Here is a 57,671-nt window from a genome sequence, read left to right on the forward strand (position 1 = left end):
ATTCGGCACGGCAGGTTGATCACGGCTAGTACTGCTCTTCGGGGCGTGGAACGTGGTGGTGGATCGGTTGTGTCGGGCACGTTGTTGGGTGTCTGAGGGTACGGGCTCGTTTGAGTCTGTCCTTCGGTTGCCGGCCCCAGTGAACTCGCCTGTATGGGTGGGGTGATGGGTGGCTGGTCGTTGTTTGAGAACTGCACAGTGGACGCGAGCATCTGTGGCCAAGTTTTTAAGGGCGCACGGTGGATGCCTTGGCACCAGGAACCGATGAAGGACGTGGGAGGCCACGATAGTCCCCGGGGAGCTGTCAACCAAGCTTTGATCCGGGGGTTTCCGAATGGGGAAACCCGGCAGTCGTCATGGGCTGTCACCCGCTGCTGAACACATAGGCAGTGTGGAGGGAACGAGGGGAAGTGAAACATCTCAGTACCCTCAGGAAGAGAAAACAACCGTGATTCCGGGAGTAGTGGCGAGCGAAACTGGATGAGGCCAAACCGTATGTGTGTGATACCCGGCAGGGGTTGCGCATGCGGGGTTGTGGGATCTCTCTTTCATAGTCTGCCGGCTGTGAGACGAGTCAGAAACCGTTGATGTAGGCGAAGGACATGCGAAAGGTCCGGCGTAGAGGGTAAGACCCCCGTAGCTGAAACATCAACGGCTCGTTTGAGAGACACCCAAGTAGCACGGGGCCCGAGAAATCCCGTGTGAATCTGGCGGGACCACCCGCTAAGCCTAAATATTCCCTGGTGACCGATAGCGGATAGTACCGTGAGGGAATGGTGAAAAGTACCGCGGGAGCGGAGTGAAATAGTACCTGAAACCGTGTGCCTACAAGCCGTGGGAGCGTCGCTGTATGTGCTTGCACATGCAGTCGTGACTGCGTGCCTTTTGAAGAATGAGCCTGCGAGTTAGCGGTGTGTAGCGAGGTTAACCCGTGTGGGGAAGCCGTAGCGAAAGCGAGTCCGAATAGGGCGATTGAGTTGCACGCTCTAGACCCGAAGCGGAGTGATCTAGCCATGGGCAGGTTGAAGCGGAGGTAAGACTTCGTGGAGGACCGAACCCACCAGGGTTGAAAACCTGGGGGATGACCTGTGGTTAGGGGTGAAAGGCCAATCAAACTCCGTGATAGCTGGTTCTCCCCGAAATGCATTTAGGTGCAGCGTCGTGTGTTTCTTGCCGGAGGTAGAGCACTGGATAGGCGATGGGCCCTACCGGGTTACTGACCTTAGCCAAACTCCGAATGCCGGTAAGTGAGAGCGCGGCAGTGAGACTGTGGGGGATAAGCTCCATGGTCGAGAGGGAAACAGCCCAGAGCATCGACTAAGGCCCCTAAGCGTACGCTAAGTGGGAAAGGATGTGGAGTCGCAGAGACAACCAGGAGGTTGGCTTAGAAGCAGCCACCCTTGAAAGAGTGCGTAATAGCTCACTGGTCAAGTGATTCCGCGCCGACAATGTAGCGGGGCTCAAGCGTACCGCCGAAGTCGTGTCATTCATACACATAGGGCCAACGCCCGTATGGATGGGTAGGGGAGCGTCGTGTGCCGGGTGAAGCAGCCGCGGAAGCGAGTTGTGGACGGTTCACGAGTGAGAATGCAGGCATGAGTAGCGATACACACGTGAGAAACGTGTGCGCCGATTGACTAAGGGTTCCTGGGTCAAGCTGATCTGCCCAGGGTAAGTCGGGACCTAAGGCGAGGCCGACAGGCGTAGTCGATGGACAACCGGTTGATATTCCGGTACCCGCTTTGAAACGCCCAGTACTGAATCAGGCGATGCTAAGTCCGTGAAGCCGGCCCGATCTCTTCGGAGTTGAGGGTAGTGGTGGAGCCGATGAACCAGACTTGTAGTAGGTAAGCGATGGGGTGACGCAGGAAGGTAGTCCAGCCCGGGCGGTGGTTGTCCCGGGGTAAGGGTGTAGCCCGTGTGGTAGGTAAATCCGTCACACATATAAGGGTGAGACCTGATGCCGAGCCGATTGTGGTGAAGTGGATGATCCTATGCTGTCGAGAAAAGCCTCTAGCGAGTTTCATGGCGGCCCGTACCCTAAACCGACTCAGGTGGTCAGGTAGAGAATACCGAGGCGTTCGGGTGAACTATGGTTAAGGAACTCGGCAAAATGCCCCCGTAACTTCGGGAGAAGGGGGGCCATCACTGGTGATAGCACTTGCTGCTTGAGCTGGGGGTGGCCGCAGAGACCAGCGAGAAGCGACTGTTTACTAAAAACACAGGTCCGTGCGAAGCCGTAAGGCGATGTATACGGACTGACGCCTGCCCGGTGCTGGAACGTTAAGGGGACCGGTTAGCTGCCTTTCGGGGTGGCGAAGCTGAGAACTTAAGCGCCAGTAAACGGCGGTGGTAACTATAACCATCCTAAGGTAGCGAAATTCCTTGTCGGGTAAGTTCCGACCTGCACGAATGGCGTAACGACTTCTCGACTGTCTCAACCATAGGCCCGGTGAAATTGCACTACGAGTAAAGATGCTCGTTTCGCGCAGCAGGACGGAAAGACCCCGGGACCTTTACTATAGTTTGATATTGGTGTTCGGTTCGGCTTGTGTAGGATAGGTGGGAGACTTTGAAGCGGCCACGCCAGTGGTTGTGGAGTCGTCGTTGAAATACCACTCTGGTCGTGCTGGATGTCTAACCTGGGTCCGTGATCCGGATCAGGGACAGTGTCTGATGGGTAGTTTAACTGGGGCGGTTGCCTCCTAAAGAGTAACGGAGGCGCCCAAAGGTTCCCTCAGCCTGGTTGGCAATCAGGTGTTGAGTGTAAGTGCACAAGGGAGCTTGACTGTGAGACCGACGGGTCGAGCAGGGACGAAAGTCGGGACTAGTGATCCGGCAGTGGCTTGTGGAAGCGCTGTCGCTCAACGGATAAAAGGTACCCCGGGGATAACAGGCTGATCTTCCCCAAGAGTCCATATCGACGGGATGGTTTGGCACCTCGATGTCGGCTCGTCGCATCCTGGGGCTGGAGTCGGTCCCAAGGGTTGGGCTGTTCGCCCATTAAAGCGGTACGCGAGCTGGGTTTAGAACGTCGTGAGACAGTTCGGTCCCTATCCGCTGCGCGCGCAGGAATATTGAGAAGGGCTGTCCCTAGTACGAGAGGACCGGGACGGACGAACCTCTGGTGTGCCAGTTGTCCTGCCAAGGGCATGGCTGGTTGGCTACGTTCGGAAAGGATAACCGCTGAAAGCATCTAAGCGGGAAGCCTGCTTCGAGATGAGTATTCCCACCCTCTTGAAGGGTTAAGGCTCCCAGTAGACGACTGGGTTGATAGGCCAGATGTGGAAGCCCGGCAACGGGTGGAGCTGACTGGTACTAATAGGCCGAGGGCTTGTCCTCAGTTGCTCGCGTCCACTGTGTTAGTTCTGAAATAACGAACAGCTGTGATTACACCGGTCTGTTCAATTTCATAGTGTTTCGGTGGTCATTGCGTTAGGGAAACGCCCGGTTACATTCCGAACCCGGAAGCTAAGCCTTTCAGCGCCGATGGTACTGCAGGGGGGACCCTGTGGGAGAGTAGGACGCCGCCGAACAATTTTTCCGGGAAAGCCCCGCACCTTTTGGTGCGGGGCTTTTCTGCGTTCACGACTCGGTCTGCACCGGCGCCGAGGAGAATCAGGAGAACGCGAGCTGGAGCAGGCAGTTCCCCGGGTACTCCTCGACCGCAGAGCCGGCAGGGCAGGGCGCTGGGCTCTCCGTCAGAGACGTCCTGCGGCCTTCAGGGCCAAGTACGTATCGGCAAGCGTGGGGGCGAGATGCTCCGGAGTGGCGTCCACGACGACAACGCCGTGGCGGCGGAGCCGGTCGGCCGTGCGGCCACGGTCGGCCTGGGCCTGCGCGGCGGCCGCCGCGTCGTACACGGAGTCCACGGTTCCCCGTGCGTGTGCCATTTCTTCAATCCGAGGGTCGGAGACCGCGGCCAGCAGAACGGTGTGGCGCTGGGTGAGTTGAGGCAGCACCGGGAGAAGCCCCTCCTCGATGGGGGCGGCCTCCAACGTCGTGAGAAGAACGATCAGCGAACCGCGAGGGGCGTCGGTGAGGGCGGCGTTGCTCAGACCTCGGGCGTCCGTCTCGATGAGCTCGGGTTCCAGCGTGGCCAGGGTGTTGATGACGGTGGCCAGAACATTGCCTGTTGCCGTCCGGCCTTGGACTCGGGCTCGGACCTGGCGGTCGTAGGCGAGGAGGCTTACGCGGTCGCCTGCCCGGGTGGCGAGCGCGGTGAGCAGGAGTGTGGCGTCCATCGAGGCGTCCAGGCGGGGAACGTCCCCTACCCGGCCCGCTGACGTGCGGCCGGTGTCCAGGACGATCAGGATGTGCCGGTCACGCTCGGGACGCCACGTCCGGACCGCTACGGCGGACTGGCGTGCGGTGGCCCGCCAGTCGATGGAGCGGGTGTCGTCCCCCGGCACGTAGGCCCGCAGACTGTCGAACTCCGTGCCTTCACCGCGTGTCAGAACGCTGGTGCGGCCGTCGAGTTCGCGGAGTCGGGCGAGCCGGGAAGGCAGATGCTTGCGGCTGGTGAACGGTGGCAGGACTCGTACGGTCCACGGCGCCCGGTGCTGGCCTTGGCGTGCGGCAAGGCCCAGCGGGCCGTACGAGCGGATGGTGATGCGTTCGGCCTGGCGATCACCGCGCCGGGTCGGGCGCAGAACAGTGACCAGACGTCGCCGTTCCCCGGCGGGAATCGCCAGTGTGTGGCGGGAAGCGCGATGTTCGGAGCCCGAGGTCCAGCTGCTGGGGGGCCAGGCGTCCCGCAGCTGGGCGCGCAGGCGCCGACGCGAGGTGTTGGTCACCGTGAGTTGCACTTCGGCCGCGTCACCGAGTCGAACAGATGTGTCGCCGGATCGAGTGAATCGGAGCGTGCGCACTGGCGCGGCCAGCGCATAGTCGCACAGAATTGCCAGTGAGAGCGGAGCGTTGACCGCAAGCATCCCGGTCCAGCTGGGAGCGAGGATGCCTACGGGGAGTGACCCCAGGGCGGCCAGCAACGCGGTACGTCCGGTGAGGGCCATGGTCACCGCCTCATCGGGGTACGGGGACGTGGGCGAGCACTGAGGCGATGACGGAGTCGGGGGTGACTCCTTCCATTTCCGCCTCGGGCCGCAGGTGGATGCGATGACGGAGCGTGGGGAGCGCCAGGGCCTTCACATCGTCCGGGGTGACATAGTCCCGGCCGGTCAGCCAGGCCCAGGCTCGGGCGGTCGACAGCAGGGCGGTGGTGCCTCGGGGGGAGACGCCGAGGGAGAGCGAGGGGGAATCGCGCGTGGCACGGCAGATATCCACGACATAGCCGGCGATCTCGGGGGAGACGGTTGTCTTCGCGACGGCTTCGCGTGCTGCTTCCAGATCGGCTGGCCCGGCGACGGGCCGTATTCCCGCGGCCAGGAGGTCGCGCGGGTTGAAGCCGTCGGCGTGACGGGTGAGGACGTCTATCTCGTCCTGCCGCGAAGGGAGCGGAACCGTCAGCTTGAGCAGGAAGCGGTCGAGTTGGGCTTCGGGGAGGGGATAGGTGCCTTCGTACTCGACGGGGTTCTGGGTCGCGGCGACGAGGAAGGGGTCAGGCAGTGGCCGTGGCGTCCCGTCCACGGTGACCTGCCTTTCCTCCATAGCTTCGAGGAGGGAGGACTGGGTCTTGGGAGGGGTGCGGTTGATCTCGTCGGCGATCAGCAGGTTGGTGAAGACGGGGCCGGGCTGGAACGAGAACTCGGCGGTCCGCGCGTCGTAGACCAGTGAACCCGTGACGTCGCTCGGCATGAGGTCGGGGGTGAACTGGACGCGCTTCGTGTCGAGTTCGAGTGATGCGGCCAGTGCGCGGACCAGCAGCGTCTTGGCCACGCCGGGTACGCCTTCGAGGAGTACGTGTCCCCGGCAGAGCAGCGCGACGACGAGTCCGGTGACGGCGGGGTCCTGGCCGACGACGGCCTTGGCGATCTCGGAGCGCAGAGCCTCCAAGGACGCGCGGGCGTTGTCGGACGGCTCCGGTTCCGCGGGCCTCACGGGGGCCGCTGCGGGCTCCGTGGGCTCGGCCGGCTCGGGGGTCGGGGCGCTCATGAAGTGCGTACCTCTCTTTCGAGGGCGTCGAGTTGATCAGCGAGGAGGACCAGGGCGGCGTCGGTGGAGGGAGCCGTGCCGAAGAGGAGAGTGCTGAGGTCGTGGTCCGGGGTGGTGATGCGCGCGGACACGGCGGCGAGTAGGACGCCAGAGGTGTGCGCATCACGGGCGGGCACTCCGGTGAGGGGTGCGATACGTGAGCGGGTGGCGGCTCGGAGGGCGTCGGCGGCACGGTCGCGGGCGTTGGCCTTGCGGTAGAGGAGCGAGCGGCCTTCGGCCGATTCGGATGCGCGGATGGCCACCGGCAGCCGTTCCTTCACCAGGGGGCCGAGTCGGCGGGCCCGCCAGACGGCGGCGAGGACTGCCGCAAGGGCGAGTTGAAGCGTTCCCCACAGCCAGCCGGAGGGGACGAGGTCGAGGAAGCTGCTCTCGTCGGACGCGTCGTCCCTCGCTCCGTCCTCGGATGGGGCTTCGGTTCCGTTGCCGGTGGAGTCGTCGGTCGTCGCGGATGGATCTGTGAGAGAGGGGAGGTACCAGACGAGATGGGGGCGGGAGCCGAGGAGTTGCAGGGCGAGCGAGGCGTTGCCCTGTTTGTCGAGACGCTCGTTGTGAAGGAGGTCGGGGGAGCCGAGGACGACGGTGTCGCCGCCCTCTCCGGTCGCGAGGACGACCAGGCTGGGGAGGCCTGCGGCCGGGTAGCAGGTGACGGCTCGGGGGTCCTGCGTCGTGTACCGGGTGCCGCCCATGTCCGCTGTTCCGGCCAGTCGGGCAGCGGGGAGCTCGCAGGACGGGGCGAGAGCAGTGACGGCCTGGTGCGGCGCGGCGTGGACGCCGGGGGCGAGTCGAGGCGTGGCTCCCGGCCCCGGGGCGATCAGCAGGGTGCGCCCTGCGGAGGCGGAGGCCGCCGCGTCCAGTCGGAGCTGCTGCGACCGGGTCAGGAGATTGGGGCCGGCGACGAGGAGGGTGGTGTCGGGGCCGGTCGCGGCGGTGACTTCGTCGAGAGTGGTGGCGACGGTGACGGAGACGCCGCGAGCCTTGAGGAGTTCGGCCACGGCGCGGCTTCCCTTGGGGTCCGTCGAGCGGGGGTCGAGCTGTCCGTGGTTCGTTCCGGAACGTACGACGGCGAACGTGATGCCGGCGACGACGAGGATGAGGACGACGGCCAGGATGCCTCGGGCACGGGTCCAGACCTGGCCGGGGGTGGGCGCTGTCGAGGTGGGGGAAGCGGTGGTCGCCGTGGTCATCCGGCGGCTCCTCGGGAGGTTCCCGGCAGCAGCGGCTTTGCCTCGTCGAGTTCGAGGTCGAGGGTGCGCAGGGACAGGTATGTCGGCTGGTCCGCGGTGCGGCCCCCGTACGTCACGTCGTCGAAGGCCCGGGCGGCGGCGCGCAGCCGGGCCCTGTGCTCGGGCAGGGCCCGGCCGGCTTCGGCTGCGGCTTCGTCCGCTGTGCGGCCGGGGCGTGGATCGAGCACGGCACGCTCCTCGAGGGACCGGACGATGGCACGCATGCGTTCCTGGACGGCCTCGGTCCAGCGCAGAGCCGTGGCGTGTGCCTCGGCGGTGGCGCGGTGCTGGGCCGCGCTGCGGGGGCCTTCGCCGTCGAAGAGAGCGTCCGGGCTCCGGGAGGAGCGTTGTGGGGTGCCGAGCCGCCACCAGAGGGCGCCGGCAAGGCCGATGACGAGGACGACCAGGACCACGACCCCGGCCGGGCCGCCGGGGGCGGCGCCCGCGGCGGCGTCGAACACCCCGGCGACCCAGTCCCAGAACTGGTTCAGGGCGCGCTGAAGGAAGTTCGGGTCGTTCTCGTGGTACATCGGCTTGGACAGCTCGCTCTCCGCCGCCTCCCGTGCGGGGAGACGCGGAGTGTCCACGGGTATGTCGCCGGCTGCCGTGTCCCGCCCTGCTGTGGTGATGCCCCCCGCCCCCGACACCGCATCAGCTCCTGGGGGTGTCGGCGCCGTAGCCGGGCAGACCCGCGGCCCGTGCGAGGTCGAGGTCCAGTGCTTCGCGGCGGATGCGCTGGTCCACGTAGAGGAGGGCCATCACGCCGGCGACGAAGGGGTAGATCAGTGTCGAGACGATCACTTCGCCGATGCCCGTGACGATGAGGAAGGGCCAGCCGAAGGAAGGGGCGGTGCCGCTGAAGAACTCGCTGACGTCGGTTCCGTCGGCGATCACCGCGATGACGCCGAACGGGATGGAGACGAGGAACGTCAGCAGGAAGGTCAGCAGCCAGGTCAGGGCGAGGATCCCGAAGGTACGCCACCAGGCGCCGCGGACCAGCTTCGCCGACCTGCGCAGCGCGGCGACGACGCCCTGTCGTTCCAGCATCAGGGCGGGGGCGGCGAGTGCGAAGCTGACGTTCAGCCAGAGCATCACGACGCAGGCGACGGCGAAGCCGAGGAAGGCGAGTGCCGCTCCCGCCTCGGAGCCCAGCAACAGGCCGGGGCCGATGCCCACGGTCATGATCGCGGCCATGATCAGGGCGACCAGCAAGGTCAGCCCGAGCAGGGGGAGGACCCGGGGGCGGGCCTCTGCCCAGGTATCGGAGAGCGTGGTGGGACGGCCCAGGACCGAGCGGCTGATGACCACGGTGATGATCGACGCGGTGAAAAGCGTGGCGATCATCGTGACGAGCGAGGCCGGGGCCAGGGAGACCAGTGTCGACCGGGCGGAGTCGGTGGCCTGGCGGAGGGCCTCGGCGCCGGTGGCGTTCGGGTCGACGGAGGTCGGTTCCGGCAGCAGATAGCGCTGCATGAGGATCACGGCGATCTGGGTGACCACCGAGACCGCGAGGCTGAAGCCGAGCGCGGTACGCCAGTGGGCGCGCAGGGCGGAGACGGAGCCGTCGAGGATTTCGCCGAGGCTCAGGGGGCGCAGCGGGATGACACCGGGCTTCGCGGCCGGCGGCGGTCCTGCCCAGCCCTGGGGCTGCGGGCCACCGCCCCAGCCGGGGGCGGGAGGCCGCGCTCCGGGACGGCTGTCGGCGTTGCTCGGTGGGGACCACTGCCCGGGGGGCGGCTGCTCGGGGGACCACTGTCCCGTCGGGCCGCTTCCGTCCTGAGGTTCGGAGGGGCGGGGAATCGCCGTCTCCTTGCCGTCGGAGGGGGCAGATCCGGGCGACGCCCAGCCCGGAGAGTCGTTCATTCTCGCTCCTTCACCGTCCTGACCGCTCATCGGGGCGGCAGGTTGGCAGCCATCGTGCCACGCGTGGGTCCGGGGTGGACCAGCCGCTCTGCCTCCTCGGTGCCTTCAGGTACGGGCGGCTCACCGGGCAGACTGGACGGATGGCTGATCAGGACGCGCAATCGGCGGCGGGCTTCGAGCCCCCCGCGCTTTCCGTACTCCGCTGGGACGAGCCCCCGGAGGGTCCCGTGCTGGTGCTTCTCGACCAGACGCGGCTGCCCGCCGAGGAGGTCGAGCTGGTGTGCACCGACCCGCCCGCGCTGGTGCGGGCGATCCAGACTCTGGCGGTGCGAGGGGCCCCGCTGCTCGGGATCGCCGGGGGGTATGGGGTGGCGCTCGCGGCGGCGCGGGGCTACGACGTGGCGGAGGCGGCCGGTCTGCTGGAGCGGGCGCGGCCCACCGCGGTGAACCTCGGCTACGGGGTCCGGCGGGTGGCGGCCGCCTATGGGGAGGCCGTCGGCGAGGGGGCGGGCGACGAGGCGGCCGCCGCGGCGGCGCTGGCCGCGGCGCGGGCCCTGCACCGGGAGGATGCCCAGGCCAGCGGGCGTATGGCGGAGTACGGCGAGGCATTGCTGGAGGAGCTGATGCCGGGCCGCGGGTACCAGCTGCTGACCCACTGCAACACCGGGGCGCTGGTCTCCGGGGGCGAGGGGACGGCGCTGGCCGTGGCGTTGCGGGTGCACCGGAAGGGCCGGTTGCGACGGCTGTGGGTGGACGAGACGCGACCGCTGCTCCAGGGGGCCCGGCTGACCGCGTACGAGGCCGCGCGCAACGGTCTGGCGTACAGCCTGCTCACGGACAGTGCGGCGGGGTCCCTGTTCGCGGCCGGAGAGGTCGATGCGGTGCTCATAGGGGCGGACCGCATCGCCGCCGACGGTTCGGTGGCGAACAAGGTGGGGAGCTATCCGCTGGCCGTGCTCGCGAAGTACCACCACGTGCCCTTCATCGTGGTGGCGCCGACGACGACCGTGGATCTGGAGACCCCGGACGGCACATCGATCATCGTCGAGCAGCGCCCCGGGCGCGAAGTGACAGAGCTCACATCGTGGCAGGGTGTATCGGCCGACGGCGGAGGAGGGATGGTCGTCGCACCCCTCGGGGCCCCGGCGTACAACCCGGCCTTCGACGTCACACCCCCGGAACTGATCACGGCGATCGTCACCGAGGAGGGCGCTGTTTCGCCGGTCACGGGGGCCGGACTGGCAGAGCTGTGTGCCAGGTCATCGCAGGTAACGATTAGCTAATGGGATGATGTCGATTATGAAGGGACGCGTCCTTGTCGTCGACGACGACACCGCACTGGCCGAGATGCTCGGGATTGTGCTGCGTGGAGAAGGTTTCGAGCCGTCGTTCGTAGCGGACGGCGACAAGGCACTGGCCGCATTTCGTGAGGCCAAGCCGGACCTGGTGCTGCTCGACCTCATGCTGCCCGGAAGGGACGGCATCGAGGTGTGCAGGCTGATCAGGGCCGAGTCCGGTGTGCCGATCGTCATGCTCACTGCCAAGAGCGACACCGTCGATGTGGTGGTGGGCCTGGAATCAGGGGCCGACGACTACATCGTCAAGCCGTTCAAACCTAAGGAGTTGGTTGCCCGGATCAGGGCACGTCTGCGGCGGTCCGAAGAGCCCGCGCCGGAACAGCTGACCATCGGTGACCTGGTCATCGACGTGGCAGGCCACTCCGTGAAGCGGGAGGGGCAGTCCATCGCCCTGACCCCGCTGGAGTTCGACTTGCTGGTCGCGCTCGCCCGCAAGCCGTGGCAGGTCTTCACCCGTGAGGTCCTGCTGGAACAGGTGTGGGGTTACCGCCACGCGGCCGACACCCGCCTGGTGAATGTGCATGTCCAGCGTCTGCGTTCCAAGGTCGAGAAGGACCCGGAACGGCCGGAGATCGTCGTGACGGTCCGAGGCGTCGGCTACAAGGCCGGACCGAGCTGAGATGCCCCGAGGCAGCGCTGCTCCGGGGCCCGGCGAGCCGGGAGTCCGTACGGAGCGGGCTGCCGGCCCGGGACGGAAGGCGTCACGTATGAGCCGTTTCCTGCAGGGCGGCCGGCTGTTCGAGGACCGGACGCCCGGCGGGCCCGTACCGCGGTTGCTGATGCGGTGGGTACGCCGCCCGTTGCTGCCCGCCGTCCGGTTGTGGCGGCGCAATCTGCAGCTCCGCGTCGTCGCGGGCACCCTGCTGATGTCGATCGGCGTCGTGCTGCTGCTCGGCTTCGTCGTCATCGGCCAGGTGCGCAACGGCCTGCTCGACGCCAAGGGCAAGGCCGCCCAGACCCAGGCCGTCGGCGGTTTCGCCGCGGCCCAGGAAAAGGCCAACGTCCCCCTCGCCCCCGACGGCCAGGGGAGCGAGCGCACCGACGGCATGACCGGCAGCACCTCCTGGCGCACCGAGCTCGTCGACCAACTCGCCAGCGGAGGCAAGAACGCCTTCAACGTGGTGGCGCTCAGCGTCGACTCGGTGGCCGAGGGCGCGAGCAGCCGTGCCGCGCGCGGTTCCGGCAGCGTCGAGGCGTCCAGCGTCCCTGAGCGCCTGCGGCAGAAGGTGAGCGAGGGGCAGGGCGCGTTCCAGACGTACTCCCAGATCCGGTACTCCTACGGCAGTGAGGCGCAGCCCGGCCTCGTCGTCGGCAAGCGGCTCTACGACATCGATCAGCAGCCCTATGAGCTGTACTACCTCTTCCCGCTCACGCAGGAGGAGAAGTCCCTGACACTGGTCAAGACGACCCTGGCGACCGCCGGACTGTTCGTCGTCGTGCTGCTCGGGGCCATCGCCTGGTTCGTGGTGCGGCAGGTCGTCACGCCGGTGCGGATGGCCGCCGGCATCGCCGAGCGACTCTCCGCCGGCAAGCTCCAGGAACGGATGAAGGTCACCGGTGAGGACGACATCGCCCGGCTCGGCGAGGCCTTCAACAAGATGGCCCAGAACCTCCAGCTGAAGATCCAGCAGCTGGAGGAGCTCTCCCGGATGCAGCGGCGCTTCGTCTCCGACGTATCGCACGAGCTGCGGACCCCCCTCACGACCGTCAGGATGGCCGCCGACGTCATCCACGAGGCGCGTGCCGACTTCGACCCCGTCACCGCGCGCTCCGCCGAGCTGCTCGGCGACCAGCTCGACCGGTTCGAGTCGCTGCTCGCCGATCTGCTGGAGATCAGCCGGTTCGACGCGGGCGCCGCGGCCCTGGAGGCCGAGCCGGTAGATCTGCGGACCGTGGTGCACCGGGTGATCGGTGGCGCCGAACCGCTCGCGGAGCGCAAGGGCACCCGGATCCTGGTCGTCGGCGACGACCAGCCGGTGATAGCCGAGGCTGACGCACGCCGTGTCGAACGCGTCCTGCGCAACCTCGTGGTCAACGCCGTCGAGCACGGCGAGGGCCGGGACGTCGTGGTGCGGATGGGCGTGGCGCAGGGCGCGGTCGCCGTGGCCGTCCGGGACTACGGGGTCGGGCTCAAGCCGGGCGAGGCGACCCGGGTCTTCAACCGGTTCTGGCGTGCGGACCCGGCGCGGGCCCGGACGACCGGCGGGACGGGGCTCGGTCTGTCGATCGCCGTGGAGGACGCCCGGCTGCACGGCGGCTGGCTGCAGGCCTGGGGGGAGCCGGGCGGCGGCTCCCAGTTCAGGCTGACCCTGCCGCGTACGGCGGACGAGCCCCTGCGAGGTTCGCCGATACCGCTGGAGCCCGAGGACTCGCGGCGCAACCGCGGCAACCGGGAACGCGACGAGGCCGGAGCGGGCGCGTCGGACGACCACCGGCTGATGTCCGTGCCGCCCCAGCCCGGGGCCGGCGAGCGTTCGACGCTGCCCGTGCCCGGTCGGGGCCCCGCGGTCCGCAACGGCGCTCCCTCGTCGGTGCACCCCGCCGCGCTGCCCGGCAACGGGGCACGTGTGGTGGCGCGACCGGCCCAGGAGCGCCCCGGTGGGCGTTCGGGCAACGGCGTACTCGATTCCGACCAGGAGGACACCACTCGTGGGTACTGACCGCGGTCCGGGCGGCCGAGGACGGGCGGTGCGGATGGTCGCGCTGGTGGGCTGCGGTGTCGTCGTGCTGGCCGGGTGCGGCTCGATGCCGGTGACCGGGGACGTCAAGGCGGTCGACGCCTCACAGCCCGGGGACTCCCAGGTGCAGGTGTACGCGGTGGCACCCCGGGAAGGCGCGGCGCCCAGCGAGATCGTCGACGGCTTCCTGGAGTCGATGACCAGTGACGATCCGGCGTTCGCGACCACCCGGAAGTACCTGAGCGCCGACGCCCGGCGCACCTGGCAGCCGGGCGGGGGCATCACGGTGCTCGCCCAAGCCCCCAACCGCAGTGGTCCCCTGCTCCACGACGAGGCCAACCGGGCCACCCGGGACAAGGCGACGACCTACACGTTGACCGGCGAGAAGGTGGCGGCGGTCGACGCCCAGAGTTCCTACCGTCCCCTCGCGCCCAGCGACTACGCACAGACCCTGCACCTGGTGCAGGAGAAGGGGCCGGACGGGAAGCAGGAGTGGCGCATCGACGTCGTGCCGGACGGCCTGGTCCTCGGGCAGTCCGACTTCAAACGCCTCTACCGCTCCGTGAACAAGTACTACTTCGCCACCGGGCGTACGAGCGGTCGGTCGACACTCGTCGCGGACCCCGTCTACGTACGCAACCGTGCGGACCCGGTCACGCGCATGGACACCGCCACGCAGACCGTCAGGACGCTGCTCGCCGGTCCGACGAACTGGCTGCGGCCCGTGGTCGACTCCCGGTTCCCGACGGGCACCGCCCTGCGCAAGGGCACCATCGCGCTGCCGTCGGACGATCAGAACGTCCTGAAGGTGCCGCTCAACCACAAGGCCGACAAGGCGAGCCCCAGCGCCTGCCGGATGATGGCCGCGCAGGTGCTGTTCACGCTCGGGGACCTGACCCCGGCACGGGTCGAGCGGGTGGAGCTGGAGGGCGGCGACGGCGCCCAGCTCTGCGGACTGGACGCCGACGACGCGCCGGATTTCTCCGCCGACAACGGCTCCGACGAGGCCGACAGCCAGTACTTCATCAACGACAAGGGTCAGGTGGAGCGGATCCCCGGCGCCATCGACGGCACCGGAACGCCCGAGCCCGTGACCGGTCCGCTCGGCGCGGGCGTCGTGCCGATGAGCGCCGTCGGGGTGGCCCGGGACGAACGACGGGCCGCCGCGGTCTCCTCCCACGGGCAGCACCTTTACGTGTCCTCCCTGGAGACGGAGAGCACGGAACTGACCGCCCCCCTCGTCAGCAGCAAGGCGAAGAAGGCCGCCGACCGGCTGTCGTCGCCGAGCTGGGACGGCCGCGGCGACCTGTGGGTCGCCGACCGCGATCCGGCCGGCCCCAGGCTGCTGCGGCTGACCGGGGGCGCGGGCGATCCGCAGGAGGTCCGGGTGCCGGGTCTCGACGGCGCCCGCATCGAGGAGCTGCGGATGTCCGCGGACGGGGTGCGGATCGCTCTGCTGCTGAGAAAGGACGGCCGTACGACGCTGAACATCGGCCGGGTCGAGCGTCGGGGGTCCTCCGTGACGCCCGACACCTCCGTCGAGGACCTGCGGCAGGCCGCACCGCAGCTCACGGACGTGACGGCCATCTCCTGGTCCGGACGCAGCCGGCTGGTCGTCGTCGGCAAGGAGGAGGGCGGTGTCCAGCAGGTGCGTTACGTGCAGGCGGACGGCTCCACGTCGGCCTCGGGGTCGTTGCCCGGGGTGAACCAGGTCCAGTCGGTCGCCGCGGCGGACGACGAACTGCTTCCGCTGATGGCGGAGACCGTCGGCGACGGCATAGTGAAGCTCTCGCCCGGGGACAACTGGCAGACGGTTCTCCAACAAGGCACGTCGTTGGTCTATCCCGGCTGATCCGGCAGCAGACCGCGATCCGCCGGGCGCCCGGGGTTTTCCACAGGGGTGGCCCGGTCCCGGCGGCCCCGGCACAGTGGGGCCATGCGGAACGCGTGGCAGGAACTGTCGGGTCTGCTTCTGCCGGTGGCCTGCGCCGGCTGCGGCAGGCCGCGCACCGAGCTGTGCACCGCCTGCGGGGCCGCGCTGCACGGTGCGCCCGCCCGCCCGGTCCGGCCCTCGCCGCGACCCCCGGGGCTTCCGCTGGTGTACGCGGCCGCGCCGTACGAGAACGCCGTACGCGCGGTTCTGCTGGCCCACAAGGAGCGGGGTGCGCTGGGGTTGGCCGGGGCGCTCGGCCGGGCCCTGGCGGGTTGTGTACGGGCCTGGGCGGGGCGGCCGGGCGGTGCGGGCCCCCTGCTGCTGGTCCCGGTGCCCTCCGCGCGCTCCTCGACCGCGGCGCGTGGCCATGACCCGGTGCGCAGGATCGCCCAAGCGGCCGCGCGGAACCTGCGGCGGGAGGGACTGCCGACCGAGGTGCTTCCGCTGCTGCGGCAGCGGCGCGCGGTCGCCGACCAGGCCGGTCTCGGGGCGCGGCAGCGGCGGGCGAATCTGGCCGGCGCGCTGGAGCTCACGGCAGGGGGAGGGCGGCTCCTCCGGCACGGACTCCTCGGGCCGGGACCTCTCCGGCACGGCCGGGTGATCCTGGTCGACGATCTGTTGACGACGGGATCGACGCTGGCGGAGGCTGCACGGGCCGTCGGCGAGGCGCGCGGCGCCGGTCGGGAGCCCTTCGTGCACGGAGTGTGCCGGGCGGCGGTCGTCGCAGCTTCTCCCTCGGCCTTCGAAATAAACCGGAACTGACCGAGAACCCGCATCGTTGCAGGTAATGAGAGGGCAATACCCCCTGAACGGAGGTACGTGCCAGTAGCGGGTGCCGAGACCCTGGTGCGCAGGCTATGTTCGGTTGTGAGGGACGGTGAATGCCGGACCTCGATGAATGCACCACCAGGTTTCGGGCAGGTAACCCACCGGTAGGAGAAGCCCGCAAGTCGGTGGGGTTGCGACCCTTCCGACGGGGGAGGAGGAGGCGAAAGCCACCGAGTCCGAGGCCCTGGTGATCTCCGGGGCCTGGTGCAAAAGGGAGATGCTCCGCCGCTGAGCGGAGCGATCCGGGAACGGAGTTCTGCGTGGACATCGTCGTCAAGGGCCGCAAGACCGAGGTACCCGAGCGGTTCCGCAAGCACGTGGCCGAGAAGCTGAAGCTGGACAAGATCCAGAAGTTCGACGGCAAGGTGATCAGCCTCGACGTCGAGGTGTCCAAGGAGCCGAATCCCCGTCAGGCCGACCGCTCCGACCGGGTGGAGATCACGCTCCGCTCCCGGGGACCGGTCATCCGGGCGGAGGCGGCGGCAGGCGACCCTTACGCAGCGCTCGACCTGGCCACCGGAAAGCTGGAGGCCCGGCTGCGCAAGCAGCACGACAAGCGCTACAGCCGCCGAGGCAACGGCCGTCTGTCGGCTGCCGAGGTCGGGGACGTGGTCCCCGGCGTCGCTTCGTTCGACGAGGACGGTGAACTGGTCGGCGACCAGCCGTCGGAGCCCGTCCCCACCACGAAGATCGGCTCGCTCGAAGTGCAGGGCGACGGGCCGCTCGTGATGCGCGAGAAGACCCACACCGCCGCACCGATGTCGCTCGACCAGGCGCTCTACGAGATGGAACTGGTCGGCCACGACTTCTACTTGTTCGTCGACTCAGAGACGAAGGAGCCCAGTGTCGTCTACCGACGGCACGCCTACGACTACGGCGTCATCCACCTGAGGACCGACCCGCTCGCCGCGGACGAGGCAGGCGGCGCGGGCGGTGCGCTCGGCGGCTGAGGCCACAGCGGCGGGGTGCCCCCGGGGCGTTTTCGCGCCACCGGGGGCACCCCCGCACGGGCGCAGCACCACCGTGCCGGCGGCCGGGCATGGAATCATGGCGGCCCGAGCCAATCGGTGTTCTGTGAAGTGCCGTTGGCGAACGAACGACACTTCAGGCCGTGGCCTTCAGGGGGAGGAACGATGGCGGACACCTTCGGGCCCGTGCGCGATGCGAATGACTCCGACGACGACACCGGTGCGTACACCGGCAGCGGGGCGGACGGCGCTTCACGCAAGGAGCCCATCAGGGTCCTCGTGGTCGATGACCACGCGCTCTTCCGCAGGGGCCTGGAGATCGTCCTTGCCCAGGAGGAGGACATCCAGGTCGTCGGCGAGGCCGGGGACGGCTCCGAGGCGGTCGACAAGGCCGCCGATCTGCTGCCCGACATCGTTCTGATGGATGTCCGGATGCCCAAGCGCGGCGGCATCGAGGCCTGTACGGCCATCAAGGAGGTGGCCCCCAGCGCGAAGATCATCATGTTGACGATCAGTGACGAGGAGGCCGACCTCTACGAGGCGATCAAGGCGGGCGCGACCGGCTATCTCCTCAAGGAGATCTCCACCGACGAGGTCGCCACGGCCATTCGCGCGGTCGCCGACGGGCAGTCCCAGATCAGCCCCTCCATGGCCTCGAAGCTGCTCACCGAGTTCAAATCGATGATCCAGCGCACCGACGAGCGGCGGCTCGTTCCGGCGCCCGGCTCACCGAACGCGAGCTGGAAGTGCTGAAACTCGTGGCGACCGGCATGAACAACCGGGATATCGCCAAGGAGTTGTTCATTTCCGAGAACACGGTGAAGAACCACGTCCGCAATATCCTGGAGAAACTGCAGCTGCACTCCCGGATGGAAGCCGTGGTCTACGCCATGCGCGAGAAGATCCTGGAGATCCGGTAGCGGACGGCTCCGGCTCCCGTCCCGGTCCTCGGTCAGCGGGGGCCGGTCCGCGGGGGCCGGTCAGCGGTAGGCGCGCTGGAGAGCGTGGCCGATCTCCGTCCTGAGCGGCTCGCGCAGCTCCGGGGCGTCCACCCGGTCCACCCGGATGTCCGTGCAGCCCACCCAGGCCGCCGCCTCCACCAGGGCCTCGGCCATCGGGGTCACCGCTTTCGGGCCGGCCAGCGACGCCTGACGGGCGATCAGCGTGGTGCCCTCGCGCGCCGGGTCGACCCGGCCCTGGAGCCTCCCGCCCGCCAGCAACGGCATGGCGAAATAGCCGTGGATCCGCTTCTGCTTGGGCACGTAGGCCTCCAGCCGATGCGTGAAGCCGAAGATCCGCTCCGTGCGCGCCCGCTCCCAGATCAGGGAGTCGAACGGCGACAGCAGGGTCGTACGGTGGCGTCCGCGGACCTCCTTGGCCAGCGCTTCCGGGTCCGCCCAGGCCGGCTTCGCCCAGCCCTCCACCACGACCGGGACCAGCCCCGTGTCGGCCACCACGGCGTCGAACTCCTCGCCCCTCAGCCGGTGGTAGTCGGCGATGTCGCCTCGGGTGCCGACGCCGAGGGACTTGCCCGCCAGCGCCACCAGCCGCCGCCGGCACTCGGCGTCGCTCAGGTCGTCGTGGAGCAGGGCGTCCGGAATGGCACGCTCGGCCAGGTCGTAGACCCGCTTCCAGCCGCGCCGCTCGGTGCACACCACCTCGCCGTACATCAGGGCCCGCTCGACGGCGACCTTGGACGCCGACCAGTCCCACCACTCGCCGCCGTTCTTCGCGCCGCCCAGCTCGGTCGCCGTCAGCGGGCCCTCGTCGCGCAGCTGCTTGATCACGGTGCCGTACGAGCCGTCCGGCAGATCGTGGCCCCAGTGCGGGCGGGCTCGGTAGGCGCGGCGGCGGAACGCGAAGTGCGGCCACTCCTCGACGGGCAGGATGCACGCCGCGTGCGACCAGTACTCGAAGGTCCGGCCGCCCGACCAGTAGGCGTCCTCCACCGTCCGGCGGCCCACCGGGCCCAGCCGGGCGTAGGGGATCAGCTCGTGCGAGCGGGCCAGCACCGAGATCGTGTCCAGCTGGACCGCGCCGAGGTGCCGCAGCACTCCCGGCACTCCTGCCCGGCGGTCCGGAGCCCCCAGGAAGCCCTGGGCGCGCAGCGCTATGCGGCGGGCCTGGTCGGCGGAGAGTTCGACTGCGGGAGGAGGCACAGGCGTCATACGTCGAACCCTAGACGGCGCCACTGACAGTCCGGCCCCGATGGGCGGCCGCGGATCCCGTGGTCACCGTCCGGGACTCGGGGCCCCAGCGGGCCGCGGAGCATGCCGTTCGGGGACGTACGGGTGGGAGCCCGCGAACCCCAGGTCGGACGGGAGCAGGGCGGCCGTCCAGGCGTCGCGCCGCACCCCCTTGTTGAGCAGCCCCGACCGCTGGTCGCCCTCCAGCCGGAACCCCGCCCGCAGGACGACGGCCCGCGAGGCCACGTTGCCGATCTCGGCCCGCCACTCCAGCCGGTCCGCCCCGAGGGAGGAGAAGGCCCAGCGGGCCGAGCCGAGCACCGCCTCGGTGACGTATCCGCAGCCGCGGTGCTCCTTGGTGGACCAGTAGCCGACCTCGTACGTCCCCGGCAGGCTGCGGCGGTCGATGCCGAGCGCACCGACGAGCGCCCCGGTCTCCCGCAGGACCAGGGCGAAGCCGTAGGCGGAGTCGTCCTGCCAGCCCGCCGGGCAGAGCTTCGTGGTGAACAGCTCCGCGTCGGTGAGGCGGTACGGGGAAGGGATCACCGTCCAGCGCTGGATGTCCGGGTCCTGGCAGGCGGCGTGCACCGGATACGTGTCCTGCGGGCCGAAGGGCCGCAGGAGCAGTCGCTCGGTGGTGAGAGTGATCGGCTCCATGGACCGATTCTCGTGAGCCGGCACCCTCGATGCGAGCACTTTTGGGGCTTCCCGGCACCTTCCGTGCGTTTGGACCGTTGTCCTATAAGGGTGCGGTGAGGTCCACGCGACGGCAGCCCTCCCGACGCGGTGGTGTCCTCGCTTACGATGGCCGTTGCGGTGGGGCCCACCTGCCGTGCCCGCGCCAGAGTCCATTACACGACCCAGTGCCAGGCCCGACCGGCAAGGAGACCAGCCTCAGTGTCCGTCTTCAACAAGCTCATGCGTGCAGGCGAAGGCAAGATCCTGCGCAAACTGCACCGCATCGCGGACCAGGTCAGCTCCATCGAAGAGGACTTCGTCAACCTCTCCGACGCCGAGCTGCGGGCGCTCACCGACGAGTACAAGGAACGGTACGCGGACGGCGAGAGCCTGGACGACCTGCTTCCCGAAGCGTTCGCCACGGTCCGTGAGGCCGCGAAGCGCGTCCTCGGACAGCGCCACTACGACGTACAGATGATGGGCGGAGCCGCCCTGCACCTCGGTTATGTGGCCGAGATGAAGACCGGTGAGGGCAAGACCCTCGTCGGCACCCTGCCCGCGTATCTGAACGCGCTCTCCGGCAAGGGCGTGCACCTGATCACGGTCAACGACTATCTCGCCGAGCGTGACTCCGAGATGATGGGCCGGGTCCACAAGTTCCTCGGCCTGGACGTCGGCTGCATCGTCTCCAACATGACGCCGGCCCAGCGCCGCGAGCAGTACGCCTGTGACATCACGTACGGCACGAACAACGAGTTCGGCTTCGACTACCTCCGCGACAACATGGCGTGGTCCAAGGACGAACTCGTCCAGCGCGGCCACAACTTCGCGGTGGTCGACGAGGTCGACTCGATCCTCGTCGACGAGGCCCGTACGCCGCTGATCATCTCCGGCCCGGCCGACCAGGCCACCAAGTGGTACGGCGACTTCGCCAAGCTGGTCACGCGCCTCACCAGGGGCGAGGCGGGCAACCAGCTCAAGGGCATCGAGGAGACCGGCGACTACGAGGTCGACGAGAAGAAGCGGACCGTGGCCATCCACGAGGCCGGTGTCGCCAAGGTCGAGGACTGGCTCGGCATCGACAACCTCTACGAGTCGGTGAACACCCCGCTCGTCGGTTATCTGAACAACGGCATCAAGGCCAAGGAACTGTTCAAGAAGGACAAGGACTACGTCGTCATCGACGGCGAAGTCATGATCGTCGACGAGCACACCGGCCGTATCCTCGCCGGCCGCCGCTACAACGAGGGCATGCACCAGGCGATCGAGGCGAAGGAAGGGGTGGACATCAAGGACGAGAACCAGACCCTCGCCACGATCACCCTGCAGAACTTCTTCCGCCTCTACGGCAAGCTCTCCGGCATGACCGGTACGGCGATGACCGAGGCCGCCGAGTTCCACCAGATCTACAAGCTCGGCGTGGTGCCGATCCCGACGAACCGGCCGATGGTCCGCGCCGACCAGTCGGACCTGATCTACCGCACCGAGGTCGCCAAGTTCGCCGCGGTCGTCGACGACATCGCCGAGAAGCACGAGAAGGGCCAGCCGATCCTGGTCGGCACCACCTCGGTCGAGAAGTCGGAGTACCTCTCGCAGCAGCTCTCCAAGCGCGGCGTCCAGCACGAGGTCCTCAACGCCAAGCAGCACGACCGGGAGGCGACGATCGTCGCCCAGGCGGGCCGCAAGGGCGCCGTCACCGTCGCGACGAACATGGCCGGCCGAGGCACCGACATCAAGCTCGGCGGCAACCCGGACGACCTCGCCGAGGCGGAGCTGCGCCAGCGCGGCCTCGACCCGGTGGAGAACGTCGAGGAGTGGGCGGCCGCGCTGCCCGCCGCGCTGGAGCAGGCCGAGCAGGCGGTGAGGGCGGAGTTCGAGGAGGTCAAGGACCTCGGCGGGCTCTACGTGCTCGGCACCGAGCGCCATGAGTCGCGCCGTATCGACAACCAGCTGCGCGGTCGTTCCGGACGGCAGGGCGACCCGGGCGAGTCCCGTTTCTACCTGTCGCTGGGCGACGACCTGATGCGCCTGTTCAAGGCCCAGATGGTCGAGCGCGTCATGTCGATGGCGAACGTTCCGGACGACGTCCCGATCGAGAACAAGATGGTCACCCGTGCCATCGCCTCCGCGCAGTCGCAGGTCGAGCAGCAGAACTTCGAGACGCGCAAGAACGTCCTGAAGTACGACGAGGTGCTCAACCGGCAGCGTGAGGTCATCTACGGTGAGCGCCGCCGTGTTCTGGAGGGCGAGAACCTCCAGGACCAGATCCGGCACTTCATGGACGACACGATCGACGACTACATCCGGCAGGAGACCGCCGAGGGCTTCGCCGAGGAGTGGGACCTCGACCGGCTGTGGGGCGCCTTCAAGCAGCTCTACCCGGTGAAGGTCACCGTCGAGGAGCTGGAGGAGGCGGCCGGGGACCTGGCGGGCGTCACCGCCGAGTTCATCGCCGAGTCGGTCAAGAACGACATCCACGAGCAGTACGAGGAGCGCGAGAGCACCCTCGGCTCCGACATCATGCGTGAGCTGGAGCGACGCGTCGTCCTCTCGGTGCTCGACCGCAAGTGGCGCGAGCACCTCTACGAGATGGACTACCTCCAGGAGGGCATCGGCCTGCGGGCCATGGCGCAGAAGGACCCGCTGGTCGAGTACCAGCGCGAGGGCTTCGACATGTTCAACGCCATGATGGAGGGCATCAAGGAGGAGTCCGTCGGCTACCTGTTCAACCTGGAGGTCCAGGTCGAGCAGCAGGTCGAGGAGGTTCCGGTGCAGGACGGCGCCGAGCGCACCTCGCTGGAGAAGGAGAGCGCCGCCGCCGCCCCGCAGATCCGCGCCAAGGGCCTGGAGGCCCCGCAGCGGCCGGACCGGCTCCACTTCTCCGCTCCCACGGTGGACGGCGAGGGCGGTGTCGTCGAGGGTGACTTCGCCAACGACGACGCCACCGGTGATACCCGGTCCGGTTCCGCCGACGGCATGACGCGCGCCGAGCGCCGCAAGGCGCAGAAGAGCGGTGGCGGCGGCGGTCGCCGTCGCAAGAAGTAGCGCCGGCGGCAGTACCCCGGCAGGGGCCGGACACCACGAGGTGTCCGGCCCCTGCCGCGTCTCCTGTGTCACCGGGGGCCCGGGGCGCCGGCGTTGAGGCGTTCGCCGCCCAGCTCCACGGCGGCGCAGCGCCAGCGCTGGTCCGGACCTTGTTCCAGGCGGAAGGCCATCGCCCGGACCCGGTCGCCCGCGGCGATGCTGGCGAACGCCTCGACCACGCCGGTGGCGGGCTGGGCCCCGCGGCAGTGGCGGAGGACGGGGCGGCTGCCCCGGGTGGCCCCCAGCGGGGTGGTCGGGGCCAGCTCGGCGAGCTGGTCGTAGGCCTCGCCGATGGTGTGGCCGAGCATCCAGTGCACCGGGCGCTGGCCGCTGAGGACCGCGAGCAGGCGCTCGGCGAACCACTGGTGGGGCCGCTGCGGCCGGTGGGGCTGCAGCCTGCGGGACCGCTGCGGAGGTACTGACCGGGGACCACTCTGGTCGCGCCGGCCTGCGGGCCTCGTCCTGTCCGTGCTCATGATCGTCGCCCCCGTTGACCGGGCCCGGCATCTACCGGACGGTAACTTGTGTTGGGGATCTTCTACGGGTGGGGTCGTCAGCGACGCAAGGGGCCTCCGGGCGCCGATCGGACGCGGGCGGATTCACCTATCCGTGGGTCGGCCCTTGCGGGACAAGGGCGACAGCGGGGGTGACAGGCCGTTGGCGGTGGACGGAGGACCCCGGTTGCCGAAACCCGAAAGGGGACGTTCCCACGTATCCTGAGGACGTTTCCCTCTACGAAAGCGACCTGCCATGCGCGTGTACGTCCCCCTGACCCTCTCCGGTCTCGCAGCGGCGCACGGTGCGGGAGAGGTCGGCCCCGGGCCCCTGACCGCCTACGCGGTGACCCCGGGGCTGCGCGAGTGGTACGTCTCCGACGACATCGAGGAGCTGGAGTACGCGGCGCTCAACCGGGCGGCCGCCGCCTCGCTCCGGATGATCGCGGGGAAGCCGGACGAGGTGCGCCGCCGGGTCGTCGTGGCCGTCGACGTACCCGACGGGGCCGCCGTCGCCGACCCCGACCACGGGCTGAGCGCGGCATCGCTCGGCGAGGTGCGGATCGCCGCCGCGCTGCCGCTGGCCAAGGCGGCGGCGGTGCACGTGGACGCCGACGACGCGGAGAAGGACGTGGCCGCCGCGGCCGCGGTGCTGGGGGCGGCGGACCTCGGCGACGACGACGCGCAGTTCACGGTGGACGGGGCCGAGGACCACGAGCTGCTCTGGTTCGGCGTACAGGAGATTCCGCAGCTCATCGGCTGAGGGGCGGCGTTGTCGTACCCGGCGGGTATTTTTTCTCTATGACTTCGGGGACTGCACGCACTCATCTGGTCTGGGACTGGAACGGCACGCTGCTGGACGACACGCATGCCGTCATCCGGGCGACGAACGCCGCGTTCGCGGAGGTCGAGCTGGCGCCGATCACGCTGGAGCAGTACCGGGAGATGTACACGATCCCCATACCCCGGTTCTACGAGCGGTTCCTGGGCCGGCTGCCCACCGAGGCCGAGTGGGAGCGGATGGACGGCATCTTCCACCGGTACTACGCGGAGCAGCGGGTGGGCTGTGGGCTCACCGCCGGCGTGGAGGAGTTGCTGCGTCGCTGGCAGCGGGCCGGGCGCAGTCAGTCGCTGCTCAGCATGTACGGGCACGAGCAGCTGGTGCCGGTGGTGCGGGGGTATGGAATCGAGCCGAGGTTCGTCCGCGTCGAGGGGCGTACGGGGCCGTCCGGCGGGAGCAAGGCGCTGCACATGGAGCGGCACTTCGAGGCGCTGGCCGGGATGGGCGGGATCGTGCCGGAGAACGCGGTGGTCATCGGGGACGCGCTGGACGACGCGGTGGCGGCGGCGCATGTGGGGGCCCGGGCGGTGCTGTACACCGGGGGGTCGCACAGCCGGAGCAGCCTGGAGGGGGCGGGGGTGCCGGTGGTGGACAGCCTGGGGGAGGCGGTGGCGTTGGCGGAGACGTTTGCCGCGTAGCGGGGGGCCGGTGCGGTGTGCGGGTGCGGGTGCGGGTGCCGGTGCTGTGTGCGGGCGGGGTGCGGGCTTTTCGGGGCGCTGCCCCGGACCCCGGTCCTCAAGCGCCGGACGGGCTGGGAAGGCGCCGGACGGGTTGGGAAGGCGCCGGGCGGGCAGAAAAAGGTGTCCTCGCGCGTCGGGCCGTCGGGCTCAGGGGGTGTGCGGGTGGGTTGACCTGAGTACCTTCAGGAACTCCCGCATCCAGGCCGGGTGGTCCGGCCAGGCTCGGGAGGAGACCACGGTGCCGTCCACGACCGCCTCCGTGTCCTGGAAGGTAGCGCCCGCGCTCTGCATGTCCGGCTCCAGGGCCGGGTAGGCCGTGACGTTGCGGCCGCTGAGGCTGCCGGTGGCGGCGGTGATCAGGGGGCCGTGGCAGATCTGGGCGACCGGGCGGTCCGCGGAGAAGAACGCGCCGACGATCTTCCGCAGTTCGGCGTTGTTGCGGAGGTACTCGGGGGCGCGACCGCCGGGGATCACCAGGGCGATGTACGCCCCGGGATCGACCTCGGAGAAGGACAGGTCGGCGGGCCAGGTGTAGCCGGGCTTCTCCGTGTACGTGTCGAAGCCGGGCTCGAAATCGTGGACCACGAAACGCAGCGTCTTGCGCTCGGGGGCCGCGATGTCGACCTCGTAACCCTCCTCCAGCAGCCGTTGGTACGGGTAGAGGACTTCGAGCGACTCGGCGGCGTCGCCGGTGACGATGAGGATCTTCTGCGGCATGGCGGGGCTCCTCGGGGCCGGTGGCCCCGGTGGCGTGCCGAGGGCCTGGATCCGTGCGGTACGGACAGACTGCCCGGGTTTCGGGAGTTCGCCAAGACGGCGCGGCGCACTGTCCAGAGTGTCAAAGTTCGGGGGGTTCTTTTGTACACAAGCGGCTCATGACGCAACGGGGTGCGAGGGCGATAGCCTGGTGCCGTGATCAGCGCGATACGCCTCGGGGGCAGCGAAGCCCCCGGCCGCCGCCCGGAGTGCCACAGCACCCGGGCGATCCGCGATCTCCCGACTCCGGACCGGCTGCCGAAAATGGCCAATTTGGTCCCGGGTATCTCTCGAAGCGGCATAGCGTCGACCCAGACCGGAAACCCCGCGTCGTGGCGGTACGCCGCTTTTCTCACCTACGTCACGCAACGGCGCGCGACAGGAGCCAGAGGACATGCAGACCAAGCTGGACGAAGCCAAGGCCGAGCTGCTCGCAGGGGCCGCCAAGGTAGCTGAGAACGGTCCGGGCGGTGGTGTCGGTGGCCCGGGAGGTGCCCCCCGGGCGCGGATTTCCGCTGCCGGGGCCGACGAGAGCGCCCGTACCGGTCAGGACACGGTGCTCGCCTACCTCCAGCGCTACTACCTGCACACGGCTCCGGAGGACCTCGGTGGGCGTGACCCGGTCGATGTCTTCGGCGCCGCCGCCTCGCACTACCGGCTGGCCGAGAACCGTCCGCAGGGCACCGCGAACGTCCGGGTGCACACCCCGACCGTCGAGGAGAACGGCTGGACCTGCAGCCACTCCGTCGTGGAGGTCGTCACCGACGACATGCCCTTCCTGGTGGACTCCGTCACCAACGAGCTGTCCCGGCAGGGGCGCGGCATCCACGTCGTGATCCACCCGCAGGTCACGGTCCGCCGCGATGTCACCGGCAAGCTCATCGAGGTCCTCTCCGGCGGCCCCGGCCTCCCGAAGGCCTCCCAGGGCCGGAAGAAGTCCAAGGACGCCCAGGCCGAGCTGCCCCACGACGCGCTCGTCGAGTCCTGGATCCACGTCGAGATGGACCGCGAGACCGACCGCGCCGACCTCCAGCAGATCACCGCGGACCTGCTGCGCGTCCTGTCCGACGTGCGGGAGACCGTCGAGGACTGGGGGAAGATGCGCGACGCCGCCCTCCGGATCGCCGACGACCTGCCCGGCGAACCGCTGGACGACCTCGCCGACGAGGAGGTCGAGGAGGCCCGCGAGCTGCTGCGCTGGCTGGCCGCCGACCACTTCACCTTCCTCGGCTACCGCGAGTACGAGCTGAGGGACAGCGACGCGCTGGCCGCCGTGCCCGGCACCGGGCTCGGCATCCTGCGGTCCGACCCGCACCACAGCGAGGACGAGGCCCACCCGGTCAGCCCGTCCTTCGACCGGCTGCCCGCCGACGCCCGCGCCAAGGCCCGCGAGCACAAGCTCCTCGTCCTGACGAAGGCCAACAGCCGGGCCACCGTGCACCGCCCCAGCTACCTCGACTACGTCGGCGTCAAGAAGTTCGACGCCAAGGGCAACGTCGTCGGCGAGCGCCGCTTCCTCGGGCTCTTCTCCTCCGCCGCCTACACCGAGTCCGTGCGCAGGGTGCCCGTCATCCGCCGCAAGGTCGCCGAGGTCGTCGAGGGCGCGGGCTTCTCGTACAACAGCCACGACGGCCGCGACCTGCTCCAGATCCTGGAGACCTACCCCCGCGACGAGCTGTTCCAGACGCCCGTCGACCAGCTCCGCTCCATCGTGACCTCCGTCCTCTACCTCCAGGAGCGCCGCCGGCTGCGGCTCTACCTGCGTCAGGACGAGTACGGGCGCTACTACAGCGCGATCGTCTACCTGCCGCGCGACCGGTACACCACCGGCGTACGCCTGCGGCTGATCGACATCCTCAAGGAGGAACTCGGCGGCAACAGCGTCGACTTCACCGCCTGGAACACCGAGTCGATCCTCTCCCGGCTGCACTTCGTCATCCGCGTCCCGGCCGGCACCGAGCTGCCGCACCTGACGGACGCCGACGCCGACCGCATCGAGGCCCGCCTCGTCGAGGCCGCCCGCTCCTGGGCCGACGGCTTCCAGGAGGCGCTCAACGCCGAGCTCGGCGAGGAGCGCGGCGCGGAGCTCCAGCGCCAGTACGGCCACTCGTTCCCCGAGGGCTACAAGGCCGACCACTCGCCGCGCGCCGCCGTCGCCGACCTGGTCCACCTGGAGACCCTCAAGCAGGGCGAGAAGGACTTCGCCCTCAGCCTGTACGAGCCGGTCGGCGCGGGCCCCGGCGAGCGCCGCTTCAAGATCTACCGGACCGGCGAGCAGGTCTCCCTCTCCGCCGTCCTCCCGGCGCTCCAGCAGCTCGGCGTCGAGGTCGTCGACGAGCGGCCGTACGAGCTGCGCTGCGCGGACCGCACCCACGCCTGGATCTACGACTTCGGGCTGCGGATGCCGCTGGCCAACGGCAACGGCGGCTACCTCGCCGACGACGCCCGCGCTCGCTTCCAGGAGGCGTTCTCCGCCGTCTGGAAGGGCGAGGCGGAGAACGACGGCTTCAACGCGCTGGTCCTCGGCGCCGGGCTGAACTGGCGGCAGGCCATGGTGCTGCGCGCCTACGCGAAGTACCTGCGGCAGGCCGGGTCGACCTTCAGCCAGGACTACATGGAGTCCACCCTCCGCAACAACGTCCACACCACCCGGCTGCTCGTCTCGCTCTTCGAGGCCCGCATGTCGCCCGGCCGCCAGAGCGCCGGCACCGAGCTGACCGACGGGCTCCTGGAGGAGCTGGAGGGGGCCCTGGACCAGGTCGCCTCGCTCGACGAGGACCGGATCCTGCGGTCCTTCCTCACCGTCATCAAGGCCACCCTGCGGACGAACTTCTTCCAGAACGCGAGTGAGGGAAGCGACCAGGGGGGCCGGCGCACGGAGAGCGGCACGCCGCATTCGTACGTCTCGATGAAGTTCGACCCGCAGGCCATCCCTGACCTGCCCGCGCCCCGGCCGGCGTACGAGATCTGGGTCTACTCGCCGCGTGTGGAGGGCGTCCACCTGCGCTTCGGCAAGGTGGCCCGAGGCGGGCTGCGCTGGTCGGACCGGCGTGAGGACTTCCGTACGGAGATCCTCGGACTGGTCAAGGCGCAGATGGTGAAGAACACCGTCATCGTGCCCGTCGGCGCCAAGGGCGGCTTCGTCGCCAAGCAGCTCCCGGACCCGTCGGTGGACCGCGACGCCTGGTTCGCGGAGGGCATCGCCGCGTACCGCACGTTCATCTCCGCGCTGCTCGACATCACCGACAACATGGTGGCCGGCGAGGTCGTGCCGCCCGCCGACGTCGTCCGGCACGACGAGGACGACACCTACCTCGTCGTCGCCGCGGACAAGGGCACCGCGAGCTTCTCCGACATCGCCAACGAGGTCGCCGTCGCGTACGGCTTCTGGCTCGGCGACGCGTTCGCCTCCGGCGGCTCGGCCGGCTACGACCACAAGGGCATGGGCATCACCGCCCGGGGCGCCTGGGAGTCCGTCAAGCGGCACTTCCGCGAGCTGGGCCACGACACCCAGACCGAGGACTTCACCGTCGTCGGCGTCGGCGACATGTCCGGCGACGTGTTCGGCAACGGGATGCTGCTCTCCGAGCACATCCGCCTCGTCGCCGCCTTCGACCACCGGCACATCTTCATCGACCCGAACCCGGACGCCGCCACCTCGTACGCCGAGCGGTGCCGGCTCTTCGACCTGCCCCGCAGCTCCTGGGCCGACTACGACACGGGCCTGCTCTCGGCGGGCGGCGGGATCCACCCGCGCAGCGCCAAGTCGATCCCGCTCAACTCGCACGTCCGCGAGGCGCTCGGCATCGACCCGTCGGTGAGCAAGATGACGCCCGCCGACCTGATGCAGACCATCCTCAAGGCCCCCGTCGACCTGGTGTGGAACGGCGGCATCGGCACGTACATCAAGGCCGTCTCCGAGTCGAACGCGGACGTCGGCGACAAGGCCAACGACGCGATCCGCGTCAACGGCGAGGACCTGCGGGCCAAGGTCGTCGGCGAGGGCGGCAACCTCGGGGCCACCCAGCTCGGCCGGATCGAGTTCGCCCGCAGCGGCGGCCGGATCAACACCGACGCGATCGACAACAGCGCCGGTGTGGACACCTCCGACCACGAGGTGAACATCAAGATCCTGCTGAACGGTCTGGTCCGGGACGGCGACATGACCGTCAAGCAGCGCAACAAGCTGCTCGCCGACATGACCGACGAGGTCGGCGTGCTCGTCCTGCGCAACAACTACGCGCAGAACGTCGCGCTCTCCAACGCCTCCGCCCAGGCGCCCTCGCTGCTCCACGCCCAGCAGCGCTTCATGCGCCGCCTGGAGCGCGACGGCGCACTCGACCGGGCGCTGGAGTTCCTGCCCGCCGACCGGCACATCCGGGAGCTGCTCAGCAACGAGAAGGGGCTGAGCCAGCCCGAGCTGGCCGTGCTCATCGCCTACACCAAGATCACGACGGCGGACGAGCTGATCTCCACCGTCCTGCCGGACGACCCGCACCTGCAGGAGCTGGTGCACGCCTACTTCCCGAGCGAGTTGCGCGAGCGGTTCCCCGAGGCGGTCGACGGGCATGCGCTGCGGCGCGAGATCATCACGACGGTCCTGGTCAACGACACGGTCAACACCGCCGGTTCGACCTTCCTGCACCGGCTGCGGGAGGAGACCGGGGCGTCGATCGAGGAGATCGTGCGGGCTCAGTTCACGGCCCGTGAGATCTTCGGCCTGTCCCGGGTGTGGGACGCGGTCGAGGCGCTCGACAACAAGGTCGCCGCCGACGTCCAGACCCGGATCCGGCTGCACTCGCGGCGCCTGGTCGAGCGCGGTTCGCGCTGGCTGCTGGGCAACCGGCCGCAGCCCGTCGCCATCGCGGAGACGATTCGGAGCTTCCGGGACGGCGTCGCGCGGGTCTGGGACGAGCTGCCCAAGCTGGTCAAGGGCGCGGACCTGGACTGGTACCACTCGATCCTGGACGAGCTGACGAGCGCCGGCGTCCCGGACGAGCTGGCGGTCCGGGTGGCCGGCTTCTCCTCCGCCTTCCCGGCGCTGGACATCGTGGCCATCGCCGACCGTACGGGCCGGGATCCGCTGGAGGTCGCCGAGGTCTACTACGACCTCGCGGACCGGCTGCGGATCACCCAGCTGATGGACCGGATCATCGAGCTGCCGCGGGCCGACCGCTGGCAGTCCATGGCCCGCGCCTCCATCCGTGAGGACCTGTACGCGGCGCACGCGGCGCTCACCTCGGACGTGCTGAGCGTGGGGAACGGGTCGGCCACGCCGGAGGAGCGGTTCCGGGCGTGGGAGTCGAAGAACGCGGCGATTCTTGCCCGGTCGCGGTCGACGCTGGAGGAGATCCAGGGGTCGGACGCGTTCGATCTGGCGAATCTGTCGGTGGCCATGCGGACGATGCGGACGTTGTTGCGTACGCACGCGTAGGGGTTCTCGTACGTCTGTGGGGGCCGGTGCCGTGTGGTGGTGCCGGCCCCCTCGGCGTGGGGGTTCGTCCTCAAGCGCCGGACGGGCTGAAACAGATGTCCTCAAGCGCCGGACGGGCTGGAAAGGATGCCCTCAAGCGCCGGGCGGGGGTGGCCGGGCGGGCTGAGAAAGGGTGCCCTTAAGCGCCGGGCGTGCTGGGGGTGGCCGGGCGGGCTGGGGTGGTGCGAGGCGGTGGGGAGGTGCCCTCAAGCGTCGGGTGGGCTGGGGGTGGCCGGGCGGGCTGGGAACGATGTTCTCAAGTGCTGGGTCGGCTGGGGGTGGCCGGGCGGCTTGGGGTGTAGGCGGGCTGGGGTGGCGGGTGGCTTGGTTATTTTCGTTTGGTGAAGGCCTCGTAGGCTGCCACTACTTCCTTTGCCGGGCCGTCCATCCTCAGCGTGCCCGCCTCCAGCCACAGGGCCCGGTCGCAGGTCTCGGTGATCGATTTGTTGCTGTGGCTGACCAGGAAGACCGTGCCCGCCTCGGCGCGCAGTTCCTTGATGCGGTCCTTGCTGCGGCGCTGGAACTTCGCGTCGCCCGTGGACAGCGCCTCGTCGATCAGCAGGACGTCGTGGCTCTTGGCCGCCGCGATGGAGAAGCGGAGCCTCGCGCCCATGCCCGAGGAGTACGTGCGCATCGGCAGCGTGATGAAGTCGCCCTTCTCGTTGATGCCGGAGAAGTCGACGATTCCGTCGTAGCGTTCGCGGATCTGTTCGCGCGTCATGCCCATCGCGAGTCCGCCCAGTACGACGTTGCGCTCGCCGGTCAGGTCGCCCATCAGTGCCGCGTTCACGCCGAGCAGCGACGGCTGGCCCTGGGTGTGGACCCTGCCCCGGGTCGGGGGGAGCAGACCCGCGACCGCCTTGAGCAGCGTCGACTTGCCCGAGCCGTTGGAGCCGATCAGGCCGATCGCCTCGCCCTTGTACGCGGCGAAGCTGACGCCTTTCACGGCGTGCACCTGGCGTGCGCCGGGGGTACGGCGCCGGGTGGTGAGCCGGCTGAGCGCGGAGGTGGCGCTGCCCTTGCCCGTGCGGGCGCCATTGACCGTGTACGTGATGTGGACGTCGTCGACGACGACCGTCGGGACCCGGTCGTCCCGGGGGGAATCCTTGAGGTCAGCCACGTCCGTAGGTCTCCTCGGCCTTCCAGAAGTACACGAATCCGGCCACTCCGCACAGCAGGGCCCAGCCCGCCGCTACCGCCCATGCGAACGGAGGCAGCTGCGCCCAGGTGTAGCTGTCGATGAGCGCGTACCGCATGAGGTTGATGAAGAGCGCCGCCGGGTTGTACTCCAGCGCCACCATCACCGCGTGCGGCACCCGTTCCCCCTTGAGCAGGTGGTCCAGGCTCCACATCACGCCGGAGGAGTACATCCAGGTCCGCAGCACGAACGGCGTCAGCTGCGCGATGTCCGGGGTCTTCGCCGTCAGCCGGGACACGGCCATCGACACCCCGGTGTTGAACACCGCCTGGAGCGCGAGCGCCGGGACGGCCAGCAGCCAGGACGGGCGAGGGTACTGGCCGAACACCAGCAGGATCACGGTCAGCGCGCCGAGTGAGAACAGCAGTTGCTGCAACTGCTGGAGGGCGAGGGCCACGGGCAGTGAGGCGCGCGGGAAGTGGAGGGCCCGCACCAGGCCGATGTTGCCGCTGATCGCCCGCGTGCCCGCGGTGATCGAGCTGGCGGTGAACGTCCAGATGAAGACCCCGGTGACCAGGAACGGGACGAAGTCCTCCACCCCGTGCTTGGTGTTCATCAGGACGCCGAAGATGAAGTAGTAGACCGTCGCGTTCAGCAGCGGCGTCATGATCTGCCAGATCTGGCCGAGCTTCGCCTGGCTGTACTGCGCGGTCAGCTTGGCCGTCGCGAACGCGGCGATGAAGTGCCGCCGCCCCCACAGCTGCCGGATGTAGGAGGGCAGCGAGGGCCGGGCGCCGCTGACCGTCAGGCCGTGTCGGGCTGCCAGGGCGGCCAGCTCGCCGGGTGCGTAGGTGGGGACGTCCTGGGCGGGGGCGCTCATCGGGGACGGCGGAGCTGCTGTCTGGCTCACCACGAACGATCGCTTTCGATGGAAGCGGGAGGGGGACACCGTCGGAGCGCCGGAGCGCCGGAGGACGGTGGGACGGCGGGGCGATACGGCGACGGAACGATACGGTCCCGTGGGGACGCCCTCGTTGGGACGGGACCGTATCGTCGTGACGCTGAGAGTAGGGCGCTTCTACGTCGCAACGCAACCGTTTCGTCGCGGCCGACTATCATGCGGGCCATGACCACCGAACGGGGAACCCGCCGCCGCGCCCCCGCAGGCGCCGCCGTCCTGCGTGAGGATGTGACCGACGCCATCCGCGCCGCCGTCTTCGAGGAACTCGCCGCGGTGGGGTTCGCCCGGATGTCCATCGAGGGCATCGCCCGGCGTGCGGGCGTCGGCAAGACCGCGGTCTACCGTCGCTGGAAGTCCAAGCTGGCGCTCGTCCTCGACCTGGTCGCGGCCGTCGCCGCGCAGGGAATGCCCGCCCCGGCCACCGGTTCGTTGTACGGGGATGTGCGCGCCGTCCTGGAACTGGCCGCGTACGCCCTGCGCCACCCGGTCGCCTCGCAGGTCATCCCGGATCTGCTGGTCGAGGCGGCCCGCAATCCGGAGATCTCCGAGGCGATCAAGGCCGCGCTCCTGGACCAGCAGCAGGGCGTCGCCGCCGTGGTCGTGAGGGAGGCGGTGGCCCGGGGAGAACTACCCGAGGGCAGTGACCCCGACCGGGCGCTCGATCTGATCGTCGGGCCGTTGTACTGGCGGCTCGTCGTGGTCCGCGGGGAACTGCCCAAGGGCTACCTGGACGATCTGGCCGCCTCTGCTGTCGCCGCACTCAGGCACGGCTGAACGCTCAGGCGCGGCCGGCCCTCAGGTACGTCTGAACGCTCAGGCGCATCTGGACCTCCAGTAGGTCTGAAGACGCTCAGCCCGCCGGTACCCGTGCCAGCACCTCGCCCGTGGCCGGGCTGAACGCCAGCATCGTCGCGTTCTCGGGCAGGCGCTGGAAGCGGGTCAGCAGCAGCCACCGCACCCCGTAGCGGGCGGTGATCCCGTCCCGCCGGGCCTGCGGGGTCGACGCGTCGAGGTAGGCGGCCACCGCCCGGCTCCGCTCCCGCCGCTCCGCGCGCGCGAGACCAGCGTCCGGCAGCGCGTCGGCCAGCACGTACGCCCCGTGCCCGGCCAGCGCGTACATCGCCGGGCGGCTGTCCGTCAGGACCACCTCGCCCGGCGGCACGTACGCGGTCGCCCAGGCGTACGGCTCCCCGGCCGCGCGCACCCCCTCGGCCGCCGGCGGGCCCGTGGTCCGGCCCTCGGCGGGGGTGCGCGGGGCGGTCAGCCCGTTGTAGTACGGCCACAGCGCCGCGACGGCCACCGCGCACACGACGGCGAACGCCCACCGCCGCACGGTCGGCCGGATCCGGGTCCGCGTCCGGACCGCGATCAGGGCGACGCACCCGATCGCCGCGCCGATCGCCGTCGGCGGGTGTACCAGCAGGACGAGCCCGAGCAGTACGCCGATCCCGGCCGCCTCCGCCCACCGGGGCGTCCGGCCGGGCTTCGGATCACCGGGACGGGCGGTCCGGGCGGCCGCGCGGCCGGTCCACGCCCACAGGTGCAGGGTGACCGCGACCGCGAACGTGCTCGGCGCGCTCCAACGGGCGGGATCCGCCCAGTGGATCAGGGCCAGGGGCACCAGCAGGAGAACCGGAACCCAGCGGTTCGGGGTCAGCAGCCGGGTGAGCCGGCCGATCCCGGTGAGCAGGAGCAGCAGGTTCACCGACGCGGCCACCGCGACGACGGACGGGCCCGAGAGCCCGGTGGCGCGGGCGGCCAGTCCCTGGAGCAGTGCGTACGGCGAGTAGTGCGCGCTCGCCACGGCGGGCAGGTCGGTCATGGGGAACGCCGGGTGCAGCAGGTTCACCCGCAGCCGTTCGACGACCGCCGCCTGGAGCCCCGCCTCGCAGCAGAGCGGAGCCTGCCAGGCCGCCGCCGACAGCACCGCCCACAGCAGGCCGCCCAGCACGAGGTACGGCGACGGCAGCCACAGCGGCGGCCGGGCCGTTCCGTCGGCCCCGTCGCCTCCGGTCGTGGCGGGCGGGAGGTCGGCGGGCGGGGCACCGGGGGACGGGGCGGAGGAAGCAGCGGAGAAGAGGGGCACGCCTCATGGGTTCCGTGCGGCGGGCCCGCTCTCCCCGCCGCCACCCGTCCGGGGGATTCCGGGCCCCGGCTTCCCGAAGGCCTCAGGCCGTGTCCGCCAGCAGCCGGTCCGCGACCCGGGCCGCCGCGCCGCCGTCGTCCAGATCGCAGTAGTCGCGGCGGAAGCTCTCGTAGGCGTCGGCGTGCCGGGCCGCCAGCGACCCGGTGTCGCGCAGCGCCTGGGCCACCTCGTCCGTCGTGACCAGCAGCGGCCCCGGCGCCCGGGTCTCGAAGTCCAGGCAGAAGCCGCGCACGGTGTCGCGGTAGTGCTCCAGGTCGTACGTGTGGAAGAGCATCGGCCGGCCCGTCAGTGCGAAGTCGAACATCAGCCCCGCGTAGTCCGTGACCAGGACGTCGGCGATCAGGAGCAGCCCGGCCGCCCCCGGGTGGTGCGAGACGTCGAGCACGCCGGGCCCGGCCGGGACGCTGCCGGTGACCCGGGGGTGGCGGCGCACCAGCACCGTGTGGCCGGGGCCGAGCGCTCGGGCCAGGGCGGCGGGGTCGAGTGCCGGGTCCCAGCGGTACGGGCCGGGGGCCGTGCGGTCGGCGGACGCGGCCGGGGGATGGGCCAGGTGGTCGCGGTAGGTCGGGGCGTGCAGCACGACGCGGTGGTCCTCCGGGATGCCGAGGACGCGCCGGACCTCCTCGGCGGCCTTGTCCCGGTCCGGCCGGAACAGCACGTCGTTGGCGGGCGACCCGGCCTCCAGCACCTCCCCCTCGTACCCCAGCGACCGGCGCAGCCACGGGGTCGCGAAGCGGCTCGGGGAGACCAGAACCGACCACTGGGCCGACCGCCTAGGCAGGGTGGCGAGATGTTGGTGGTCGGCGTAGAGGGTGTCGGCCAGGCAGCCGCCGAAGCGGCCGAGCGGCGTGCCGTGCCAGGTCTGGACGACCGTCTGCCCCGGCCGCCGCTCGAACCACTCGGGCAGCTGTTCGTCCGTGACGATCCGGCGGGAGCGAGCCAGCGCCTCGTACCAGGCGGCGCTGTGCACGGGGACGGCTCGCGCGCCGGGTGGGACGTGGGTGGTGCGGCCGGGGGTGGTACCGGTGACCCACAGGTGCTCGGTCTCCGTGCCCCGGCGTACGAGCTCGGCGTGGACGGCGCGCGGGGAGTCGCCGCCCGCGTAGAGGACGGTGTCGCGGAGCGGGAGGAGCGTGCGCCCGTCGCGGTAGTGCGCGGCGCGCAGGAGGCGCCTGCCGTACGCGCTCCGCCCGGCAGCCGCCGCTTGCGCGTCCGGCCCCGCGACGACGGACAGCCGGTCGCCGTGCCGCCGCTCCGGACGCAGGGCGCTCTCGGCTCCGCCGCGGGGGAGCTGCCGGGCGGCGGAGCCGAGGACGCGTACGGGCCGGTCGGCCAGGCGGACCTCCCAGCGGCCTTCCGGGAGCGGCGGGGCGATCAGCGCGGAGAACCGGCCCGCGAGTGCCTCTGTTGCGGTCGATTCTGCGCCGGTGCCTGCGGTGCCTGCGGTGCCTGCGGTGCCGGGGGTGCCTGCGGTGCTTGTGGTGCCGGGGGTGCCGGGGGTGCCTGCGGTGCTTCCCGCGAGGGGTTCCGCGCCGGTCCCCGCGATGCTTGCCGTGGCGGGCTCCGCGAAGGTCCCCGCGACCGGGACCGTCTCGTGCAGCATCTCGTGGCGCAGGACGAGCCGGCCGGCCGGCGCGGTCGCCGTCCCCGGCGCGGGCGGACCGTACGTCCCCGGAGCGGGGCCCCCGTACGTCCCCGAGACGCGCAGACCCCCCTCCGGCGTGTACTCCACCCGGTCCGCGTACGGAGGCGCCGCCAGGTCCAGCACCAGGTCGCCCGCCGGGTCCGCGTACGCGGGCGGCGGCAGTTCCGGGGCGGCGGGCAGCGGGACGCGGGCGCCGTCGGCGAGCAGCAGCCGGACCCGCCAGCGCTGCCCGCCCGCCGTCTCGACCTCGCGGGGGGCCCGGTGCGGGGCGGGCGGGGCGCCGGCTAGGTCGGCGAGCGGCACCCGCACCGTGAACCCGACCCCGTCCGGCCCGGCTCCGCCGGGCTCCCTGCCCCCGCCCTCCGCACGGGCCCCGTCCGGCCCACCGTTCCCGGCGCTCTCCTCGTACTCCACCGGGCAGGAGCGCTCCGCACCCCCACCTGTCCCCTCGGGCCCATCGGCCCCCTCGCGCGTCAGGACCAGTGCCGTCGGCCTGTTCCCGCTCGCGCCGAAGTACCGGCCCGTGAGTTCCAGCGGGGCCCCCTCCGCCCCGGCGGTCCGGTGCCCCTCGGCCCGTGCTTGCAGGCGCGACACGGTCAGTCGGAGCCGCCCGCCCCGGTAGTCGAGCACCGCCCGCCGCCCGTCGCCCAGGTCGTGGACGAGCGGCTGGTCCGCCCCCGCGTCCGGCGCGCGCACCGCCACCCGGCGTACCGTCCCGGGTGCGGCGAGGACCAGGCCGACCAGCCAGCCGCCGCCGTCCGCCGTCGCGGGCAGCCGGTCCGGGTCGAGGACCATCTCGAAGCCCGCGTGGTCGTAGCCGTGCAGCTCCTGACCGGAGTTCACCGTCGCCTCGGGCGTGCACACGGAGCGCACCGGCACCGGCCGCACCTGCCGGCCCCGCTCCGCCCGGACCATCCCCACCGTGAGCCGCTGCCGGGCGGAGGCGGCGGGGAGGTTGCGCAGATACGCGTACCCGCGCAGCCGCAGCCTCCCGTCCGCGCCCCAGCGCGCCTCCAGCAGCCGCGCAACGGCGGGCACGTCCGTGCGCGCGAGCCGGGCGCTCGCGCCGCGCACCCCGGGGTACACCGCCCGCCGCCGCCCCGGGGGCCCCTCGACCGCGAACGTGCCCGCCCCGTTGGCCCGCTCGAAGGCGAGGACCGCCAGCAGCTCCACCAGGCGCCGCTCCCGCACCAGCGACCACTTGATGCGCAGCTCCACCGGCAGCCCCTCCAGCGCGCCGGGTCCCGCCCGGTCGACGAAGGTCCCCGCGCCCTCCAGGAACGCCGCCCGGTACGCCTCGCCGCCCATGGGCAGGCCGTCCAGGAAGTACCCGAAGTCGTCCCGCAGGCAGGACGTGTCGTACGCCCGCCGCTGTGCCGCGTCCCGGCCGCCCAGGAACGCGCTGACCTGCTCGCACGCGGCGATCCGGTCCCGTACGCCCGTGACGTCCGTACGCCGCCGGGTGATCGAGCCCTCCCGCACCCGCCAGTAGTAGACGTGCTCGTGCAGGACGTCGACGGACCGGGCGAGATGGTGCGCGGGGATCATCACCGGGGTGTCCTCGTACAGCTTGCCCACGGGGAAGGCGAAGCCGTGCGCGTCCCAGAACGAGCGGCGGAACACCTTGTTCCACGCCACCCGGTCGGCCAGCAGGCGAGGGTCCCGGGTGATGTGGGTGCCGGGCCGGGTGGCCGTCAGCCAGCGGTACTGCCACGCCTGCTGCCGCCCCTGCGCGGTCAGCCGCCACACGTTGCCGGTCACCAGATCGGAACCGGTCGCCTCCAGCGAGGCCGTCATCCGCTCGTACGCGTCGTGCACGACGACGTCGTCGCTGTCGGCGAACGCCAGATAGGGGACGGTGGGGGTGGTGTGCCGGACGCCGGTGTTGCGGGCGGCGCTCAGACCGGCGTTCCGCTGTCGCACCAGCCGGAAGCGGCTGTCCCGGGCGGCGAACTCCGCCGCGATCCGGGCGCTGCCGTCCGTGGAACCGTCGTCGACCATGACCACCTCGATCGCTTCGAGGGTCTGGTCCGCCACCGACCGCAGGCAGTCCCCGAGGTAGGCCTCGACGTTGTGGACGGGGACGACGACGCTGAGGAGGGGTGGCAGTGGTGGCTTCATGTCCTGGTCAACAGGGGGCGGGTCCCGGGGTCACCGGCGCTGACCCGAACGGGTGAACGCGGCTCCTCGGCCGTCCCGACCCGCCATTACGCTCGGCTGCCATGCCCACCCGAGCTTCCGTGAAGCGGTTCGTGCGTCGCCAGGCCATGCGGGCCGCCTACCGCACCGACCTGCACCGCCCGCTCGACCCGGACCTCGCCGTCTACGGGGCGTACTGGAACCGGGGCGTCGCCTGCAACCCCGCGGCGATCCACGCCAAGGCCCGCGAACTGGTCCCGCGGGTGCGGGGCGTGTGGGTCGTCTCCTCCCGGCACCGCGACCGGCTGGAGCCGGGCGTGCCGTACGTCATCGAGGGCTCGCGTGCCTACTGGCGGGCCATGGCCACCGCCACCTATCTGGTCAACAACTCCAGCTTCCCCGGCGGCTTCACCAAGCGGCCCGGACAGCGTTATCTCCAGACCCATCACGGGACCCCGCTCAAGACCATGGGGCTGGACCAGCGCGCGTACCCCGCGCTCGCCCGGAAGACCGACTTCGCCAGGGTCCTCGCCCATGTCGATCAGTGGGACTTCAGCCTCTCCGCCAACCCGCACAGCACCGAGGTCTGGGACCGCGTCTACCCGGGCGCGTACGAACGGCTCGACGTCGGTTACCCCCGCAACGACGCCTACTTCACCGCCACCGCCGCCAGGATCGCGGCGATCCGCGCCGAACTGGGCATCGCCGAGGGGCAGATCGTCCTGCTCCACGCTCCGACCCACCGCGACTACCGCGACGGCTTCGTACCGGATCTCGATGTGGAGCGGCTGGCGCGCGAACTGGGCTCGCGGTACGTGGTGTTGGTCCGCGCCCACTACTTCTACGGGCGGTCCGCCGAAGTCGGTGCGAGGGGCGCGGGTCGGGTCGTCGACGTCACCGGGCATCCCCGGGTCGAGGAACTGTGCCTGGCCGCCGACGCGTTGATCGCCGACTACTCCTCCCTGGTCTTCGACTACGCCTGTCTGGACCGCCCGATCGTCGTCCACGCACCCGACTGGGCCGCCTACCGGGCGACGCGCGGGACGTACTTCGACCTGCTCTCCGGACGGCCCGGCGACACCCCCGGCCCCGTCACCACCACCCCGGCGGAGCTGGCCGACGTCTTCCGGACGGGGGAGTGGCGGTCACCGGAGGCGTCCGCGCTGCGCACCGCGTTCCGGGAGCGGTTCTGCCCGTACGACGACGGGCACGCGGCGGAGCGCGTCGTACGGCGGTTCTTCGCCCCGTCCCTGTGACGAGAGGCCCGAACCCCGATCGGCCGACGTGTCCCGCCCCGACCGGGCCGGCGCGTCCCCGCGACCCGAATGGCTCAAGGCGGCCCACCCGTGCCGATTCCTCCGCGCCGCGCGGTCGTTGTGCCCAACAGCCCGCTCACCCCTCCACGTTGGGAGACGTCCATGCACCGGTCCGCCTACGAGCAGATGGAACTCTGCATCAAGGAGTATCTGCCCGTCGAAGGGCCCGTCGAAGGGCCCGTCGAAGGGCCTGCCGGAGGGCCCGTCGAAGGGTCTCGCGGAGGCGCCGCTTCCCGTACCGGCGTCTACCGCGTCGTCGACCTCGGGTCGCGCGTCTCCGGCAAGCAGACCCGTACCCACCGGGCGCTGCTCGCCGACCACCCCATCGACTACTTCGGGGTCGACGTGCAGGACGGCCCCAACGTCGACGCGGTGATGAAGAAGCCGTACCGCATCCCCGCCCGCTCCAACAGCGCCGATGTCGTGCTGTCCGGGCAGGCGTTCGAGCACATCCCGTTCTTCTGGGCGTCGATGCTGGAGATCGCCCGGATCCTGAAGCCGGGCGGACACGCGTTCATCACCGCCCCCTCGCGCGGCCACGTCCACGACGCGCAGGACTGCTGGCGCTACTACCCCGACGGGTTCCGTGCGCTCGCCGCCCACTCCCGGCTCGAACTGCGCGAGGCCTACACGGACTTCCCGCCGCGGAAGGGCATCTGGCACGACTACCGGGCCATCGACAAGAAGGCCGCCTACTGGGGCGACTCCGTGGGCGTCTTCCGCAAGCCGGCCCGCTACCCACGCCTCACCATGTTCGCCGTACGGGAGCTGGCGGTGTGGTGGGCGAACCGGGTCGGCGGCGTGGACGGCGTCCCGCTGCCCCGGCCGCTGGACGGCCGCGAGGCGTGCGGACGCCCCGGGACCGTGCCCGCGCAGAAGCCCTCACTCGAACAGGACCCGCCCCGATCAATGGCAGGTTGACGAAAGATGACATGCGGCGCAAACCGCGCGTACTGTCCCGGGGCATGGCTTGGCGCAACGCCGTCAACGGCGTCCTTCAGCAGCTCACCGGATACCAGCTCAGGCGCGTCACGGTGCCCGCCGCCCGCACCGGCCCCGCACCGGCTCCGGCCGCCGCACCCGCCCCCGTAACGGCTCCGGAGCCCAAGGCGAAGAAGCCCGCGCCCGGGTTCCCGGCCGACTACGACGACGAGGCGAAGGACATCATCCGCGCGGTCAAGCCGTACTCGATGACCTCGCCCGAGCGGCTCAACGCCTTCATCCTCGCCACCCGCCACATCGCCCGGCACGGCATCCCCGGTGACATCGTCGAGTGCGGCGTCTGGCGCGGCGGTTCCATGCAGGCCTGCGCCCGGACCCTGCTCTCCGTCGGCGAGACCGAGCGCGACCTGTACCTCTTCGACACGTACGAGGGCATGACCCCGCCCACCGCCGAGGATCTGCGGCGCGACGGGCGGTCCGCCCAGGAGCTGCTGGACGCCCAGGGCAAGGACCGGCCGATCTGGGCGGTCGCCTCGCTGGAGGACGTCAAGGCGGGCTTCGACAACGTTCCGTACCCGAAGGAGCGCGTCCACTACGTCCAGGGGCGGGTCGAGGACACCGTCCCCGCGCAGGCCCCCGAGCAGATCGCCATCCTGCGCCTGGACACCGACTGGTACGCCTCCACCAAGCACGAACTGGAGCATCTTTACTCCCGGTTGGTCCCCGGCGGGGTGCTCCTCATCGACGACTACGGCTACTGGCAGGGATCGCGGCAAGCGGTCGACGAATTCCTCGACAAGACCGGCGAGCGGCTTCTGCTGCTGCGGATGGACGAGGGCCGGATCGCCGTGAAGCCCTGACGCGAGCCCTTCACGGCAGCGCCGAGCACCGAGCCCCGTGCCCTTCCGGTACGGGGCTCGAACGTGCTCCCGGCACGCCCCCGGGGTGCGTGACTCCGCCCTCCGGGTCACCCGAACGGGCCCCCTCGGGTGACCCGTCCTTCCGGCGCGGGTTGTACCCCATGGCCCCGACCGGCCCCACGCCCCGAAGTCCCAAGCCCCCGAAGCCCCAAGCCCTCGAAGCCCAACCCCGAAGCCCCAAGCCCCCGACGCTCATTGCCCCCTGATGTCGTCCGCCCGGAAGGATCGTGCGCCGCGATGGCACCCCGTCTCACCGTCGTCGTCCCCCTCTACAACGTCGAGGAGTACCTCGGTGCCTGCCTGTCCTCGCTCGCCGAGCAGACCATGCCGGACCTGGAGGTCGTCCTCGTCGACGACGGCTCCACGGACAACGGCCCGGCCCTCGCGCAGGAGTTCGCGGACCGCGACCCGCGCTTCCGGCTGATCCGGCAGGAGAACGCCGGGCTCGGCGCGGCCCGCAACGCCGGGATCCGCGAGGCCCGGCCCGGCGCGGAGTTCCTGACGTTCGTCGACAGCGACGACGTCGTGCCGCCCGGCGCGTACGCCCGGATGCTCGCCGAACTCGACCGCTCCGGCTCCGACTTCGCCACCGGCAACGTGCTCCGGCTACGGGCCACCGGGGATCTGGAACAGTCCCCGATGTTCCGCAAGCCGATGGAGAAGGCCCGGCGGGCCACCCACGTCACCCGGGACTGGGTCCTGCTGGGCGACCGCATCGCCTGCAACAAGGTCTTCCGGCGCGCCTTCTGGGACGAGCACGCCTTCGCCTTCCCCACCGGGGTGCTGTACGAGGACATCGCCGTCGTCCTGCCCGCCCACTTCCTGGCCCGCTCGGTCGACGTCGTCGAGGAGCCCGTCTACCACTGGCGCGACCGCGACGGCTCGATCACCACCCGGCGGGCCGTGCCCCGGGGCATCCGCGACCGGGTCACCGCCGTCACCACCGTCAGCCGCTTCCTCGCCGCCCGGCCCGACCTGACCGGGGCCAAGCGCCGCTACGACGCCCACGCGCTCTCCGGGGACCTGTGGCTGTTCATCGAGGCGCTCGGGGGCGGCGACGCGGAGTTCCACGAAGCCTTCCTGGAGCACGCGGGCGCGTTCGCCGCCACCGTCGACTCCGAAGTCCTCGCCTCGCTGCCCCTGCACCTGCGGGTCAAGTGGCAGCTCATCCGCGAACGACGGCTGCCCGAACTCCTCGCCCTCCTCGCCGACGAGAAGAAGGACCGGGACGCCTTCCACGTCACCGGGCTACTCCGCCCCCGCGCCCACCACCCCGCCGTCCGCGCCCCCCTGCCGCCCGCCACGACCGCGTTGACCTCCGCCGACCTGCCCGTCCACGCCCACCTCACCGAGGCGGTCTGGCGGGACGGGCTGCTGCACCTGACCGGTCACGCGTACGTACGGAACGCCCCGGGCGGCCCCGTCCGGCTCGGCTGGCTGCGCTCCGGGAAGCGGCTGATCCCCCTGCGGACCCGCCCGGCCCCGGGCGACGAGGCCACCGCCCTCTCCGGTCGCTCCCTCCACCGCTACGACCGCGCCGGCTTCACCGCCGTCGTCGACCCGCGCAGACTCGCCGGGAGAGTGGGCGACGGGCGTACGACGTGGAAGCTGGAGGCCGTCGTCGTCGGTGCCGGCCGGCCGCGCCGGGGCCCCATGCGGCTCGTCTCCACCCCGGCCCCGCCCGCCGTGACGTACACCGACGAGCGGACCCGTATCGTCCCCGTCCTCTCCGGCAACAAGCTGGAGCTGCGCACCGAACGCGTCGCGGCCGTCCTGACCGGGCAGTCGGCGGTCGAGGACGCCGTGCGTCTGGAGGTGAAGATCCTCGGCGACGCCGGGCCGGTCGCCCTCCGGCTCACCGAGTGGCGCACCAAGGAGACGCGGGAGTTCGCCCTGCGCGGCTCGCTCGGCTCCCGGGCGGCGGACATCCCGCTCGGCGCCTTCCGGGGGCAGGACGACATCTGGGGCGTCCAACTCGTCGACGAAGGCGGGTCGTTGACCGTCGCGGCCCGGACCGACGGCCCGGACGGACGCTACGCACTGCCCGACGGCCGTGAGCTGTACGCGGCCCCCAACCCCTCGGGCGACCTCGTGCTCACCGACCGGCCCGTCCAGCCCGTCGTCACCTCCGTCGCCCGGGAGGAGTCGGGCGCCCTCGTCCTCGACGGGGTCTTCCCCGAGCCCACGGGCGCCCTCCGGGAACTCGTCCTGCGCCACAGCGGCCACCGGGAGGAGGTGGTCCTCGGCCTGGAGCGGGGGGACGGCGACGGCTTCCGGGCCGTGATCGCACCCGCCGCCGTCGAGGGACCCGGCGGAACGCTGCCGCTCGCCGAGGGACGCTGGTACCTCTTCCTGCGCGAGCCGGGGGAGCGGGACCCGGAGGCCTACCGGCCGCTCCGCGCTAGCACCCCTCTGCACCCCACGCTGCCCATGCGACAGAGTGCCGGAGGCAGGGACTTCACCCTCCAGCGGCGCCACCACGACCGGCTCGTCCTGGAGTCGGCCCCCGCCCTCTCCGTCGGTGAGCGGGGACCGTACGCGCAGCGAATCCAGCGCGAGCGGTACGCCGGACTGCGCGCCGCCACGGCCGACGAGCTGCGCCCCGCCGTCCTCTACTCCAGCTTCGACGGCCGGCAGTACTCCGACTCGCCCCGCGCCGTCCACCGCGAACTCGCGGCCCGGGGAAGGGACATCGAGCACCTGTGGGTGGTGCGCGACCAGCAGGCGGCCGTGCCCGAAGGCGTCCGCCCCGTCGCCCTGCACAGCGCCGACTGGTACGAGGCACTCGCCCGCAGCCGGTGGATCGTCACCAACACCCACCTGCCCGAGTGGTTCGAGCGGGCCGAGGGCCAGTGCGTCGTCCAGACCTGGCACGGCACGCCGCTCAAACGCATCGGCCGCGACCTCGCGGGCACCCCGCACGCGGATGCCGCGTACATGGCGTCCATGGAACACCGGTCCGCCCAGTGGAGCGTGCTGGTCTCCCCGAACACCTTCTCCACCCCCGTGATGCGCCGCGCCTTCGGCTACTCGGGCGAGGTCCTGGAGTGCGGCTACCCGCGCAACGACCTGCTGTACGCCGACGACCGGGCCAAGGTCGCCGCGGCCGTACGCGAACGGCTCGCGCTCCCCGAGGGGCGTCGCGTGATCCTGTACGCCCCCACCTGGCGCGAGGACCGCCCGCGGCAGGGCGGGCGCCACGGCTTCGATCTCCGACTCGACCTGGAACGGGCCCGGGAGACTCTCGGCGAGGACCATGTCCTGCTGGTCCGCCGCCACTACCTCGTCGGCGGCAGCGTTCCCGACACCGACTTCGTCCGGGACGTCTCCCGCCACCCGGACGTCGCCGAACTGCTGCTGATCAGCGACGTCCTGGTCACCGACTACTCCTCGATCATGTTCGACTTCGCGCAGACCGGCCGCCCGATGCTCTTCCACACCCACGACCTGGCCCACTACCGCGACACCCTGCGCGGCTTCTGCTTCGACTTCGAGCAGCGCACCCCCGGCCCCCTGATCCCCGACTCCGCCGGGATCGTGGCCGCCCTGCGCGACCCGGAAGCCGCGACCGCCGGGCGCCGGGGGGCGTACGAGCGGTTCCGGGAGGCGTTCTGCGACCTCGACGACGGGACCGCCGCCGCCGGCGTCGTCGACCGGATGCTCAAGGGGGAACAGGCATGAGCGACTTCAGCTGTGTGATCACCGGCGGCGGGGACAACGAGGGCCCCGGTGGCGCCGACGCCCTGCGCGCCTCCGTGGAGTCCGTGCTCGGCCAGTCGCTGCGCGGGGCCGAGGCCGTCGTGGTCCTCGCCTCCACCGCCGCCCCGGCCGTCCGGACCGCCGCCCGGGCCCTGGCCGACCGGGCCCCCGGGCGGGTCCGCCTCCTCCACGCCGACCCGGCCGTCCGCACCACCGGAGCCCTGCGCAACGCGGGCCTGGACGCGGCGCGCGGGCGGTACGTCCTGGTCCTCACCGCCGGCGAACGCCTCCAGCTCCACGCCTGCCGCAACCTCTGGCAGGCCGGCGAGAGAAGCCGCGCCGACCTGATCGCCGGCCGCTGGAGCCGGGTCGCGGACGAGAGCGGCAAGGAACGGGAGCCGTCCTGGCAGGGTGGGCTGTACGCAGCCTCCCGCACCCTCGCCCGTTTCACCGACGCCCCCGAACTCGTCGTCAGGGACGCCCTGGTGACCGGGTTCTGTCTGCGCCGCGAGGCCGCCAGGCGGCACGGGCTGCGGTACGAGGAGGACCTGACGCACGGCGAGATCCTCTTCGGCCCGCTCGCCGCCGCGGCGGTCGGCCGGATCGCCCTCGTCCGCCGGCTGATCGTGACCGGCCGGGCCGTTCCCGACCGGGCCCGCGACCTCGCCGCCCTGGTCGAGGCGCACCGCCGCGTCGCCAACACCCTCCTCGCGCGCGGCCTGTCCGAGCTGCGCGAGGAACGGGAGAAGGCGTTCGCCCGCGACCATCTGGTGCCGCTCGCCCGGTCCTTCCCCCACCTGCCCGCCGCCCGCCGCGACCGGGTCGCCGCGGCCGCCGCCCGTGCGCTGACCGGCTCCTTCCGGGACGGCCCGCCGGACCTGCCGCCGCTGGAGGCGGTCGCCGTGCGCCTGCTGGCCCGGGGCGACGCCGAAGGGGTCCTCGCCGCGGCGTACGCGCTGAGCAGGCCCGCCACCGTGTGCGCGCCGCTGACGACGGGCGCGGACGGCCGGGTGACCTGGGGCGGCGGCCAGGAAGAGCCCGGCGTCGACGTCACCGAACTCGGCCACCAATACCGTACGTTCGGCGGCGCGCGGCTGATGAACCGGCTCACCCGCGCCACCGCCGACCGGGGCCGCCTGCTGCTGGAGGGCCGCCTCGTGCTGCCCGGCCACGGAGACCCGGCCCCCGACGCCCCTCTCACCGCGACCCTGGAGTTCCGGGCCCGGGGCGGGGCGCGCGCCGTCGCGTTCCCGGTCGAGGAGATCCGGCACGACGGCAACGGGATCAGCTGGCGCGCGCGGGCCGACGTCGCGCGCCGCCTGCGCCCCGTCGGCGTCCGGGACACGGCGTGGGACGCGCGGCTGACCGTGACCGCGGGGGGCCCCGACGGGCCCCGTTCCGTCAGCGATCTGTTCGCCCCGCAGGACCAGGTGGAAGGGGCCGTCCGGTTCCCCGCCAGGCCCCGGCTCGGACCGCTCGCCGGGGACACCTGGGAGCCCTACATCACGCTGAAGGACCACTTCGCGCTCCGGCTGACCGCCCGCCGCCGCCCGGCCCGCACCACCCACCGCCTGGTCCGCTACGCCACCCGCTTCCGGCCCGCCCGCAAGGCGAAGCTCCTCGTCCGGTCCCTGCGGGGACGCCTGGACCGCTACCGCTCCCGGGGCTTCAAGGTCCCCGTCTACAACACCTGGCTCACCCGGCTCCCCGTGCGCCGGGGCTCCGTCGTCCTCGAGAGCCACATGGGCACCTGCTACGGCGACAGCCCGCGCGCCCTCTACGAGGAGATCCGCCGCCAGGGCCTGAAACTCCGTACCACCTGGTCCTACGACCCCTCCCCGGCCGGCTTCCCGGACGACGCCCGCCTCGTACGCCGCTGGTCCTGGCGCTACCTGTGGGCGCTGGCCCGCGCCGAGTACTGGGTCGACAACCAGGGCTTCCCGCAGCAGCTGCGCAAGCCCCGGCACACCACGTACCTCCAGACCTGGCACGGCTCCGCGTACAAGCGGATGGGCTTCGACGAGACCCGCGTACGGCTCCAGAACGCCCCCCAGCGCGAACGGCTCCAACAGGCTGTGGACCGCTTCGACCACTTCCTCGTCCGCTCCGAGCACGACGTGAACACCCTCGCCCGCGCCTACCGGCTGCCCGAGGAACGGCTCCTGCGCACCGGCTACCCGCGCAACGACGTCCTGGTCGCGGAGCGCGACCGGGCCGAGACCGAGGGACGGCTGCCGCGCCCGCCGCTGGCCGGAGCGCTCGGGCTGGACGACCACAAGAAGACCGTGCTGTACGCCCCCACGTTCCGTGGCGGCCCCGGGAAACAGCGCAGGGCCCGACTCCTGCTGGACGTAAGGGAGTTCGCGGAGCGGTTCGGCGACACCCACACCCTGCTCGTACGGGCCCACTACCTGGAGTCCGCCCGGCTGCCGCTCTGCCCGCCCGGCACCGTCGTCGACGTCTCGCGCCACCACGACGTCCGAGAACTCCTGACCCTCACCGACGTGTTGATCACCGACTACTCCTCCATCATGTTCGACTTCGCTCTCCTCGACCGGCCCGTCGTGCTGTTCGCTCCCGACCTGGAGGCGTACACGGCCGAGCGCGGCAGCTACTTCGACCTGCGGGAGAAGGCCCCCGGGCCGGTGACCGAGACGCAGGAGGAGCTGTTCGCGACCCTCGCGGAACTGAAGAGGGCCGACACCCGGTACGCCGACCGACGGCGGGACTTCACACGGCAGTTCGGGACCTACGACCGCGGCGACGCCGCCCGCAGGACCGTCGCCGCCGTCTTCGCCCCCGGCTCCTCCCGGGGCGCCCGTCACACCATAGACCTCGACCACGACCGGGGGGCCGGCCGATGAGCCGCGACGTCTTCATCGTCTCCAACAGCACCGACGAACTCGGCGGTGTCACCGGCTGGACGCACCAGACCGCCCGCCTCCTCGCCGGCCAGGGGCACCGGGTCCACGCCATCGGCATCCACGCCTCCGACCTCAAGATGGCGCTGCCCGCCGAGCCCGACCACCCCGTCACCGCCCTCTACCCCGCCCACCCCCCGACCCCCTGGACGCCCCACGGCATCCGCGACCGCTTCCGCCTCCCCACCCGGCGCAAGGAGGCGGCCCGGGTCGCCGCCAAGAAGCAGGCGGTGGCCCGGCTCTCGGAGATCTTCGCGACCGCCCGCCCCGGCGCGGTCGTCATCGTCACCCAGGTCTGGGCGATGGAATGGGTCAAAGAGGCCGACACCACCGGGGTGCGGGTCATCGGGATGAGCCACGAGTCCTACGGCTACTCCCGCGCGAGCCACCGCTACCGCTGGATCAAGAACCACTACAAGGACCTCGACCACTGGCTCGTCCTCACCGAGGAGGACGCCGACCAGTGGGCCGGGGACGGCATGAACAACGTCGGCTTCCTGCCCAACGCCCTCTCCCGCCTCCCCGCCGTGCCGTCCCCGCGCACCGCGCGGACCGTCGCCAGCATCGGCCGGCTCAGCGACCAGAAGGGCATCGACCTGCTCCTGGACACCTGGGCCCTGGTCGCCCCCGCCCGCCCCGACTGGCGGCTGCGGGTCTACGGGGCCGGCGAGGACGAGGCCGCGCTGAAGGCGCAGTGCACGAGCCTCGGCCTCGACGACTGCGTGGAGTGGATGGGCCGCACCGACGACGTGGAGCGGGCCCTCGCCGAGGCCTCCGTCTTCGTCCAGTCCTCCCGGGGCGAGGGCTTCCCGCTGGCCCTGCTGGAGGCGATGGCGAGCGGGGTGCCCTGCGCCGCCTTCGACTGCGCGCCCGGGGTGCGGGAGATCGTCCGCGACGGCGAGGACGGGCTCCTGGCCCCCGCCGGTGACGTCGCCGCCCTCGCCGACCGGCTGCTGCGGCTCACCGGCAACCCACGGCTGCGCGACGCGATGGGGGCGCGGGCCCGGTCCGGCGTCCAGCGGTTCTCCGAGCCGGAGACCCTGCGCCGCTGGGAGGAGCTGTTCGCGTTCCTCGAACGCTGAACGCGCGCGCGGGGCACGTGCGGAGCACGCTGTGGGCGCGGCGGGGCCGGGTCAGCCCTTGAGGTTCGCCCCGGCCCCGTCCTGCGCCGGAAGGGCCGCACGCGTCCGGCGCGCGGCGTACGGCACCGGCCGTGGCAGCCCGCCCGTCTCCCCGAGGAAGACCCGCCGCACCACCCGCTCGGCGGCGTACCCGTCGTCGTACGGACAGAACCGGGCCCGGAACGCGGCCCGCAACTGCGCCGAGCGGGAACCCCGCCAGTGGTCCGTGGCGAAGATGTCGAACAGCTCGTCCTGGCCTCGGGCCACGATGCCGGGCGGGAACGCCGTGATGTCGAAGTACGTGCCCCGCGCCGCCTCGCACGCCTCGATGTCGGGCAGGTGCAGCACCACCGGACGGTCCAGGTTGACGTAGTCGAACATCAGCGACGCGTAGTCCGTGATCAGCGCGTCCGACGCGAGCGCCAGGGTCTCCACGGACCGGTGCCCATGGACATCGATGATCCGGGGATGCGGCGCCCGGTGGCCGCCGGGGCCCGCGGGGTGCGGCGCCCGGGCCAGGACCACGAACTGCGGGCCCAGGACCCGGACCAGCCGCTCCAGGTCCAGGGCGGCCCGCTGGACCCGCCGGTAGTCGCGGTGCGTCGGGGCGTACAGCAGGGCCGTGCTGCCCGCCGGGATCCCCAGCGTCTCGCGCAGCCGCGCCACGTCGGCCGGACCGGTGCGGTGGTACACGTCGTTGCGCGGCGAGCCGTACTCCAGCGTCGTGTACGCGGACGGATAGGCCCTCTCCCGTACGAGGGTGGAGTGCGGGTTCGCCGAGAGGGAGAAGTCCCAGGTGTCCACGGAACGCAGCAGCCGCTCGAAGTCGGTGCCCCGGGCGGCGGCGGGCCGGTCCAGCAGATCGGTGCCCACGGTCCGCAGCGGCGTGCCCTCGTGCGTCTGGAGCAGGACCTGGCCCCGGCGCTTGACCAGCCCCCGGTCGAAGAGGGAGTCGTTCACCAGGTACGCGGAGCGGGCCAGCGCCGTCCAGTGGGCGAAGGTGCCGGGCGCGAGGTGCCGGGTGCCGGTCGGCACGGTGTGGGCGTCGACGGGCCGGCAGATCCAGGCCGTCCGCACCCCCGGGACCAGCTCGCGGACCTTCGCCTCGATCGCCGCCGGGCTGCCCGTGTACCCGCCGCCGCCCCGGACGGCGAACACCGCGTCCCGGGAGCGCAGCGGCAGCCGCGACTGGATCCGGTAGTGCGCCCGCAGCGCCGCGCCCCGCACCGCCCGGCGTCCGGCCGCCACCCCCCGGCGCAGCCGGCCGCCCAGGCGCTGGGCCCCCGCCAGCGCTTGATAGGTGCGCCGCGCGCCGAGCCGCAACAGGCCGTGCCGCAGCAGCGCGCGACGGGGCACCGGGCGCCGGGGGTGCGGTAGCGGCGGCAGGACGCGGCCGCCCGGCGGAAGAACGCGGCGCGGCGGTGGAGCGGCAGCCGGTCCCGGGAGGCGAACAGCGCCGAGAAGTGGTCCAGCATCCGGCGGAACATCACCGGCCGCCACAGGCCGAGTTCGGGGCGCGCGTCGATGAACGCGAACACCCGGTCGTACTGGTCGAAGACATCGAAGTGCTTCTCGCTGGTGGTGGAGAGGATGTTGCCGCGCCGCCGCTGCCGGTAGGAGACGCAGACCGCGTCCAGCACCGCGATCGACCCGGCCGACATCAGCACCGGGTAGGTCCAGGGGGTGTCCTCGTAATAGCCGGGCGGGAAGGTGAACCCCTCGGCCTCGATGAACGCGCGGCGGTACGCCTTGTTCCAGACGACCATGAGGAGCTGCAGCAACTCGGGGCGGTCGGTCAGCCGGAAGCGGTCGGGCCCGCCCTCGTAGAGATGGGCGGCCAGGACGTTGCGCACACTGCGGCCCGTCCAGTACGTGCGGGCGTAGTCGTACATCAGGACGTCGGGCTCGCCGGTCGCGTCGATCCGGTCGGCGATGGTCTGGAGCGCGTCCGGCACCAGGGTGTCGTCACCGTCGAGGAAGACCAGATAGTCACCGGACGCCCGGCCCATCCCGGCGTTGCGGGCCGGTCCCAGGCCGGTGTTGCGGGGGAGGTGCAGTGCGGTGACACGGGGGTCCCGGCGGGCGTACTCGTCGGCGATCGGCCCACAGGCGTCGGGGGAGCAGTCGTCGACCACGATGACCTCGTAGTCCTTGAAGGACTGGGCCAGCACCGAATCCAGACACGCGTGCAGATACGCCTGGACCCGGAATGCGGGCACGATGACGGAGAACCGGGGCACTACACATCCATGGGTCGATCGTTCGCGGGAACCAGGCAGACCGCAAACGTCGGATGGAATGACAGGGTTACGCCGGACGCGGCAATCGGGGGACGGAGACGGCGAAGCGGCCCGGTTCCGGGGAACCGAGCCGCTTCGGGTTGACGTACAGCCGTACGCCTTCGGCGCCGTACGGCCCTGTGGCCAGGGCTACTTGACGGCGCCCGCCATCACACCGGACACGAACTGCCGTTGGAAGGCGAAGAACACCGCCAGCGGGATCACCATCGACACGAACGCGCCGGGCGCCAGCACGTCGATGTTGTTGCCGAACTGGCGTACCTGCTGCTGGAGCGCCACGGTGATCGGCGGCGACTCGGAGTCCGCGAAGATCAGCGCGACCAGCATGTCGTTCCACACCCACAGGAACTGGAAGATCCCGAGCGAGGCGATCGCCGGACCGCCCAGCGGCATCACGACCCGGGTGAACAGCCGGATCTCGCCCGCCCCGTCGAGCCGGGCGGCCTCCAGCAGCTCACGGGGGATCTCCGCGAAGAAGTTCCGCAGCAGGAAGATCGCGAACGGCAGGCCGAAGGCCGTGTGGAACAGCACCACCCCGAGCGTCGTCTCGAAGATCCCGATGGTGCCGAACAGCTCGGAGACCGGGATCAACGCGACCTGTACCGGCACCACCAGCAACCCGACGACCAGCAGGAACCACCAGTCGCGGCCGGGGAACTCCATCCACGCGAAGGCGTATCCGGCCAGCGAGCCGATCACCACCACCAGCACCGTGGAGGGCACGGTGATCATGATGGTGCTGAGGAGCGAGCCGGTGATCGTCGAATTGTCCAGCAGACGCTGGTAGTTGTCGAAGGTCATCTCCGACGGGGCGGTGAAGACCTTCCACCAGCCGGTCGCCGCGATGTCCTGCGGCCCGCGCAGCGAGGACAGCAGCAGACCGATCGTGGGCATCAGCCAGAACAGGGCGACCAGGATCAGGAAGACCCGCATCACCCCGCCGCCGGCGCGGGCGGCGATCCGGGCGCCGAGGGACTGCTTGGCCTGCTGCGCCCTGCGAGATGCGTCGTTCGCGCTCATCGGCGCCCCTCCTTCCGGATCCGGCGGACATTGCTGTGTTCTCCCGGGGGGCGACCCCCGGACCCCGGCCGGGAGGCGGCACGGGGCAAACATCGCCTGTCATCGGCGCCCCTCCTTCCGGATCCGGCGGACATTGAAGAGCATCACCGGGATCACCAGCAGCAGCAGGAGCACCGCGATCGCGCTCCCGATCCCCAGGTCCGCGTCCGTGCCGAACGAGGACCTGTACAGCTGGAGCGCCAGCACGTTCGCGTCGTCCTGCGCGGAGCCCGGCGCGATGATGAACACCAGGTCGAAGACCTTCAGCACGTTGATCATCAGCGTCACCAGGACCACCGCCAGCACCGGCGCCAGCATCGGCACCGTGATCCGGCGGAACACCTGCCACTCGTTGGCGCCGTCCACGCGGGCCGCCTCCAGGAGCTCACGCGGCAGACCGGCCAGGCCCGCCGCGATCAGCACCATCGCGAACCCGGCCCACATCCATACGTAGCTGCCGATGATCCCGGGCGTCACGAGGGACGGTCCGAGCCAGTCGACGCCGTTGTACGGCTCGCGGAAGTTGTCGGCTGGCAGGCGCAGTTGGGCCCCGTCCGCCGAGGCGGGCAGGGTGAACACGCCGTCCGCTCCGGCCGTGGCGGTGGCGACGACCTTTCCGTCCTTCACCGCCTCGACCTTCAGGCCCTTCAGGCCCAGCTCCTTCGGGTCGACGACATTCGGCTTCCCGCCGCCGCCCCGGGTGAAGTCCAGCCAGGCGGTCCCGGAGATCTTGTCCCCGGAGGCCGCAGGGGCGCCCTCCGCCGGCCGAGCGTCGCCCGGCATCCTCGCCGGAGCCACGCCGATCAGCGGCACCCGCAGCGGCTGGCCCGCCCGGATCGGTTCCTTGGACAGAAACGCCCCGCCGTCGCCCTTCTCCAGCGGGTGCACGGGCAGCGGGCGCGCCTTCGGGAAGACGGAGGACTGGTTGAACGTGTCGTGCACGCCCACCGCCACCGCGTTGGCCACACCCCGCTCGGGAGCCTGGTCGTACACCAGCCGGAAGATGATGCCCGCCGCCAGCATCGAGATCGCCATCGGCATGAAGACGATCAGCTTGAACGCGGTGCCCCAGCGGATCCGCTCGGTCAGCACCGCGAAGATCAGCCCGAGCGCGGTGGCGACCGTCGGGGCGAAGACCACCCAGATCGCGTTGTTCTTCACCGCCGTGACGATGGTGGCGTCGGTGAACAGCGCCTTGTAGTTGTCGATCCCGGCGAAGCCCGTACCGGCCTGGTCGAAGAACGACCGGTAGACCGAATATCCGATCGGATAGAGCACCAGGGCGCCGAGCAGCACCAGCGCGGGCAGCAGGAACGCCGCCGCGATGACCCTGCGGGTGCCGGTCACGCTCCGGCGGGACCTCTTCGGATCCGGGGGCGGGGACGGACGGGGATGCGTGTCGTCGGCGGGGGCGCCGACCCGGCGCCCCGCGGTCGTTGTGGTCACGGCATCAGCTCTTGTACGCCTTGGCCGCTTCGGACTCCAGCTGTTTCTGGGTCCCCGCGATGTCCTTCGGGTTCTTCAGGAAGTCCTGGAGGATCTTCCACTCGCCCTTCCCGGGCGTCCCGCCGAACGACTGCGGGGCCTGGTCGGACATGTCGAACCGGACGTCGTCACCGGCGTCGATCAGCGCCTGGGCCATCGTGCGCTGCACGTCGTTCGGGTACGCCTTCAGGTCCAGGCTCTTGTTCGGGGAGATGAACCCGCCCGCCTCGGCCCAGATCTTCGCCGCGTCGGAGGACGCCAGCCAGGTCAGCAGCGCCTGGGCGCCCTTGGTGTCCTTCAGCGCCACCGCCGCGTCGCCGCCGGTCACCACGGGGGAGTCCGCGCCGACCGCCGGGAACGGGAAGACCTTGGCGTCCGTGCCGATCTTCGCCTCGGTCTGCGCGATGTTGATGGAGACGAAGTCGCCCTCGAAGACCATCGCGCCCTTGGGCTGGTCGCCCCCGGTGAACGTCTGGGTCACCGAGGCCGGGAACTCCGTCTGGAGCGCCCCGTCCGCGCCGCCCGCGATCAGCTCCGGCTTCCCGAACAGCGCGGCCAGCGTGGTCAGCGCGTCCTTGACGGACGGGTCGGTCCACGGGATCTCGTGCTTCGCCAACTGGTCGTACTTCTCCGGCCCCGCCTGGGAGAGGTAGACGTTCTCGAACCAGTCCGTCAGGGTCCAGCCGTCCGCGCCGCCCACCGAGACCGGCGTGACGCCCGAGGCGGAAATGGTCTCCGCGGTCGTCAGGAAGTCCTTCCAGGTCTTCGGCTCGCTCGCCCCCGCGTTGTCGAACGCGGCGGCGTTGTACCAGATCAGGGACTTGTTGGCGGCCTTGAAGTACACGCCGTACTGGGTGCCGTCCACCGCGCCGAGGTCCTGCCAGACCTTCGCGTAGTTCTGGCCGAGCTGGGCCCGCGCCTCGGGGCCGACCGGTTTGGCCCACTTCTTCGCGGCCGCCTGCTGGATCGCGCCGACCTGCGGGATCATCGCCACGTCCGGCGGCTGCTTGCCCGCGATCTTGGTGCCCAGGAAGTTGATGATCGGGTCCTGCGCCGGGACGAAGGTCACGCTCGCGCCCGTACGCTTCTCGAACTCGTCCAGCACCTTGGTGAAGTTCTCCTGCTCCGGTCCGGTCCAGACCGCGGCGACGGAGATGTCCTCCCCGTCCAGCTTCGGCAGGTTCACCGTGGACGCGCTGTCCGTGCCCTTGCCGGAGCCGTCGTCCGTCTTCTTCTTGCCGTCACCGTCGCCTCCGCAGCCGGTGAGCGCCAGAGCGCCCGCCGCCGCGAACACGACCGCGGCCCTGCGTATCGAGAAGGTTGTGCGCATTCCTGCCCCGTCTCTTCTGTACGGGTCCGGCCATGTCCGCATGCCCGGACCACGTCGTCCGTGCGCACAGTCCTACGCCGGGCGACCGGGCCCCGCAATACCACCCCGGGCCCCAACAGGCCGATCGTGATCGCCTCGTGACGTCATGTCAGGGCATGTCGGAAGCCTGCCGGGGCAGGGGAAGGAGCGCGTCGAAACGGCGGCCGTCGAGGGTACGGGGGCGGGGTGGGCTGCGAGGACGGCCGCGTCGGTGGTCGCGTCAGGCCGGGAACGGCACCAGCGCCGGCAGCCGCTCCGCGTTCACCGAACGGGCCGCGCGCTCCAACGCGCTGGCGAGCAGGGCCAGGTCGGTCGGCCCGTTGCCCAGCTCCCGGACCGGGCGCCGGGTCGGCGGATCGCCCATCCGCTCCCACTCCAGCGGGACGACGGTGGGCCGCAGCGTCGCCGTACGCGGGATGCGACCGGTGACCCGGCCCCCCTGGAACGGCGTCACCCGGCCGTCCGGATGCCCCAGCCGGCCCCGGCCGGGGCCGGCTCGTCCGGGGAAGGCGGCAGCACCGGGGCGTCCAGCACGATGCGCAGCCGGGCGCCCCGGGCCAGCTCGGTGTCCTCGGTGCGGTCCGGGCGCGCGGAGGTGGCGACCAGGTGCACCCCGAGCCGCCCGCCGTCCCGGGCCACGGCCTCCAGCGCCCGCACCACCGAACCGGCGGCCGGCCTGCCGGGACTGCCGAGCGACGGGGCGACCAGCGCGTCGAAGTCGTCGGCGAGGACGACGAGACGGGGCAGCGGCGACGGGCCGGGATCCCCGGACCGGGCGGCGGGGCGCAACCGCAGGGTGCCGCTGGCCGGGGAGTCCAGATCGCCCCGCCGCTCGGCGCCGCTCGCCGGACGCTGGCCCACGATGCGCGGCAGGCCCTCCTGCCGGGCGTGCCGCGCGTGCCAGGCGGCGAAGTCCAGGTCGCCGAGCAACTCGGCGCGCCGCTTCAGCTCGCCGCCCAGGGCCTGCGCGAACTCCCGCATCCGGACCGGGTCGCATGCCACGAGGTGGGTGAACACATGCGGCAGCTCCGTACAGGGGAGCAGCCCTTCGCAGCGCTCCCCCCGCTCGCCGCCGGAGCCGTCGACGAGCAGGATGCCGAGCCGGTCGGGCCGGGCGGCGGAGGCCAGCGAGGCCGCGATCGCCCGGAGCAACTCGGTGCGGCCGCTGCCCGGGGGCCCCTCGATCAGCAGATGCGGCCCCTCGTCGGCGAGATCGACGCTGAGGGGCCCCCGGGGGCCCGCCCCGAGCACGAGGACCGGCCGGCCGGTGAGGGCGGCGGGCCGGGGCGCGCCCCCGTCGCCCCGTTCCTCGGAGCCCTGCCCCGGCCCGGAGCGTCGGCCGCCGAGATAGGA

At 71.1% G+C, this 57,671-nt stretch carries 33 protein-coding genes, 2 rRNA genes and 3 pseudogenes (1 of these 38 cut by a window edge); 20 read left to right on the plus strand and 18 right to left on the minus strand.

Features of this window, described 5'->3' with window-relative positions:
• Positions 1 to 216: 216 nt before the first annotated feature.
• Positions 217 to 3,342, plus strand: a 23S ribosomal RNA gene (locus tag AC3CH1_RS22735).
• A gap of 77 nt (positions 3,343 to 3,419) precedes the next feature.
• Positions 3,420 to 3,536 (plus strand): 5S ribosomal RNA (gene rrf / locus AC3CH1_RS22740).
• A gap of 165 nt (positions 3,537 to 3,701) precedes the next feature.
• Here rrf and AC3CH1_RS22745 read toward each other — a convergent pair.
• The 5 genes from AC3CH1_RS22745 to AC3CH1_RS22765 are packed head-to-tail and all read right to left on the minus strand — an operon-like array spanning position 3,702 to position 9,200.
• Positions 3,702 to 5,015, minus strand: coding sequence for a DUF58 domain-containing protein (locus tag AC3CH1_RS22745; RefSeq protein ID WP_488464624.1), 1,314 nt, complete (start codon positions 5,013 to 5,015; stop codon positions 3,702 to 3,704).
• A 10-nt stretch (positions 5,016 to 5,025) separates the two neighbouring features.
• A complete protein-coding gene (locus AC3CH1_RS22750; protein WP_488464625.1) occupies positions 5,026 to 6,054 on the minus strand; it encodes an AAA family ATPase in 1,029 nt (342 codons plus the stop codon).
• Entirely contained in the window at positions 6,051 to 7,298 is a 1,248-nt protein-coding gene (locus AC3CH1_RS22755) for a DUF4350 domain-containing protein (RefSeq protein ID WP_488464626.1), read from the minus strand. The genes AC3CH1_RS22750 and AC3CH1_RS22755 overlap by 4 nt, the downstream gene beginning before the upstream one ends.
• A complete protein-coding gene (locus tag AC3CH1_RS22760; RefSeq protein WP_488464627.1) occupies positions 7,295 to 7,984 on the minus strand; it encodes a DUF4129 domain-containing protein in 690 nt (229 codons plus the stop codon). Before AC3CH1_RS22760 ends, AC3CH1_RS22755 begins: the two co-directional genes overlap by 4 nt.
• A 4-nt stretch (positions 7,985 to 7,988) precedes the next feature.
• Positions 7,989 to 9,200 carry a DUF7847 domain-containing protein gene (locus AC3CH1_RS22765; protein WP_488464628.1) on the minus strand — a complete coding sequence of 404 codons (1,212 nt, stop codon included), beginning with the start codon at positions 9,198 to 9,200 and terminating at the stop codon, positions 7,989 to 7,991.
• Between the two features lie 140 nt (positions 9,201 to 9,340).
• Here AC3CH1_RS22765 and mtnA point away from each other — a divergent pair, with 140 nt between their 5' ends.
• The 7 genes and pseudogenes from mtnA (at position 9,341) to AC3CH1_RS22800 (ending at position 17,885) form a co-directional block, all read left to right on the plus strand.
• Complete coding sequence (mtnA, locus tag AC3CH1_RS22770; RefSeq protein WP_488464629.1) at positions 9,341 to 10,483, plus strand: S-methyl-5-thioribose-1-phosphate isomerase; 1,143 nt, start codon at positions 9,341 to 9,343, stop codon at positions 10,481 to 10,483.
• A gap of 4 nt (positions 10,484 to 10,487) precedes the next feature.
• Positions 10,488 to 11,177 (plus strand): two-component system response regulator MtrA, encoded by a 690-nt coding sequence (mtrA, locus tag AC3CH1_RS22775; protein ID WP_007448372.1) that lies wholly within the window; start codon positions 10,488 to 10,490, stop codon positions 11,175 to 11,177.
• A 1-nt stretch (position 11,178) separates the two neighbouring features.
• Positions 11,179 to 13,218, plus strand: coding sequence for an MtrAB system histidine kinase MtrB (gene mtrB / locus AC3CH1_RS22780; protein ID WP_488464630.1), 2,040 nt, complete (start codon positions 11,179 to 11,181; stop codon positions 13,216 to 13,218).
• A gap of 28 nt (positions 13,219 to 13,246) precedes the next feature.
• Entirely contained in the window at positions 13,247 to 15,088 is a 1,842-nt protein-coding gene (locus tag AC3CH1_RS22785) for an LpqB family beta-propeller domain-containing protein (RefSeq protein WP_488466708.1), read from the plus strand.
• 84 nt (positions 15,089 to 15,172) lie between these two features.
• Complete coding sequence (locus AC3CH1_RS22790) at positions 15,173 to 15,931, plus strand: ComF family protein (RefSeq protein WP_488464631.1); 759 nt, start codon at positions 15,173 to 15,175, stop codon at positions 15,929 to 15,931.
• A 326-nt stretch (positions 15,932 to 16,257) separates the two neighbouring features.
• The gene (gene hpf / locus AC3CH1_RS22795) at positions 16,258 to 16,947 is read left to right on the plus strand and encodes a ribosome hibernation-promoting factor, HPF/YfiA family (RefSeq protein WP_488464632.1); all 690 of its coding nucleotides are present in this window, start codon (positions 16,258 to 16,260) and stop codon (positions 16,945 to 16,947) included.
• Between the two features lie 183 nt (positions 16,948 to 17,130).
• A pseudogene (locus tag AC3CH1_RS22800) lies at positions 17,131 to 17,885 on the plus strand (response regulator).
• Between the two features lie 60 nt (positions 17,886 to 17,945).
• Here the strand turns inward: AC3CH1_RS22800 and AC3CH1_RS22805 are convergent.
• Positions 17,946 to 19,133, minus strand: a complete 1,188-nt coding sequence (locus AC3CH1_RS22805) for a winged helix-turn-helix domain-containing protein (protein ID WP_488464633.1) — start codon at positions 19,131 to 19,133, stop codon at positions 17,946 to 17,948.
• A gap of 63 nt (positions 19,134 to 19,196) precedes the next feature.
• Entirely contained in the window at positions 19,197 to 19,808 is a 612-nt protein-coding gene (locus AC3CH1_RS22810; protein ID WP_488464634.1) for a GNAT family N-acetyltransferase, read from the minus strand.
• 240 nt (positions 19,809 to 20,048) lie between these two features.
• On the opposite strand from AC3CH1_RS22810, the gene secA reads away from it, so the two are divergent.
• A complete protein-coding gene (gene secA / locus AC3CH1_RS22815; RefSeq protein ID WP_488464635.1) occupies positions 20,049 to 22,874 on the plus strand; it encodes a preprotein translocase subunit SecA in 2,826 nt (941 codons plus the stop codon).
• A gap of 68 nt (positions 22,875 to 22,942) precedes the next feature.
• Here the strand turns inward: secA and AC3CH1_RS22820 are convergent, their stop codons facing one another.
• Entirely contained in the window at positions 22,943 to 23,389 is a 447-nt protein-coding gene (locus AC3CH1_RS22820; protein ID WP_398068983.1) for an Rv3235 family protein, read from the minus strand.
• A 274-nt stretch (positions 23,390 to 23,663) separates the two neighbouring features.
• On the opposite strand from AC3CH1_RS22820, the gene AC3CH1_RS22825 reads away from it, so the two are divergent.
• The gene (locus tag AC3CH1_RS22825; protein ID WP_265601281.1) at positions 23,664 to 24,170 is read left to right on the plus strand and encodes a DUF6912 family protein; all 507 of its coding nucleotides are present in this window, start codon (positions 23,664 to 23,666) and stop codon (positions 24,168 to 24,170) included.
• Positions 24,171 to 24,208: 38 nt separating this feature from the next.
• A complete protein-coding gene (locus AC3CH1_RS22830; protein WP_488464636.1) occupies positions 24,209 to 24,886 on the plus strand; it encodes an HAD family hydrolase in 678 nt (225 codons plus the stop codon).
• A gap of 189 nt (positions 24,887 to 25,075) precedes the next feature.
• On the opposite strand, the gene AC3CH1_RS22835 is transcribed toward AC3CH1_RS22830, so the two are convergent.
• Complete coding sequence (locus AC3CH1_RS22835; protein ID WP_018958401.1) at positions 25,076 to 25,645, minus strand: DJ-1/PfpI family protein; 570 nt, start codon at positions 25,643 to 25,645, stop codon at positions 25,076 to 25,078.
• 433 nt (positions 25,646 to 26,078) lie between these two features.
• Here AC3CH1_RS22835 and AC3CH1_RS22840 point away from each other — a divergent pair, with 433 nt between their 5' ends.
• A complete protein-coding gene (locus AC3CH1_RS22840) occupies positions 26,079 to 31,118 on the plus strand; it encodes an NAD-glutamate dehydrogenase (RefSeq protein ID WP_488464637.1) in 5,040 nt (1,679 codons plus the stop codon).
• A gap of 367 nt (positions 31,119 to 31,485) precedes the next feature.
• Here AC3CH1_RS22840 and AC3CH1_RS22845 read toward each other — a convergent pair whose 3' ends face one another.
• Positions 31,486 to 32,277 (minus strand): ABC transporter ATP-binding protein, encoded by a 792-nt coding sequence (locus AC3CH1_RS22845; protein ID WP_488464638.1) that lies wholly within the window; start codon positions 32,275 to 32,277, stop codon positions 31,486 to 31,488.
• Positions 32,270 to 33,175, minus strand: a complete 906-nt coding sequence (locus tag AC3CH1_RS22850) for an ABC transporter permease (RefSeq protein ID WP_488464639.1) — start codon at positions 33,173 to 33,175, stop codon at positions 32,270 to 32,272. The genes AC3CH1_RS22845 and AC3CH1_RS22850 overlap by 8 nt, the downstream gene beginning before the upstream one ends.
• 246 nt (positions 33,176 to 33,421) lie before the next feature.
• On the opposite strand from AC3CH1_RS22850, the gene AC3CH1_RS22855 reads away from it, so the two are divergent.
• Entirely contained in the window at positions 33,422 to 34,030 is a 609-nt protein-coding gene (locus AC3CH1_RS22855) for a TetR/AcrR family transcriptional regulator (protein WP_031125250.1), read from the plus strand.
• 76 nt (positions 34,031 to 34,106) lie between these two features.
• Here the strand turns inward: AC3CH1_RS22855 and AC3CH1_RS22860 are convergent, their stop codons facing one another.
• Together AC3CH1_RS22860 and AC3CH1_RS22865 are read right to left on the minus strand one after the other, a co-directional pair.
• On the minus strand, positions 34,107 to 35,342 hold the full coding sequence (locus AC3CH1_RS22860) for a hypothetical protein (RefSeq protein ID WP_488464640.1): 1,236 nt from the start codon (positions 35,340 to 35,342) through the stop codon (positions 34,107 to 34,109).
• Positions 35,343 to 35,424: 82 nt separating this feature from the next.
• Complete coding sequence (locus AC3CH1_RS22865) at positions 35,425 to 39,168, minus strand: bifunctional glycosyltransferase/CDP-glycerol:glycerophosphate glycerophosphotransferase (RefSeq protein WP_488464641.1); 3,744 nt, start codon at positions 39,166 to 39,168, stop codon at positions 35,425 to 35,427.
• Between the two features lie 101 nt (positions 39,169 to 39,269).
• Here AC3CH1_RS22865 and AC3CH1_RS22870 point away from each other — a divergent pair, with 101 nt between their 5' ends.
• The 6 genes from AC3CH1_RS22870 (at position 39,270) to AC3CH1_RS22895 (ending at position 50,066) form a co-directional block, all read left to right on the plus strand.
• Positions 39,270 to 40,442, plus strand: coding sequence for a CDP-glycerol glycerophosphotransferase family protein (locus AC3CH1_RS22870; RefSeq protein ID WP_488464642.1), 1,173 nt, complete (start codon positions 39,270 to 39,272; stop codon positions 40,440 to 40,442).
• A gap of 162 nt (positions 40,443 to 40,604) precedes the next feature.
• The gene (locus AC3CH1_RS22875; protein ID WP_488464643.1) at positions 40,605 to 41,423 is read left to right on the plus strand and encodes a methyltransferase domain-containing protein; all 819 of its coding nucleotides are present in this window, start codon (positions 40,605 to 40,607) and stop codon (positions 41,421 to 41,423) included.
• A gap of 11 nt (positions 41,424 to 41,434) precedes the next feature.
• Positions 41,435 to 42,304 carry a TylF/MycF/NovP-related O-methyltransferase gene (locus tag AC3CH1_RS22880; RefSeq protein ID WP_488464644.1) on the plus strand — a complete coding sequence of 290 codons (870 nt, stop codon included), beginning with the start codon at positions 41,435 to 41,437 and terminating at the stop codon, positions 42,302 to 42,304.
• A gap of 297 nt (positions 42,305 to 42,601) precedes the next feature.
• Complete coding sequence (locus tag AC3CH1_RS22885) at positions 42,602 to 46,045, plus strand: bifunctional glycosyltransferase/CDP-glycerol:glycerophosphate glycerophosphotransferase (protein ID WP_488464645.1); 3,444 nt, start codon at positions 42,602 to 42,604, stop codon at positions 46,043 to 46,045.
• On the plus strand, positions 46,042 to 48,927 hold the full coding sequence (locus tag AC3CH1_RS22890; protein WP_488464646.1) for a bifunctional glycosyltransferase/CDP-glycerol:glycerophosphate glycerophosphotransferase: 2,886 nt from the start codon (positions 46,042 to 46,044) through the stop codon (positions 48,925 to 48,927). Before AC3CH1_RS22885 ends, AC3CH1_RS22890 begins: the two co-directional genes overlap by 4 nt.
• Complete coding sequence (locus AC3CH1_RS22895) at positions 48,924 to 50,066, plus strand: glycosyltransferase (protein ID WP_488464647.1); 1,143 nt, start codon at positions 48,924 to 48,926, stop codon at positions 50,064 to 50,066. Before AC3CH1_RS22890 ends, AC3CH1_RS22895 begins: the two co-directional genes overlap by 4 nt.
• 51 nt (positions 50,067 to 50,117) lie before the next feature.
• On the opposite strand, the pseudogene AC3CH1_RS22900 reads toward AC3CH1_RS22895, so the two are convergent.
• The 5 genes and pseudogenes from AC3CH1_RS22900 to AC3CH1_RS22920 form a co-directional block, all read right to left on the minus strand.
• A pseudogene (locus AC3CH1_RS22900) lies at positions 50,118 to 52,345 on the minus strand (bifunctional glycosyltransferase/CDP-glycerol:glycerophosphate glycerophosphotransferase).
• 189 nt (positions 52,346 to 52,534) lie between these two features.
• Positions 52,535 to 53,425, minus strand: a complete 891-nt coding sequence (locus AC3CH1_RS22905; protein ID WP_488464648.1) for a carbohydrate ABC transporter permease — start codon at positions 53,423 to 53,425, stop codon at positions 52,535 to 52,537.
• Between the two features lie 99 nt (positions 53,426 to 53,524).
• A complete protein-coding gene (locus tag AC3CH1_RS22910) occupies positions 53,525 to 54,811 on the minus strand; it encodes a carbohydrate ABC transporter permease (RefSeq protein WP_488466709.1) in 1,287 nt (428 codons plus the stop codon).
• 103 nt (positions 54,812 to 54,914) lie between these two features.
• Positions 54,915 to 56,279, minus strand: coding sequence for an ABC transporter substrate-binding protein (locus AC3CH1_RS22915; protein ID WP_488464649.1), 1,365 nt, complete (start codon positions 56,277 to 56,279; stop codon positions 54,915 to 54,917).
• Positions 56,280 to 56,538: 259 nt separating this feature from the next.
• Positions 56,539 to 57,671, minus strand: a pseudogene (locus tag AC3CH1_RS22920) (FHA domain-containing protein); it runs 2,577 nt beyond the window's last position.

Source organism: Streptomyces sp. MGP-P1 (genome assembly GCF_057766565.1).

Excerpts from the sequence above, each read along its gene's own strand:
- AC3CH1_RS22745 (WP_488464624.1), bottom strand. The coding sequence starts at position 5,015 with ATGGCCCTCACCGGACGTACCGCGTTGCTGGCCGCCCTGGGGTCACTC.
- AC3CH1_RS22750 (WP_488464625.1), bottom strand. The coding sequence starts at position 6,054 with ATGAGCGCCCCGACCCCCGAGCCGGCCGAGCCCACGGAGCCCGCAGCG.
- AC3CH1_RS22755 (WP_488464626.1), bottom strand. The coding sequence starts at position 7,298 with ATGACCACGGCGACCACCGCTTCCCCCACCTCGACAGCGCCCACCCCC.
- AC3CH1_RS22765 (WP_488464628.1), bottom strand. The coding sequence starts at position 9,200 with ATGAACGACTCTCCGGGCTGGGCGTCGCCCGGATCTGCCCCCTCCGAC.
- mtnA (WP_488464629.1), top strand. The coding sequence starts at position 9,341 with ATGGCTGATCAGGACGCGCAATCGGCGGCGGGCTTCGAGCCCCCCGCG.
- mtrA (WP_007448372.1), top strand. The coding sequence starts at position 10,488 with ATGATGTCGATTATGAAGGGACGCGTCCTTGTCGTCGACGACGACACC.
- mtrB (WP_488464630.1), top strand. The coding sequence starts at position 11,179 with ATGCCCCGAGGCAGCGCTGCTCCGGGGCCCGGCGAGCCGGGAGTCCGT.
- AC3CH1_RS22790 (WP_488464631.1), top strand. The coding sequence starts at position 15,173 with ATGCGGAACGCGTGGCAGGAACTGTCGGGTCTGCTTCTGCCGGTGGCC.
- AC3CH1_RS22805 (WP_488464633.1), bottom strand. The coding sequence starts at position 19,133 with ATGACGCCTGTGCCTCCTCCCGCAGTCGAACTCTCCGCCGACCAGGCC.
- AC3CH1_RS22810 (WP_488464634.1), bottom strand. The coding sequence starts at position 19,808 with ATGGAGCCGATCACTCTCACCACCGAGCGACTGCTCCTGCGGCCCTTC.
- AC3CH1_RS22820 (WP_398068983.1), bottom strand. The coding sequence starts at position 23,389 with ATGAGCACGGACAGGACGAGGCCCGCAGGCCGGCGCGACCAGAGTGGT.
- AC3CH1_RS22825 (WP_265601281.1), top strand. The coding sequence starts at position 23,664 with ATGCGCGTGTACGTCCCCCTGACCCTCTCCGGTCTCGCAGCGGCGCAC.
- AC3CH1_RS22830 (WP_488464636.1), top strand. The coding sequence starts at position 24,209 with ATGACTTCGGGGACTGCACGCACTCATCTGGTCTGGGACTGGAACGGC.
- AC3CH1_RS22835 (WP_018958401.1), bottom strand. The coding sequence starts at position 25,645 with ATGCCGCAGAAGATCCTCATCGTCACCGGCGACGCCGCCGAGTCGCTC.
- AC3CH1_RS22840 (WP_488464637.1), top strand. The coding sequence starts at position 26,079 with ATGCAGACCAAGCTGGACGAAGCCAAGGCCGAGCTGCTCGCAGGGGCC.
- AC3CH1_RS22850 (WP_488464639.1), bottom strand. The coding sequence starts at position 33,175 with ATGAGCGCCCCCGCCCAGGACGTCCCCACCTACGCACCCGGCGAGCTG.
- AC3CH1_RS22855 (WP_031125250.1), top strand. The coding sequence starts at position 33,422 with ATGACCACCGAACGGGGAACCCGCCGCCGCGCCCCCGCAGGCGCCGCC.
- AC3CH1_RS22865 (WP_488464641.1), bottom strand. The coding sequence starts at position 39,168 with ATGAAGCCACCACTGCCACCCCTCCTCAGCGTCGTCGTCCCCGTCCAC.
- AC3CH1_RS22870 (WP_488464642.1), top strand. The coding sequence starts at position 39,270 with ATGCCCACCCGAGCTTCCGTGAAGCGGTTCGTGCGTCGCCAGGCCATG.
- AC3CH1_RS22875 (WP_488464643.1), top strand. The coding sequence starts at position 40,605 with ATGCACCGGTCCGCCTACGAGCAGATGGAACTCTGCATCAAGGAGTAT.
- AC3CH1_RS22880 (WP_488464644.1), top strand. The coding sequence starts at position 41,435 with ATGCGGCGCAAACCGCGCGTACTGTCCCGGGGCATGGCTTGGCGCAAC.
- AC3CH1_RS22885 (WP_488464645.1), top strand. The coding sequence starts at position 42,602 with ATGGCACCCCGTCTCACCGTCGTCGTCCCCCTCTACAACGTCGAGGAG.
- AC3CH1_RS22890 (WP_488464646.1), top strand. The coding sequence starts at position 46,042 with ATGAGCGACTTCAGCTGTGTGATCACCGGCGGCGGGGACAACGAGGGC.
- AC3CH1_RS22895 (WP_488464647.1), top strand. The coding sequence starts at position 48,924 with ATGAGCCGCGACGTCTTCATCGTCTCCAACAGCACCGACGAACTCGGC.
- AC3CH1_RS22905 (WP_488464648.1), bottom strand. The coding sequence starts at position 53,425 with ATGAGCGCGAACGACGCATCTCGCAGGGCGCAGCAGGCCAAGCAGTCC.
- AC3CH1_RS22915 (WP_488464649.1), bottom strand. The coding sequence starts at position 56,279 with ATGCGCACAACCTTCTCGATACGCAGGGCCGCGGTCGTGTTCGCGGCG.